This window comes from Streptomyces sp. NPDC086023 (genome assembly GCF_044540325.1).
Taxonomy (GTDB): domain Bacteria; phylum Actinomycetota; class Actinomycetes; order Streptomycetales; family Streptomycetaceae; genus Streptomyces.
This window is the reverse complement of record NZ_JBITRX010000038.1, coordinates 1-42593: the sequence shown is the minus strand read 5'-3', so window position 1 is coordinate 42593 and position 42593 is coordinate 1. Positions and strand designations below refer to the sequence as shown.

Sequence of the window (42593 nt, the reverse complement as noted above, 5' to 3'; positions counted from 1 at the left end):
GTCCGAGTAGTCCTTCATCGCCATCGGCGGTGTCTCGCTTCCTCCGGATCAAGCAGATCCAGTATCAACGTGTCCACCACTCAGGGGGAGGCCCCGCGGGTCCAGGCGAGGAGGTCGATCGCCGTGAGGCTGAGTTCGAGCCAGGCCGCGTTGATGGCGAAGTGACGGGAGGGGAAGCGGCCGAATCCGGTGGTCGTGCCGCACCGGATGTGGTCTTCGACGGTGGCGTGTCCGCGGTGGCGGGCCTCCAGGAACTGGGCGGAGCCCTGGCCTGGGTAGGGGGTGTCGGTGAGGAACGCCTGGTGCCGCAGGCCCTCGTCCTGGTCGAACAGGGAGAGTTGGGCGCCGGGGTGTGGTCGCTCGCGGCGCACGATGATGCGGGTGCCGGCCGGATAGCCGGTCAGCTCGACCATCCCGGTCAGCTCGGCGACCGCGGCGCCGGCACGGAGCGAGCCGTCCTGGTCCAGAGCGGGATGCCAGAGACGGTCGGGCATCGCTCGGATCGCCTGGCGGACCGGCTCGGTGATGGCATATCCGACTGAGAAGAAGGTACGGATTCCTCGTTTCCGCACGCCTCGGACGTGGGTGAGGAAGGCCTTCGCGGATCCTGCGCTGTCGGTGCGGACGAGGATGTCGGTGCCGTGCCGGTGGGCGTCGGGGTTCTGTGCGAGGGCGTCGTCCAGCACCGCGATGTGATCGGCGGCGGTGTTGGCTCCGGCGTTGCCGGGCCGCAGGCGCCCGGACATCGCCTCGCCGGTGTTGGCCAGGAAGCACATCAGCGGGTGGAAGCCGAAGCCGCCCTTGTAGGTCGCGGCGGCTTGGTCCTTCTCCGAGTGGCAGGTGCTCAGCGTGGCGTCGAGATCCAGGACGAGCCCGGGCAGTGCACGTCCCCCGGCCCGGGCTGCGGGTATGCCCTCGGCTCGCTCGGCGGCCTGCAGCCAGGCCACCTCCCGGGCTTGGGCGCGGGCTGATCGCAGCCGGTCCAGTACCCGTTCGTCGATGGCGGCCAGCAGCGGCCAGGCCGTCGGCGTGGAGGCGACCGGGCCGAACACCTCGCGCTGGTCCCGCAGAACGGCCAGTTCCGTGATCGTCTCGCCGCCGTCGGCGAGCATCACCGCGAGATCAACGGCGATCCGGCCCGGGTCGTGGCCGGTGCCGCGTAGCCGAAGTGGTCTGAGCGCGGTGGAGTACGCGGTGGTCAGCCCGGCGGCATCGGCAAGATCCGCCAACAACCGTGCCCCGGCGTGAGCAACCACCCCCGCACCGTCAGCGGAGACATGGAGCTTGGGACGCGAACCGATACCCTGCACGCAGAAAGTGCCTTCCGTCTGGACCGACAGAACCCCTCGACAAGGTTCATCGTCCCAGCTCAGAAGGCACTTTCGCGTTGCCGCACAGAAATCGGCCCCACACCAAGTGAAACGGCGAGGCTAGAGGCCGGGTTGGTCGGGTGCCCGATCCGGGGCCGGTTCCCGGTTCGTGAAGAGGGGGATGAATCGGCACCCTTCCGCATGGGAGGCTGGGGCGCCGATCCGCGGGAGCCGGGCCCGCGGACGGTTCAGAGCGTCCGCTCAACTCAGCGCAGCTCGGAATCCTCTCCGAGGGCTGCACCTTCGCCACGGCCTCAGGCAGGAAGGTTTGCCCGATCGATTGGCCTTGCCTGCTTTTCGGAGACCTCCCTACAAGTAGAGTTGGAGTCAACACGGCACGGCGGCTCATTACTTTTGGGCTCGCTGCAGGCCAATATGCAAAACGTGCACGCGAGGCGTCGTATCCGAAGTCGGCCGCGTCTCAATTGATCGATCTGGTAATAATCAATGAAATTCTTGCTTCGGTGGAAATGTGGACTCATGGCGGCTGTTTCCGCGGCTGGATTCCTGTTCCTGTCGACCAGTGGCGCCACCGCCGCAACACCTCCGCCGAACAATACAGGTGATCTTCCAGCGGTCACCGCGAGTTCCTCGGATGATGTAGTGACTCAGCTCGTCTATGCAAGCCCCAAGGTCGCCGGCTGGCGAATCTACCCGTATCAAGTGGCCTGCCCTCCGTCTCACCGTTTTCTAGTGAATGGCAGCAATGGGGACCGTATTAGTTTCAAAAAGTCAGAACATGTCACCGCAACCGAATTTACATCGGGCAGAGAGTATCACGTGGTAGCCGCACTCCCATACATGACCTACAGTGGAATGCAGGGAACTTACTACAACTGGGACATAAGCAGCAGGGGGTGGATTCAGATATCGCTCACCTGCACCAATGATTTTGACAAAGCGAAGCTTCGCACCGACTACATTCCCGTGGGATGACCTCGAATCGGCGAGGGCGTCCCGTCATGCGGTGCAACAGGTCTCCGTCCTGGTCCTTGCCGGTGTCAGGTCGGGCCGGGCAGGGCGCTGAGGCGGTGCTGGCAAGTGTGAAGCCGTCGCGTCAGGGGCAGGTCCGGGACAGGGTGAGCCGGCGGCGGGCGTGCCGGTGATCGGCTCGAACAATGAGCTTCTTCGATGTGGCCACCGATCGGGTGACGGTTCGTGAAGCGCAGCAAGCGAGGCCCCCGAGCTGTTGATCGAGATGTCTGACGTCTCAATCACGTTGCTCGGGGGCCTCGTTGGTCATCCATCCTGCCGCACTCGACCTGCCGCATGCACTCGTGGAGTGGGTCACGATGCTGAGCACCTTCACCTCGACCGGGCCGACATCGGTCAGCACGGTCTTGGTCCGGGTGCCGTTACGAGAGTTGCCACTGTTGCGGCCCGTCGCGTCGTGCTTGTCATAGCCGACGTGGTCGGTGATCTCGCCCTCCAGGGCGGACTCCAGCACCCGCTTGGTGAGCTGCTGCAGCAGCCCGCCCTGGCCGGTCAGCTGCAACCCGTCCGTACGGGCACGGTCGACCAGCATCGCGATCAACTGCTCGTCCGACACCGCCGCCACGGTCGACTCGATGACCGGCTCCTCTGCGGCCTCGCCCACGGTGATGGTCTCGCTCATCAGGCGTCTCCTTGATCATCGGATCCGCCGTTGATTAGACACTCCCCATCCACGGCGGTTGTCCTCGCGCACCGCCTGGAGACGCAGCTGCAAGCGGAGCGCGGGCCGATGGACGACGCGACTGTCATCGTGCTCACCACGCGTGCGTGGCTCACCCTGATCCAGCGGACCGACCCGCGCGGGACGGCCGAGCTGCTGATCACCACCGCGCTCCGCCGGCAGGCGGCTCGGGCCCGTCCCGAGGCGGAGACCATCCGCGCGGCCCGCAACGCGCACGCCGTCTGGCGGATCCTGCGCCGTCAAGACCCTGAGGGGGCCCGGGAGATCGCCGAGTCCCTCGCGGACATGCTCGCCATCCTCGGCGAGGACGTCCGCCGGCAGGACGTCCGCAACCGGACCGGCGCCACCTGCGCCGCGGTGTGACCAACGGGGCCGCCGCCGGGTTGAGGGATCATGCGAAAGACGATCTACGTAATGACCGCCGCGGCGGTGCTCCTCGCGGCGGCGCCCGCCCACGCCGATGCCAAGGCCAGGGACGGCAAGGTCGGGCTGTCCGTGCGGGGCAAGGGCCTGCGGGTGGACCAGGCCGGCGGCTACATGGACGGCCACGGCACCGGGGTCCGCGCCCGGCTGATCACCTACACCCCAGACGGCTACCGGTCGGCGCTCACCGGCTGGAAGGACGCCACCCCCGTCTCTCAGGCCTCCGTGGGAAGCCCTTCGGCGTCGCGCAAACGTTCCTTCGCGGCAGCGAGCGCCTGCGCCGGCTCCTGGGTTCCGGTGACGACGCAAAGGGTGTAGGCGGCGTCCTCAAGAGCCCTCTTGAGTTCCTGCTCCGCAGGTTTCCGCCGGACGTCGGCGGCCAGTCGCTCATAGCGGTCGACGATCTCCCGCAGGGCAGCCGGTGACGGAGCGATCATCGTGCTCTCCTTCTACCAAGACGGTCCCGGCTCGGGGCCCGTCGGGCGCAACCGGCCGGAAATCTTGGTCAAAGCTTCACACAGTGACCATGCCCTGGCATCTCCTGATCCAGGCCTGGTGGTGAGGACGCCCGTGCTCCCCGCGGTGCACTCAGTGCCCGAATGGGAGCAGTATAGGGAAAAGGAGCTGTCAGACGTCCCCCGTAGTCGTCCCGACAGGTGTTCGTTATGCCCCTGAGCGTCCCCGCCCGTACGAGCGAGAGCAGCCCCCCGGCGTCCGTTGCGGGGCGTGGTACTCGTATCTTCCTCACCGCGCTGTGGGCCTGCATGGCCATCGCGGCCGTCATCTACTTCCTCTTCCCCGAGCGGCACACCGTGACCTGGGCCGTCATCGGGCTCGGCGGGGTGGCGATGATCACCACCGGGGTCCGGTTGCGCCGCCCCTCCCGGTGCTGGCCCTGGGTCCTGCTGGCGGCCGCCAACTTCACCTTCACCACGGGCGACACCTCGTACAACCTCATCGAGGCGGTCTTCCACCGGGCCAACCCCTTTCCTTCCATAGCGGACGTCTTCTACCTGCTGACCTACCCCCTGTTCGCGGCCGCCATCTACGGATTCGTCCGCTACCGTTATGCGGAGCGGGACTTGGCAGGTCTGTTGGACGCGCTGATCCTCACCCTCGGGCTCGGTGGCCTGTCCTGGGCGTTCCTCATCAACCCGGTGCGCATGGCTGCCGGGTTGAACTGGGTTGAGCGGGCGATATCCCTGGCCTATCCCCTGGGCGACATCCTGGTGCTCGCCATGCTGTCGCTGCTCGCGCTCGGCGGTCTGCGGAACCGCTCGGTCCAGCTACTCCTCCTCGGAGGACTCGGACTGCTCTCCTCCGACGTCATGTACGGGTTCCTCCAGCTCAAGGACGCCTGGCAGGTGGGCACCCCCATGGACCTCGGCTGGGTGGTGTTCTTCTGCTCGTGGGGCCTCGCCGCCCTCCATCCCTCGATGGCGGCGCTCACCGAAACGACCCCGCACCCGCCGACGACCGGGGCGCAGCGAAGGCTCGTCCTCCTGGCCGGTGCGGCCCTGATCCCGCCGGGCCTCCTGCTGTACCAGGCGATTCAAGGCGACGCCCGGGACGCGGCCGTCGTCGCCGTGCTCTCCGGCGTCATGTTCGTGCTCGTGATGGTACGGATGTGGCTGATCCTGGCCGATCACCGTCGTGCGGTCACCCGGGAGCACGGGTTGCGGCTGGCGGCCGCGGCGTTGGTGTCCGCCAACGGGCCGGGGCGCGTGGCGATCGCCGTGCGGGCGGCGACGGGCACCCTCCTGGGAAGCGACACCCCGCATGCCGCGCACCTGCTCGTGCTCGACGAGGGACGCATGCTGCGGGAGGTGGCCCGTGCCGGTCACCACGGCGAGCTGACGCTCCCCGCCGACGTGGTCGTTCCCGGTCTGGAGCCGGAGTTCGAGGCGCAGATCCTGCAGGCCAACCGGCTGGGAGCGGGTGCGCAGAGCACATTGACGCCCTTCACCACGGTGCTACTGGCCCCGCTGCGTGCCGAGAGCCTGGCATCCGGCGGGCGACTGATCGGGTGCCTCGTCTTCGCGGCGGGCGCCGCCGACCTGGGACGGGCCTCGGTGGTGCTGAAGTCGCTGGCGGCACAGGCCGCCGTGGCCCTGGAGCGCGTCAACCTGAGTGCGGAGGTCAGCCGGCGCAACAGCGAGGCGTACTTCCGGACGTTGGTGCACAACGCCTCCGACGTCATCGTCATCCTCGACGGCGACGACACGATCCGGTACGCGAGCCCGTCGGTGCGCACGATGCTGGTACCCCGCACGGACTCCCCGACGCCCATAACCAGTCTCGTGGTACCCGCAGAGCGCTCCCGCGCCTTGGCGACGCTCAGGCGCGTGCGGGCCGGGACGGACAGTGACGTCAGGGACAGCTGGAAGATGTTCGGGCTGAACGGGAACGAGCTCGACGTCGAGGTCCGGTGCAGCAACCTGCAGCACGAGAAGACCGTTCGCGGCGTCGTGCTCACGCTCCGGGACGTGACCCAGCAGCGGCAGTTGGAGCGCAGGCTCACGCATCTGGCCTTCCACGACCCGCTCACCGGCCTGGCGAACCGGGTGCTGCTGACGGAGCACATCCACAGCGCGGTGGAGCGTGCGGCGCGTCGCGACGCGCTCGTGGCCGTCCTGCTCATCGACCTGGACGACTTCAAGATGGTCAACGATCTGATGGGCCACCTGGTGGGGGACGAGTTGCTCATCGCCGTGGCCCACCGGCTCAACCAGATCCTGCGGCGCAGCGACATGGCCGCCCGTCTGGGCGGGGACGAGTTCGCGGTGCTCGTCGAGGGGGCCGGCAGCACCCGGGACACGGAGAGGATCGCGGCGGAGATCGTGCAGGGTCTCAGCATGCCGTTCCGCCTGTCGACGGGTTCCACCCACGTCTCCGCCTGCGTGGGCGTCTGCACCAGCGAGGACACTCACGACACGGATGACCTGCTGAGGAACGCGGACCTGGCCCTGTACGCGGCCAAGACGGCCGGCAAGCGGCAGTGGCACCGGTACAGGCCCGAAATGCGCAGTGGCATGACGGCCCGTCATGAATTGCAGACCGATCTGGACAGAGCCGTCAGCCGGAGGGACTTCGCCGTGCGCTACCAGCCCATCGTCGACATCTGCACCGGAGAGACCGTCGGCTTTGAGGCGCTGGTGCGGCTGCCGCACAAGGACGGCACCTTCGTCTCCCCGAACGAGTTCATCGCCCTCGCCGAGGAAACGGGCCACATCCTGGGGCTCGGGACCTGGGTGCTCAACCGTGCCGCGAAGGACACCGGGAAGTGGCAGCGGACCCATCCCCGTCTCAAGGGGCTCCGGGTCAACGTCAACGTCTCCGCGCGGCAGTTCCGGGACGCGGGCTGGGTGGATGACGTCCGCCGAGTGCTGGAGCGCTCTCGCCTGGCCCACGGGACGCTGGTGCTGGAACTGACGGAGTCCGTACTGATGCGTCGCGACGACCGCATCCTCGCCTCGATGCACGCCCTGAAGGACCTCGGCGTGTCCATAGCCATCGACGACTTCGGCACGGGGTTCTCGTCCATGAGCTACTTGCGCGACTTCCCCGTCGACTACCTGAAGATCGACAAGTCTTTCGTGAAGGAGATCGTCACGGACGGTCAGCAGATGGCTGTGGCCGAGGGGATCGTGCGCATCGCCGACGCCCTGGGCCTCGAGGTCATAGCGGAGGGCATCGAGACGGAGGCCCAGCGCGAGGTCCTGGCAGGCATGCGCTGCCGGTTCGGCCAGGGCTACTTGTTCTCGCGTCCCATGAAGACGGACGAGGCCGAACAGTACCTGACGGTCAGGGCGGGCGGGAGGCCCGCGGTGGCGGCCCGGTCCCCGGGGGCCCCGGCCCCTTCCAGGACCGGGGACGGCCGGCGGGAGCGCCGGTGGCAGGACCTCGGGCGCTTGCAGCGCACGAACAGGATGTGCGACGCGGTCGTCGACGAGGTCGAGGGGCGGCGGATCCGCAGCGGTGACCACTGGCTCATCGATTTCGCGTCCTGCAACTACCTCGGCTTCGACCTCGACCCGGAGATCATCGAGGCCATCGAGCCGCAGGTGCGGCGGTGGGGGACCCACCCCAGCTGGTCGCGGCTGATCGCATCGCCGCACCTCTACGTGGAGATCGAGGAGCGGCTCACGGAGCTGCTCGGGGCACCCGACGCCCTCGTCCTGCCGACCATCACGTTGATCCACACCTCGGTCATCCCGGCTCTGGCGGAGGACGGCCGCGTCTTCGTGGAGGCCCGGGCCCACCGGACCATCTACGACGGCTGCATGGCCGCGCGGAGCCAGGGCGCCGGGGTCCAGCGGTTCCACGCCGACGACCCCGGGGAACTCCGGGCGCTGCTCTCCGCGGCCGGGACGTCCGGGCCGAGGGTAGTGTGCATGGACGGTGTCAACAGCATGACGGGCAACGCCCCCGATCTGCTCGCCATTGCGGCCCTCTGCCGGGAGTACGGCGCGCTGCTCTACGTCGACGACGCCCACGGGTTCGGCGTCATAGGGGAGCGCCGCGCGGATGAGTCCTCCCCTTACGGGTGCCGCGGGAACAGCCTCGTGCGTCACCTGGGCGAGAGCTACGACGGCCTCCTCCTGGTCGGTGGGTTCTCCAAGGCGTACTCCTCCCTCCTCGCGTTCATCACGGCGCCGGCTCCCGTGAAGGAGCACCTCAAGGTCGCCGCCGCCCCCTATCTGTATTCGGGCCCCTCGCCCGTCGCCTCCCTCGCCACCGTGCTGCGGGGGTTCGACGTCAACGAGGTGCGCGGGGACGCCATCCGTGCGGACCTGCACCGCAAGACGCAGCGGGTGCTGTCGAAGGTGCGCGAGTTGGACCTGGCCACGCCCAACACCGACGGCCTGCCGATCATCGAGATCCCGCTCGCCGATGCCCGGGACGTCGACGCGGTGGGGGAGTACCTGTGGGACCAGGGCATCTTCGTCACCCTCGCCGCCTACCCCCTGGTCCCGCAGCACGAGGTGGGCTTCCGCGTCCAGGTGACGGCCGCCAACACCGACGAGGAGATCGACCACCTCAACAACACGCTCACACGGCTCGCGGAACGGTTCCCCCTCAGGCACGCGGACGACCAGGAACGCGCCCGTCCGAAGGATGCCGTCGACGGGGCCGGACCGTGAGCCGCCATGGCGGGAGCGGTACGGAAGAGGTACGGCGCAACGCCCACGCGGACTGGGACCGCTGGCCCGTGGAGGACTACCTCGAGGAGAACTACCGGCGCCTGTACGCCTGCGACGCCGCCGTGATCCGTCACCACTCCGCATACTGCCGCCCCCTTCCCGCCGGCAGTGTCGCGGAGGCCCTCGAGCTGGGGTGCGGCCCCAACCTGTACCCGTTGATGATCCTCGCGGCGGCGTCCGGGCGCATCGACGCCGTGGAGCCGGGTGCGGCCGGCTACGCCTACCTACGGCGGCAACTGCACCACGGGCCCGAAGCGAGCTGGCAGCCGTTCTACGACCTGTGCCGACGGCTCAACCCGGCGCTGCCGGCTTCGCTGTCCACCGCACTCGAGCGCGTACGCCCCCTGCACGGCGATGTGTCCCAAGTCCGTCAGTATCGGTACGGGCTGGGGTCCATGACGTTCGTGGCCGAGAGCGTGACGGAGGACGGTGCGGAGTTCGCCGCGCTGTGCCGGGCCTTCCTCGGCTGCATCCGTCCGGGAGGCGGTGTCCTGGCCGCGTTCATGGAGAACATGCCCAGCTACCGCATCGGTGAGGGGCCGCTGTGGCCGGCCTTTCCGGTGGACGCGCCGGCGGTCCGCGAGGTCTTCGCACCGCACACCGACCGGCTCGTGGTCCGCCGGGTGCCGAAGGACCCCGCGCTGCCGGACTACGGGCACACGGGCATGCTGCTCCTGAGCGGCACGCGCCGCTCCGACGCGGATGTCCCGCAGCTCGTCATCGGAAGCCGCTGACCGCCGGGCGGGTGTCCTCGACCGTTCGCACACCGGGGACGAACAACGCGGCCGCCGTGACCGCGGCCCCCAGGAGCCCGACGGCGACGAAGGTCCGGCGCACCCCCAGGGCGGCGGCGACGGGGGCTGCAAGGGCGTACGAGAGCGGGGGCCAGGGAGACCGAGACGAACCAGTCGACGCTGGAGACCCTGCCGAGCAGGTCGCGCGGCACCAGGCGCTGCTTGGCCGTGGCCCAGGTGATGATCCCGGCCGTCTCGAGTCCGTTCGACGCGGCGCAGATGAGGGCGAGCTGCCAGGAGGCGGTGGCCAGGCCGTACCCCGCGATCACGAGCGTGGACAGGGCCCACACGGCGTAGGTGAAGGTGATGAAGCGCTTCGGTACCCCCCGGTGCCCGACCACGGCGGCGGTGACCAGCGCGCTGGCGCCCCCGGAGGCCAGTACCAGGCCCAGCTCGACCGCCGATCCGTGCAGGAGGTGCTGGACGACGTACGGCAGGAGCACCTCGACCGGGCCGAGGAAGATGAGGTAGGCGAAGGCGGCGGAGACGTAGGCGGCCCACAGCCAGGGGGTGCGGCGGACGTAGCGGAGGCCCGACAGGAAGTCCGCCCGGACGGAGGGCCTCACCCGCCGTCGGGACGGTGGGATCGGGCCGAGGGTTGCGAGGCAGCCGGCGGAGACCAGGAAGGTCAGCGCGTCGAAGAGGAAGGCCCAGCTGGTGCCGAAGGCGGCGACGAGCAGTCCGCCCAGGGGGGCTCCGGCGATCTGGAGGGTGGAGGGCCGGACGAACTGGTCGAGTGCGTTGGCCGCCACGAGTTGGCCGGAGGGCACCAGTCCCGGCACCGCCGCGTCGAAGGCGGGCGGGAAGAACGCCCCGGCCGAGCCGTAGAGCGCCATCAGCACGATCAGGTGGGTGAGCCGCAGGGTGCCGGCGAGCCCCAGTGCGGCCACGGTCGTCAGGATCGCCGCTCGTGCGCAGTCACTGCCGAGCATGATCATTCGCCGGTCGCAGCGGTCGGTCACCACACCGCCCAGCAGGACGAGGAGTACCTGTGGAGCGGCGATGGCGGCCGCGACGGCGGATATCGCTCCCGGACGCGGTGCCAGGGTGTAGACCTGCCACACCAGAGTCACGAGGAGTACGCCGTCCCCGAGCAGGGAGGCGCTCATGCCCAGCCACAGGATCCGCAAGTCCCGGTGCGCGAGCGGCGTGGTCAAGGGGAAACGGCCGACGGACCGGGGCACCTGGTCCGTCACCGCGGATTCGTCGTCGGATGCTCCGGGCCGGGACCGTCACACGGTGTCACGGCGCGAGGATAGCAGCGCCGCAGGACGGGCCTGGACCGTGGAGCCGGGAAGGCGCGGTGCGGCGGGCGCCGGCTACCAGCGCTCGTGCACCGGTGCGGCCCGGCCGTCGGCGGGACGGCGCCGGCCCCGGGCGTCGTTGAGCATGAAGGCGGTGTTGACCACGGCGACGTGGCTGAACGCCTGGGGGACGTTGCCCAGTTGGCGTCCGGCCGCCGGGTCCCACTCCTCGGCCAGGAGCCCCACGTCGTTGCGGACCGCCAGCACCCGCTCGAAGACGTCTCGGGCCTCGGCTGTGCGGCCGGCCAGGCACAGGGCGTCGGCCAGCCACAGGGTGCAGGCCAGGAAGGTCGCCTCACCGCCCGTCACGCCGTCCACGCCGTGGACTGCGGGGCCGTTGCCGTTCGCCGGCTCGTAGCGCTGGAGGAAGCCGTTCCGCTCGAGCCGGTGCATCGCCTCGATCGTGCCCAGGGCCATGCGCCCCGCCGGGGCGACGAACCCCAGTTTCGGCAGCAGGAGTGCGGACGCGTCCACCCCGTTCGATCCGTAGTACTGGACGAAGGTCCGCTGCTCGGGGTCCCAGCCGTGGCTCAGGACGTCCGCGCGGATCTCGGCCCGCATGGCGCGCCAGCGGCCCTCCAGATAGCGCAGGCCCGTGACGCGGGCCATGCGCAGGGCCCGGTCCGCGGCCACCCAGGCCATCACCTTGGAGTGGACGAAGTGCCGCTGGGGTCCGCGGACTTCCCACAGGCCCTCGTCGGGGTCGCGCCAGTGCTTCTCGAGGAAGCCGAGGAAGGAGGCGATCAACTCCCGTACCCGGCCGTCGATGGGCACTCCGGCGCGCATCGCGGAGTAGAACGTGTTGAGCACCTCTCCGTAGATGTCCAGTTGGAGCTGGTGGGCGGCGGCGTTCCCGGCGCGCACGGGGCGGGAGTCCGCGTACCCGGACAGCCAGGTCAGTTCCTCCTCGGGGAGCCGTCGATGGCCGCCGACCCCGTAGACGGGCTGGAGGTCGGAAGGATCTCCGCCGACCGTGCGGACGAGCCAGTCGTTCCAGGCCGCCGCCTCCTCGGCGTAGCCGCTGCGCATGAGGCACGAAAGGGTGAAGGTCGCGTCGCGCAGCCAGCAGAACCTGTAGTCCCAGTTGCGCTGCCCCCCGAGGGTTTCCGGAAGGGAGGTGGTCGCCGCGGCGACGATGCCGCCGGTGGGCGCGTACGTGAGGGCCTTGAGGGTGATGAGCGAGCGGACCACCGCCTCGCGCCAGGGGCCCGTGTAGAGGCACTTGGACGTCCACTCCTGCCAGAAGGCCAGCGTCCGGTCCAGCAGGGCCTGTGGTGCCTGTGCCGTTTGCTGCTCGATGTGGGACGGGCTCCAGCACAGGGCGAAGCAGAGCCGCTGGCCGGCGGTGACCGTGAAGGAAGTGGTGACCAGCCGGTCGTCGACCGAGACTCGCACGCCGGGCTCGCTGAGGAGGTACGCGGAGTCGGGGCCGACAGCGCAGCGGATGCGGTGCGCGTCGAGCTGCTGGGCCCAGGGCACGATCCGGCCGTTGTCGAAGCGCAGCCGCAGTTCGCCGGTCATCTCCACATGGCCGGACAGGCCTTCCACGATGCGCACGAGCTGGGGGAAGTCGCTGCGCGGCGGCATGAAGTCGGTGACCCGCACGGCTCCCGTGGCCGTGTCCCACACGGAGTCGAGGACGAGGGAATCGCCGCGGTAGGACCGGCGGTTGCAGCGTCCTCGACGGGCCGGGCCCATCCGCCACTGGCCGTTCGCCTCCGTGCCCAGGAGGGCGGCGAAGCAGGCCGGCGAGTCGAAGCGCGGCACGCACAGCCAGTCGATCGCCCCGTCCGTGCCGACGAGGGCGGCCGTCTCCAGATCGCCTATGAGGGCGTAGTCCTCGATCCGGCCGGCCATGGATGGAATTCTAGCTCCGGGGTGTGCACGGCCGCAGGGCGGGCACCGGCCGCCTTGACCGGCGGTGGGGGCGGACGCATGATGAAGTCGATCCAGCAGGGTCCCGCCGGAGGTGCACTTTGGCTGCTCATCCCCTGCGTCGGGCCACCGACGACCGTCCCGACGGACCGGACTTCCCTGCGTCGACCCTGGTCGTCCTGATGCGGCACCGGGGTGCCACTCTCTCCTGGCTGGCCCGTGACACGCCCGACTGCATCGACGAGGTGATCGTCGTGGGCGGGCCCCTGGACGTCCGCGTCCGCACGGAGCTGTTGCGCCGGCGGCCGGGGCTGCGGCTGCTGGAGGCAGCCGGCGGGGACGACGGCGCGGGCCGTCCTCTGCAGGGGATCGGGTCGGCGGCCGGGCGGCGCATCGTCCTGATGGACGCCCACGGCAGCATGTCCCCCCGTGAGATTCCCCGCTACCTGCACTACCTCGACTCCGGTTTCGACTTCGTCAAGGGTTCCCGGTTCATCGCGGGCGGGGACTGCTCCGGCTATCCGGTGTTGCGCCGCCTGGGCCACCGGGCGCTGCTGGCGGTCGCCTTCCTCCTTTACGGCCAGCGGCTGACGGACCTGTGGTACGGGTTCTGCGCGTTCCGTCGGGAGTTCCTCGACCTCCTCGCCGAACGGCTCACCGACATCGAGCTGGTGGGCGCCGAGACGGTGGTCCACGCACTCCACTTCGGGCTGCGGGTGGCCGAGGTGCCCAGCACGGAGCGGTCCCGGACGGCGCGCCGGACCGGTAGGCACACGGTTCGGGACGGCCGGCGTCTGCTGTGCCTGTTGTGGCGCGAGCGCCCCCGCAACATCCTCTTGAGGCGCCTGGCGCGCCTCCTGGCCCGGCGCCGGGCCCAGGCGTCGTGACGGACCCGGCGTCGTGACGGGCCCGGCGTCGTGACGGGGCGCGGGCGCGCCGGGGCGCCGCGCGCCGGGGGTGTACCGCATCCCACCGTTTGACCGTTAGGGCCGCGCGTGTTACGCCTCATAGGTAGGTTCCTGCCGAATCTCACCGATCTGCGATGGTTGACAGAAGGCGCCATGACCGTCCCTTGCCGCCAGCGTCATCCGCTGCGACGGTGGTCGGACTGGCCCGTGGTCCTGCGACGGGGCTCCGAGTCTCCCCCGCCGGCGCGGCGCAGGGCGCATCCCGCCCGGCGCGCCTCCGACCGCGCCCGGCGCGCGGCTGACGGGGCCCCCGCGGTCCGCTGCCGGCGGCCCCGGACCGGCCCTCGCGGTCGACGCGTCCGGGAGAGGTCGGCGCGGCACTCACGCACGCGCGGGAGCAAGAGGCCCGGACACCCAGGGGACTGCCCGCCGGGGAGCGGGGCCCGCCATGGCCCCTGAAACGGGGCGGGCCCGGATCCTCCTGGTCACCGACGGGCCCGCGACCGAGACGGCCGACGGCGGGGGCGAGCTGGCCCTCGGCATCGCGGGCTGCCTGCCCGAGCCGGAGTTCACCTGTTTCACGCGCTGGCCTGAGCACCGCGGCGGGCGCCGGCCTTCCGTGGACCGCACGCTCCCGGTCCTCGTACGGGGCGGAGCTCCGTCAGGGGCTCCTCAGCGCCTGCAGACGGCGGTCGCCAGTGCCCTTTTCAGCCGCCGCTTCGACGCCCTGCACGTCGTCATGTCCGTGGGGTCTTCGTTCCCGGCGTTCTCCCGGTGGTGGGCACGGGCGGTGGCGGGCACACCAGTCGTGCACACCGTGCCGGGCATCACCGATCCCGCCGCGTTGGCCGGCGCCCGTCCGCTGGGCAGGACCGTCGCGGTGTGCGGGGCGACTGCGGCCGAACTGGCGGCGGCCGGATTCGGCGAGGTGGTGGTGATTCCGCCGGTGGTCCCGTCGGCGGTCCCGCCGGGCCCGTGGCGACTCAAGCCGCGTGAGCTCGGGCCCGTGCCCGTCGCGCTCGTCGTCGAGTCCGGTGATGGTGACGGGGGTCTGCAGGACGCGGTTTCGGCGGTGGCCGCCGCTTCGGCGGCCGGAGCGGTGCGCCTGGTGGTCCTCCTGCGGGCCCGTCCGGGCCGGCGGGCGGCCGCGCGGGAGGCCGCGGTGCGCCGTCACGCCGTCCGGCAGGGCCTGCTGGACACGGTGGTCTGCAGCGGGATCACCGATGTGGACCGGCTGTTGGGCATCGCCGACGCCCTGTTGTTCCTCCCCCGCGACGGAGCCGGAGGAGTCGACTGCCCGTCCGTGGTGCTCCAGGCCCTGGCGGTCGGCCGACCCGTCGTCCTGACGGGCCTTCCCCGGTTCGCCGGGCTCAGGGGCGCGGTCCTCAGCGTCACCCCCGGGGATCCGGACAGGGCGGGGCAGGTGCTGCGCGAGCTGCTCGACCGGCCCTGGTGGTGGGAGAGCGTCGCCGGTCAGGGCAAGGAGCTGGCCGGGGAACTCTTCTCCGGCGAGGTCGCGCGGGCCCGCTACGAGCGGCTCTACCGTGCCGTCGGCGTGTGGGCGCAGGAGGTGCCCCGACGGCCTTGACGTCGGGGATCGGGAAGCGCAGAGTGTACGTATACGACGTAAATAGGCCATGTAGCCTTATAGCGGACATTTACGATGCCTGAGGGTCGGAGTCCGCTCGCCGCCGCGCAGGATCGGGGACGCGCGTGCACCCACTTCCCCAGAACCCGTAAGGGTGTTCCCCACGGAGTGACCTGCGATGAGCAGTCTGTCTGTCGTCATGCCCGCATTCAACGAGGCGTCCAACCTGCCTTCGGTGATCGCCACCGTTCCCGTGGCCGAACTGGCGGAAGCAGGGTGGGACACGGAACTGGTCGTGGTGGACAACGCGTCCACTGACGGCACGGGGGACGTCGCCCGTTCCCTCGGGGCACGGGTGGTCTTCCAGCCGGAGCGGGGCTACGGCAACGCCTACCACGCCGGTTTCGCCGCGGCGCGGGGGGACGTGATCGCCACCGGCGACGCCGACCGCACCTACCCGTTCGACGCGCTGCCGGGGCTCCTCAAGGTCCTGGACGCCCTGGACGTGGAGTTCTTGATGACGAACCGGCTGGTGCGCGCCAACCGCGACGCGATGGCGCCGACGCACTCCATGGGCAACCACGTGCTGAGCATGATGAGCCGCCTGCTGTTCCACAACGGCGTGCACGACTCGCAGTCGGGCATGTGGGTCTTCCGCCGCTACCTGTGGCAGTCCCTCGACGTCCGGTCGACCGGCATGGCGTTCTCGCAGGAGATCAAGAACGCTGCGACGCTCTCGGGGTGCCGCTGTCTCGAGGTCCCGATCACCTACCGCATGCGCGGGGGCGAGGTGAAGCTGCACGCCCTGCACGACGGCACGGCGAACCTCTGCCAGCTCTTCGCGCACCGGCTCCGCCGCCGGAGCGTCGCCGCCGCGCTCCCCGCCGAGGCCCCGGTCCGGGCCGCCGAGCGCCGGCCCGACCGCACCGCGGCCTGAGCGCAGACCGCGGGAAGACCGATGCTGCGACGCCCTCTTGAGGATCGTGTGATGACTCTCCATCCCCTCCGTCCCCGTCCAGCCGGCCACAAGGCCGGGCGGACAGCCCGTCCCGTGGCGGCCGGCACCGGCGCCGGGGCATCGGAGTTCGAGCGGGACTTCGCCGCCTACGTACAAGCCCCCCACGCCGTGTCCGTCGGCTCCGGCACCGACGCGATCGAGTTGTCGCTGCGCGCCCTGGCGCTGCCGCCGCAGGGCCGTGTCCTGCTGCCCGCCATGACACCGCACGCCGTGGCGCGGACGGTCCTGCGCTGCGGGCTCCGGCCGGCACTCGTCGATGTCGACCCGCTGACGGCGATGCCGTCGGCGGAGACCGTCGCGCGCGCGGTCCGCGCCTGCGGCCGGCCGGCCGCGATGGTGACGCTGGACTACGCGGGACGTCCCGCGCCGGTGGCCGAGCTGGCCGAGGCGGCGGGGCTGCCGCTGCACCGGGTGCTCGAGGACGCCTCGTACGCGCTGGGCGCGTACGTGGACGGCCATCCCGTCGGGTCGGGCGCGCAGACCACCTGCTTCGGCTTCCGCACCGACACGGACCTTCCCCTGGGGCGCGGCGGCATGGTGACGACACGGGACGAACGGCTCGCCGCGCGGATCCGCCGCGCGGAGGGAGCCGCTCAGGGCCTGTGCCTGCCCGATGCCCTCGCCGCGCTCGGGCGCGCACGACTGCCGGGTCTCCGTGACCGGCAGCGGCGGCGCGAAGTGGTCGCGGCCCGGTACACGGCCGCCCTCCACCGGCTGCGGGGACTGACGTGCCCGGCACCCCCGCAGTACGGGTGCCACGCCTGGCACCTGTACCTGCTGCGCGTCCTGGACGAGTTCGGTACCGGCAGGGACGAGGTGGCCGCCCTCCTGGCGGAGCGGGGCGTGGGCACCTCCGTCCGCTTCGCCCCCCTGCACCACACGGCGTACCTCCGGCGGCACACCCAGCTGCCGCCCGACGGCCTGCCGGGGGCCGATTCCCTGTCCCGGCAGCTCCTGTCCCTGCCGATCGGCGCGGCGCTCCCGGAGGCCTCCGTGGACCGCGTGTGCGCGGTGATCGCCCGGTCCTCCGGTGCGGGCGGTGCCCGGCACCGGCCCCGGCTCCGGACGTTCCCCCCGACCCGGACCGCACCCCCACGGCCGGTCCGCGACGCCCGGTAGCCGTCGCCCGGCAACGCGAGAATGGTGATCCCATGAGCGCGTCCCGCCAGCGAGGAGGGGGCCGGCTCCACGTCCTCCTCGTCAGCCACTACTACCCGCCCCACATCGGGGGCATCGAGATCGTGGTGCGGCGCGAGGCGGAGGGACTGCTCGCCGCGGGAGCCGAGGTCACCGTGCTCACCAGCGGAGACCGGTCGTCCGTGTGCGTCCAGGACGGCGTCCGAGTGGTCCGGGTGGCCGCCTGGAACGCCGCCGAGCGGCGTGCCGGGATGCCCTTCCCGCTCTTCTCACCCGCCTTGCTGCCCGTGGTCGTGCGGCTGGCGCGCCGGGCGGATGTCATCCACGTCCACGACTGCCTCTACCTGAGTTCCTGGGCCGCCGGACTGGCCGCACGGCTCACCCGCACGCCGTACGTCCTCACGCAGCACGTCGCCGTCGTCGACCACCCCTCCAGGCTGGTACGGGCCGTCGAGCAGCTGCTGTATGCACTGGCGGGCAAGTCCCTGCTGCGTCACGCGCGCACCGTCTTCACCCTCAACGCCTCGGTCGGCGCCTTCGTACGGGCGTGCGGCGCCCGCGACCAGCGCCACCTGGCGAACGGAACCGACACCATGCTGTTCTGTCCCGCCGCCGACGAGGAGGAACGAAGGCTGTTGCGTCGGCGGCTGGGGCTGCCGTCCGACCGCCTGCTGGTGCTGTTCGTGGGCCGGCTGGTCGCCAAGAAGGGGTACGACCTGCTGCTCGCGTCGCACTCTCCCGAGGCGGGCTACGACCTGGTGCTCTGCGGGGACGGGGACGCCCGCCCCCTCGCCGGCCGGCCGGGCGTCCACCACCTCGGCGGTCTGTCGCCGGCCGAGGTGGCCGGCGCGTACCGCGCCTGCGACGTGTTCGCGCTGCCCTCGACCCGTGAGGGCTTCCCCCTGTCCGTCCAGGAGGCCATGGCCTCGGGGCTTCCCGTGGTCACCACCGACGACCCGGGCTACGCGCCCTACGGGCTCGACCGTACGCAGGTGTCGCTCCTGCCCCGTGAACCGTCCGTGCTCGCCGGGCAGTTGCGTGAGCTGGCGGCGGATCCGCAGCGCCGGGCGCGGATGGCGGGCTATTCGCGCGCGTACGCCGAGCGCGCGTTCGCGTGGGACGAGCACGTGCGCACCCTGCTCGCGCACTACAGCGGCCTGCGAGGGCCCTGACCCCGCGCGTGGAACCCGCGCCCTCCCGCCGGCGGTCCCGCGGGAGAGCGCGGCCAGGGGGTGTCCGGTCATGATCCGCCGGACACCCCCTACGGCTGTCCGCTCCCGAACCGGTCGAGCAGGGCGTCCAGACCCGCGAGCAGGCCCACGCCGCCACCGCGCTCGGCGAGCACCGGGGTGATCTCGCGGAGCGTGGGGAGGTCGTGCGCCGGCATGCGGTGCAGGCCGAGCCGGAAGGAGGGGTCGGGTTCCGCAGGGTTGTCGACCACGGCTCCCAGCTCCACCGCCACGTATCCGAGGATCCAGGCCGTGACGGCACGGAAGAGGGCCGCGCTCTCGACGGGGCCGAAGCCGGCCTTCCTGAGCAGGGCGAGCACGCGCTCGTGGCTGGCGAGGACCGCGACCGGTCGTTGGGCCAGGGGCACCGCCAGCATGCGGGTGGCGAGCAGTGGTACCACGTGGGGGTGGCCCAGGCATGCCCGGTACGTGTGGAGGGCCACCGTGTGCAGTCCGGCCCTCCAGTCCGCTTCCGGGACGGCCGGGGCCTGGTCGATGCCCTGCTCCAGCTCCGTGTAGAGGGCCTCGACCAGCCCGTCCAGGAGCCCGTCCTTCCCGTCGGCGTAGCGGTACAGGGCCATGGCCTCGACGCCCAGTTCGGCGCCCAGTCGCCGCATGCTCAGTGCGGACAGGCCCTCTCGGTCGACCAGCTCGAGGGCGGCCGCCAGCACGATCGCCCTGCTGAGCCTGCCGCGGTGTCCGTGGTCGCCCGCGCGCCGGGCGGGACCGGCCGCCGGGTTCCGTGCCATGAGGCTCCTCCTGTCTGCCGCCCTCTTGACTGTGCCCCAGATGGGGACAATCATGTATGTATACGGCGTAAACAGATAAAAACCTGTCAGAGAGAGGATGCCTTCCACCGTCGGGTCACCCGATCGTGGAGGCCACGTGGCGCCTTGCGTGCTCGGGGCTTGTGTTCGCGCGCGTGCGCTGGAAGCGTCTCAGGGCCCGCACAGGGCGTTCCCCCGGAGTGACCTGCGATGAGCAGTCCGTCCGTAGCCAAACTCGCATGGACCGAGATGTCGGCGGTCTGCCGTCGCCCCGCGCGCCGGTTCCGCGCGAGGCGGATCCACGACTCCGCCCCGGCGGGCCCCCCGCGGACGCCATCCCACCGGCGCACGATCCTCCTCGTCCTGCTGGCACTGCTGGCGGTCGTGGTGAGCGTGGTGGTCGTCGTGGCCACGCCCCGGATCAGGGAAGAGCTGAAGCGGTCCTTCTCTCCAGTGCCGGCCCGGTACACCGAGCTGTACTTCACCCGCACCCCAGTCGTCGCGGGGGGCTCGGTCCGCGTCCCGGTCAGCGTGGACGCGCACGGGACCGGCGTCCGCACGCACCGGCTGCTGGTCTCGCTCGAAGCGGCCGACGGCCGCACCACGGCATCGGCCGCCACCGACCTCACGACACCCCCCGGAACTCCCGCGGAGGCCGTCTCCACACTGCCGCTGCGCGCGGGATCCGTCCTGGTGCGGGTCTCCCTGCAGGACGGCGGTCAGAGCCTGCACTACCGGCTGCCCTCCCAGGGCGCCCCGGCACCGGTGGGTGCACCGTGACCGCGGCGGCCCGCACGGGCCCTTCCGTCGTGGTGACGACGAGCTGGGACGACGGGCACCGGCTCGACGACCGCCTCGCCGGGCTCCTGGACCGGTACGGCATCGCCGGCACGTTCTACATCGCACCGCGCAACGTCGAGCTCCCCCTCCACGACCGGCTGTCCCCGGCCGGGATCCGGGAGCTGGCCGAGCGGTTCGAGATCGGCGGGCACACCCTGACCCACCGGCGGCTGCCCCGGCTGACGGACGCCGAGGCCACCCACGAGATGCGGGCCGGCAAGGAGGAGGTCGAGGCCGTGACGGGCACGCCCGTCACGAGCTTCTGCTACCCGCGCGGCGAGTACACCGGGGCCCATGTGGCGTCCGCCCGCGCCCTCGGCTTCCGGTGCGCGCGCACAGTGCGGCGCCATTCGCTGGCCGACGGTCCCCCGCTCGAACTGCCCACCACCGTCCACGCCTTCGCCCACCGCCTCGACGGTCCGACCGCCTTCCGCCTGGCCCGGGGGCGGCCGTGGACCGCCGCGGGACTGTTCCTGCGGTGGGACGAGCTCGCCCTGCGGTGGTTCGACCTCTGCCTCGAGCTCGGGGGCGTCTTCCACCTGTGGGGCCACAGCTGGGAAGTCGAGGCCCGCCACGACTGGCGGCGGCTGGAGCGGGTGCTCTCCCACGTCGGGGGCCGCCCCGGAGTCCGCTACCTCTCCAACCGCGACCTGCCCGGTACGGCACGGCCATGACCTCGAGCCCGCAGGCAACGGACCGCGCCCCGGAGGCAGACCTCGCGGCGGAGCCGGTGAACGGCCGGCTGCGCGCACGGATCGACGCCCGCAAGGCCGTCCTAGCGCTGTCCGTGGCGGCCTGTCTGCTCGAACTCCTCCCCGGGGTTCCCGCTCCCTTGCTGACGGCGTCCGGTGTGTGGCTCCTGCTGGCCGCGCCGGCCGCGGTGTGGTGCGGGCCCTGCTCCCGCATCGTGTCGACCCGGGACGGCCGCGTGCTGCTCGCCGCCGGCTTGGCGGTCCTCTCCTCCGTCGTCGTGGCGCTGGCCGTCAACTCGGTGCTTCCGCTCGTCGGTGTGGCAGGGCCCCTCACCCGCCCGGCGCTCGCCGTCGGCTCGCTCCTGTCCGTCATGGCCACCGCCGCCCTGACGGACCCCCCGGCCAGGGAGCCGGGTGCCCCGCCGCGGTGGCCGCGGGCCGGATCACCGGGGCCGCCAGCCGGCCTCGCCGCCGTGACGGGCCTGGGCTGCCTCGTGCTCGTCCTGTCCGTCGCGGGACCCATCCGGCTCAACAACCAGCTGGGGTGGGAGGTCAGTGGCGCCGCGCTGGTCGCCATCGCGTGCCTCCTGGGCCTGCTGATGATCCGGGGCGGGCGGTACTCCTCGTCCGTCGTGGGAACCGGTCTGTTCCTCGCCGCCGCCGGACTGCTGCTCCTGAGCTCGCTGCGCGGCTGGTACATCACCGGCCACGACATCCAGCGCGAGTACGAGGTCTTCGGGCTCACGGCGAACCGGAACCACTGGGACATGGCGGCCTTCCGAGACCCCTACAACGCCTGCGCGAGCATCACCGTGCTGCCGACAGCCTGGGTGCGCCTGACCGGAATCCCGGGCACGTACGTCTTCAAGATCGTCATGCCGCTGCTCTTCGCACTGGCGCCGGCGCTTGTTCACCGATCGGTGCGCAACGTGGCGCCTCCGTTCCTGGCGGTGCTGTCGGCCGTCCTGTTCATGGCGTTCCCGACGTTCTTCACGGACATGATGTTCCTGGCCCGTCAGGAAGTGGCCTTCCTCTTCCTCGGGTGCGCCATGCTCGTGCTGACCGACACCGGCCGGGCCCTGCGCAGACGCAGGATCGCCTTCGTGCTGCTGTCCGTCGGCATCGTCCTGGCGCACTACTCCACGGCGTACGTCGTCCTCGCGGCCCTCGCGCTGGGACTCGGCGCGGACCTCTGCTGGCGGCTGCTCTCCCGCACCGGGCGGTCACGCGAGCCGTCCAACGCCCGGCCCGCCTTCGTGACCTGGTGGATCGTCGTCTCCGTCGCGGCCGGTGCGCTCGTGTGGACCGGCCCGCTGACGCACACGGCCGGTCACCTCCGCTCCACCCTCGTCGCCACCGTGCAGGAGGTGACGGGCGGCGACCAGCAGCGGACCTGGTCCTCGGACGTGTCGTACAGCCTGTTCGGCGGGGCGGGCGGCAGCCCCGAGGAGCGGCTCCGCGACTTCCGCGCCGCCACCCTGCGCGACACCGCCGCAGAGCGGTCCGCCGGGGTGTTCGTCCCGGGAGCCACCGACTCCGCCGCGTCGGTCAAGGCCGCTCCCGTGCCCCGAGCCCCGCTCACCCCGCTCGGCCGGGCGGCCGAGGCCGGGGGCGTCGACGTGTCGGCGGTGGGCGGCTTCCTGCGCCAGGCAGCCGCCCGGCTGTGGCAGGTGTTCCTGCTGCTGGGCGTGATCACCACCTTTTGGGGCCGCCACCGGCAGTTCCGTCCCACCCGGGACCAGGTGACGCTGACCGCCGGCATGGTCGTGGTCATCGGGATGCTCACCGTCCTGCCGCAGCTCTCCGTCGAGTACGGCGTCCTGCGCGCCTTCCAGCAGGGGTTGTTCGTCTTCGCGCCCTTCATCGCCGCCGGCCTGATGTGGGCCTGCCGGTGGGCGGGACGGCGCCGGGCCCGGGCACTGGCCTGCTCCCTGGTGCTGCTGCTGTTCTTCGACCTGACCGGCCTGCTGCCCCGGCTCTTCGGCGGCAACCCGCCCCAGTTGCACCTCGACAACGCCGGCACGTACTACGCCATCTACTACCCCCACGCCGAGGAACGGGCGGCGATGTCCTGGCTGACCGCCCGCATTCCGCCCGGCGAGCTGGGGGACGTCCAGTCGGAGAACCTCAGCGACCGCTACAACCTGAGCACGTCGGGGACGTCCGTGCCCACCACCGCGCGGAACGACATCTACCCGCTCCTCATCCGCAAGGACGCCCCCGTCCTCCTGGGCACGGCAACGGCCCGCCGGGGCGAGGCGACCATCTTCTACCACGGCGACCTGGTGACCTACGTCTATCCGACGGGGCTCCTGGACGAGACGAAGAACAAGGTCTACAGCAGCGACGGAGCGGAGGTCTACCGATGAAGACGCCGACGCAGTCGCTCTCGGAGGCGTCCGCACGTCCTGCCGGCAGGGGCGCGCCGCGCACGGACCAGCTGACCCGCAGCTCGTTCTTCCTGATGGCCTCGTCGCTGGTGATGGCCACACTGGGATTCGTCTTCTGGATCATCGTGGCGCGCCTGTACTCCCCTGCACAGGTGGGCCTGGCCACGACCTTGATCTCGGCGACGGAGCTGATCGCCTTCTTCAGCCTCTTCGGGCTCAACAGCACGCTCATCCGCTTCCTCGCCCCCGACGGCGCCCGGAACGCGCAGATCACCACCTCGGTCCTGCTCGTGACCGGCGCCGCCTGCGTCCTGGCCTCGGGCTATCTCTTCGGCCTGCGCTGGTACGGCCGGAGCCTGTCGTTCGTACGGGCCGACCTGCTGCTCTCGGCCGCCTTCGTGGCTTTCTGCGTCTTCGCCGCCCTCAACCAGCTGACCGACGCGGTCTTCATCGGGGCCCGCCTGCCGCAGTACAACCTCCTCGTCGACGGAGGCGTCCAGGGGCTGACGAAGATCACTCTGCCCCTGCTGCTCGTGGGCGCGGGCTCGTACGGAATCGTCGCCGCCTCCGGTGGCGCCTGCGCCGCCGCGGTGCTCGCCTCGTTCTTCCTGCTCTGGCGCAAGGCGGGCTTCCGCTTCGACGTCCGGCTGCGCCGCGCCCCCAAGCCCGCGCAGGCCGGCTTCTCGGCCGCGAGCTACGCGTTCAGCGCGCTGACCCTGGTACCGATCCTGGTGACGCCGCTGATCGCACTGCACTGGCTCGGCCCCGCCGCCGCCGGCTACTACTTCGTCGCCTTCCAGATCGCGAACCTGCTCAACACCTTGTCCGACAACGTCGGAGAGGCCCTGCTGGCCGAGGTCTCCCACGACGGGGCGCGGTTCTCGGAGATGCTGCGGCGCTCGGCCGTCATCCTCGCCGCGGTGCAGATCCCGGCGTCCGTGGTCCTCGTCGCCGCGGCCGGGCTGGTCCTGCGCCTGTTCGGGACCGCCTACGCGGACCACGCCCAGGGCCCCTTGATCGTCCTCACCCTCGGCGCCCTGGCCGTGTCCCTGCGGACGTGGGCCAGCTTCGGGCTCAAGCTGGCCGGGAGCCTGCGCCACCTCGTCCTGAGCGGCGTCGTCCTCACCGCGGTGACCGTCGGCCTCGCCGTCGCGTGGGCGCCGAGAGGGCTGCTGTGGATCGGCTGGGCATGGCTGGCCGGCAACCTCGCCTCCGGCGTCTACGGATCGCTGGCCCTTCTCGCCGCCCGCCGGCGGATGTCCCAACACAAACCCCTTGTACCCGTACCTCCTCCCAACGAAGGGGACCGCTGATGAACACCATCGCGACCGTCCCGCCGGCGCTCGTGCACCGGCCGGGGAAGGAGGGGTCATGACACCGCGCACCGTCCTGCTCGCCTCCCCCTACTTCCCCCCCGTCCTGGGAGGGCTGGAGCAGTACGTCCACCACCTCGCACGCTCGCTCGGCACGAGGCACGGACTGCGGGTGGTGGTCGCCACGACCGCACCCCGCGGAACCCCGTTCGGCCGGTACGACCACCCCGACGGGTTCCCGGTCTACCGGCTGCCGGCTCCGCTGCACATCTCCCACACGCCGCTGGGCCCGTACTGGACCGGCTGGCTGCGCGAGGTGCTCCGGCGGGAGAGGGTGGAACTCGTCAACGCGCACGCCCCGGTGCCGCTGTTCGCCGACGCCGCGGCACGGGCGTGCGGCGACCTGCCGTTCGTGCTGACCTACCACACCGGCCGGATGCGCAAGGGGCGCCTCCTGCCCGACCTGGTCTGTGCCGCGTACGAACGGACGCTGCTGGCCCGCACGGCCGGGCGCGCCCAGGAGATCGTGTGCTCCTCCGACTACGTCCCGGCCGACCTCCCGGAGATCTTCGCAGGCCGTTGCACGACCATCTCGCCGGGAGTGGTCCTGGAGGACTTCCCGGAGAGCCCGGTGCCCGATGCGCCGCGCATCCTGTTCGTCGGTTCGCTCGAGAAGTCCGCCGCCTACAAAGGGCTCCCCGACCTGCTGCACGCGGTCAGGGACTTGGCGGAGGAGTTCCCCGACGTCCACCTCGACGTGGTCGGAGACGGCTCGGGGGCCGCCGACCACTCGGCCCTCACCCACAGGCTGGACATCGCTCGGCACGTGACCTTCCACGGCCGGGCCGAGGGCCCGGACCTGGCCGCGGCCTACCGCGATGCCCGTGTCCTCGCCCTGCCGACGCACTTCGACAGCTTCCCGTGCGTGCTCGTCGAGGCCATGGCCTGTGGGCGTCCGGTCGTCACCACACCCCTGGGCGGCATCCCCTCGCTCGTCTCGGACGACGGCAACGGCCTCCTGGTGCCTCCCGGGGACGGGCCGGCGCTGGCCCGGGCCCTGGGATCGGTCCTGCGGGACCGTGCCCTGGCACAACGCCTCGGCAGCGCCGGTCACGAGCATGTGGCCCGCGAACTGACCTGGGACCGGCAGAGCGACCGGACCGTCGAGGTCTTCGAGCGGGCTGCCGACCCCGGGCGCCGGGCCCGCACCGTAGCCGTCGTCGCGCCCAACTTCCCCCCGCGGCGCGGCGGTGTCGAGCACTACGCGCACCGCGTCGCCCAGGCGGTCGCGGCGGATCCGGGGATGCGGGCGGCGGTCATCACCGCGAGCACCACCAGCCGGCGCACTTCCGTGGCCCTCGAGGACGGGGTGCCGGTCGTCCGGCTCGGCACCTGGGTACGCCACCTCAACACGCCGGTCAATCCGCTGTGGCCGTTCCAGCTGCGCCGCTGGCTGCGCCGGCTGCACGTCGACGTCGTCCACGCCCACGCCCCCGCCCCCGGCCTCGGCGACCTGGGCATCGTCTGTTCCGGGCCGCGGCCCGCCGTCCTGACCTACCACGCCGGATCGATGCTCCAAGGGCACAAGGACGTCGACCTGCTGGTCCACGCCTACGAGCGGTACGCCCTGCCCCGGGTGTTCGACCGCGCCGACGTGCTCGTCGCCAGCTCTCCGGTCTCCCTCGCCTCCGGTCGTCCCGGGGCCGTGGAGATCTCACCGGGCGTCGACGTCGAGCAGTTCACCCCCGGCCCCAAACCCTCCACCCGGCCACCCACCATCGTCTACGTCGGCCGGCTCGACCGCGCCTCACCCTGGAAAGGCATCGACGTACTCCTGCACGCCTTCGCCCTCCTGGCACCCCAGGCCCCTGAAGCCACCCTCCGCCTCATCGGCGGAGGCGACGCCGCCGCCGACCACGCCGCCCTCGCCGAACACCTCGGCATCACCGACCGCGTCGAATTCACCGGGTGCGTGCCCGGCGACGTCCTGCGCGACGCGATGCGCAACGCGGCGGTGCTGGTGCTGCCCTCCCTGACCGCCGCCGAGTCCTTCGGCATGGTCCTGGTTGAAGCCATGGCCTGCGCCACCCCCGTCATCGGCTCCGACGCCGGCGGCATCCCGTACGTCATCCAGCACGACGTCACCGGCCTCATCGTCCCCCGCGCCGACCCCAAGGCCCTCGCCGCCGCCTGCACCCGCGTCCTCCACGACGGAGACCTCGCCGACCGCCTCGGCACCACCGGCAGGCAACACGCCGAACAGCGCTTCGCCTGGCCCGCACTCACCGACCGCTACCTCGACCTCTTCCGCTCGCTCCCCCTCACCACACCGACCGGCCGTGCGCAGCGGGGCCGGTCCCCGGCGGGTCCCCCGTCAGGAGTCCTCTCATGAAGCCGCATTCGGTCCTGATCGTGATGCCGCAGTTCCCGCCCGGAGCGGATCCGGTGGCCCGGTACGCGTGGCAGCTCGCACGCCTGCTGCGCAACCGGCACGACTACCGGGTGGCGGTCGCCGCACCCGCGGGGCGGGGGGGCCGGCCGGGGCGCTACGAAGGCCCGGCCGGCATACCCGTGCACCTCCTGGGTGCACCGGGGTCCCGCCCTGCCCGGCACTGGGGCCGCCACCTGCGCGGCATCGCCGAGGCGGAGGACGTGGACCTGGTCGACGTCCACGCGACCGCACGTCTGCTCGCCGCCGCGGCCCGTGCCTGCCGCGGCGGCCCGGCCCTCGTATGGACCTGCCACGACGGCGCGCCGACGGAAGCGCCCCGGGCGCCGGGCCGTGCGGGCGACGACCGCCGGCGGGCGGGCTTCGGCAGGGCCGCCGCCCGGGCACACGAGATCGTCTGCCTCGCGGACTCCACGGCCCACCTGCCCGGCGGCCTCGCGGCCACGGCCACCGCGATCGGCCGCCCGGAGGACCGCAGCGCCATGCCCGGCGCCCGCTCGGCCGAGCTGTGCGACCGTACCGTCGAGGTCTTCGAGCGTGCCGCCGACCCGGCGCGCCGGGCCCGCACCGTCGCCGTCGTCGCGCCGTACTACGCACCGCACATCGGCGGTGTCGAGCACTACGCGCACCGCGTCGCGCACGCGGTCGCGGCGGATCCGGGGATGCGGGCGGCGGTCATCACCGCGAGCACCACCAGCCGGCGCACCTCCGTGGCCCTCGAGGACGGGGTGCCGGTCGTCCGGCTCGGCACCTGGACGAGCCGGTACGTGAACACGCCGGTCAATCCGCTGTGGCCGTTCCAGCTGCGCCGCTGGCTGCGCCGGCTGCACGTCGACGTCGTCCACGCCCACGCGCCCGTCCCCGGCCTCGGTGAACTTGCGGTGCTGGCGTCCGGGAAGCGGCCGACGGTCCTGACCTACCACGCCGGCACCATGGTCAAGGGAGACCGGCTCCGCGACCGGCTCCTGGGCTGCTACGAGCGGTACGCCCTGCCCCGGGTGTTCGACCGCGCCCGCGCTCTGGTCGCGGTGTCACCCGCCTCGCTCGCCTCCGGTCGTCCCGGGGCCGTGGAGATCTCACCGGGCGTCGACGTCGAGCAGTTCACCCCCGGCCCCAAACCCTCCACCCGGCCACCCACCATCGTCTACGTCGGCCGGCTCGACCGCGCCTCACCCTGGAAAGGCATCGACGTACTCCTGCACGCCTTCGCCCTCCTGGCACCCCAGGCCCCTGAAGCCACCCTCCGCCTCATCGGCGGAGGCGACGCCGCCGCCGACCACGCCGCCCTCGCCGAACACCTCGGCATCACCAACCGCGTCGAATTCACCGGACCGCTCACCGGGCCCGCCCTCGTCACGGAAATGCGCAACGCGGCGGTGCTGGTGCTGCCCTCCCTGACCGCCGCCGAGTCCTTCGGCATGGTCCTGGTTGAAGCCATGGCCTGCGCCACCCCCGTCATCGGCTCCGACGCCGGCGGCATCCCGTACGTCATCCAGCACGACGTCACCGGCCTCATCGTCCCCCGCGCCGACCCCAAGGCCCTCGCCGCCGCCTGCACCCGCGTCCTCCACGACGGAGACCTCGCCGACCGCCTCGGCACCACCGGCAGGCAACACGCCGAACAGCGCTTCGCCTGGCCCGCACTCACCGACCGCTACCTCGACCTCTTCCGCTCGCTCCCCCTCACCACACCGACCGGCGCCTGAGGGCGGCCACCGCCTCGCGCAGGGCCCCCAGAGCGGGTTTCGCGCTCCCGTCGGCCCGGCGCAGACCGAAGAAGTTCTCGTTGTCCCCCCGGTCCGTACCGAGATCGCGTTCGGCGTACCAGATCAGAGCGGCGACGTACGGGGTGGCGGCGGCCGTGCGCACGGCGTCCTCGGCGATCAGCGCCTGCCGCTGCTCGGTCACGTGCGTGACCCCCGCGCCGACGGTGCCCGGCCGGCCGTCCGACGCCGCTCCCGGACCGTTCGTCGGTGCGCCGAACTCCGTGATCCACACGGGCAGCTTCGGGGTGCCGTTCGCGATCAGGACGCTCCTGATGCTGTCCCGCACACCCTCCATCCGCTCCCACGCGGTACGCCACCGGGTCACGGCGCTCGCCAGGAACGGGTAGGTGTACGGGTGGTAGCCGACGGCGTCGACCAGGCGGTTCCCGCCCCGCACCGACACCTCCTGGAGGAACTCGGTCTGGGAGACGTCACCGTCCTCCGTACGGGTCGCGGCCAGACCGCCCAGGATGACGTACGCAACGGGGTCGCGCTCGCGCAGGGCCCGGCCGGTCATCCTCAGGAGCACCGTGTACGCACCCGCGTCCGGGGCCGGCTTCCACGAGCGGGTGAGGTTGGGCTCGTTCCAGACCTCCCAGGTGTGCACCCCCCGCGGGGCGTAGCGGGCCGCGGCGGCGCGGGCGAAGGCGGCGAACTGCTCGGGTCTGGCCGGCCGGCACTCCTTGTCGGCGCAGCCCGCGGGGCGGGCCCACGGGGGCGTGAAGCCGAGGATCGGCAGCAGGGACAGGCCTCGGGCCTCCACCGCGGCGACGACCCTGTCGAACCCTTCCCACTGGAAGGTGTCCGGCCCGTCCGCCTGCACGCTCGCCCACGACAGGTCCGCCCGGACCCACCTGGCGCCCACCGCCACGGCGTCGTCGAGGGCGGCGCCGAGCTCCTGGTCGGACATCCTGACCAGCCGGTCGCCGTAGGCGATGCCCACGCGCAGGCCGGCCACGGGCTGCGGCGCGCATCCCAGGAGCATCCCCGCCAGCCACAGGAGCACCAGCATCAGCCCCATCGAGCGGCGTCCGTTGCTCCCCGCCACCCGGGGCTTCCGGTCTCTCGAAGCCTTCATGCAGATGGGTGGCCGGGGGCCCGGGTCCACGGGGCCCGGCCGTGCCGTTCACACCTCGCCCAGGAGGAAACGACGGCCGCGGCCGCAGGCCGACCGCGGCCGCAGGCGGGTGGACCGGCCATCGGAACGCTGCGCCCCTCATCCATGCCACCAGCCTGCACCCCCGCCATGGATGGCGCAGCGCGACGACCACCCACGCGGCGTCCGCCGCCTTCGCCGTCACGTGCCCGTCCCGGGCGAGTCCGGCTCTGGCACGGGATGCCACCTCGGGACTGTAAATCGTTTCGATTGACAGACCCGGCAGACGGCGGGAGCGGCCGGTTGAGTGACGTCGTTCCCGCTGTCGGCTCTTGGGTCTACCGGCGCTGGACTTGTTCGGCCTGGATTCCCTTGGGGCCTTTGGCGACGTTGTAGTCGACGCGGTCGGCTTCGTGGAGTTCCTTGAAGCCGGCGGACTGGACGGCGGAGTAGTGGACGAACAGGTCCGGGCCGCCGTCGTCCTGGGTGATGAACCCGTATCCCTTCTCGGCGTGGAACCACTTCACGGTGCCTGTCGCCATCTTCGCCTCCTCGATCGTTCCGTTCGTGCCAAATTCGGATGGCGTCCACGGCGCTTCCCGCCGCGGAGGGCCCGCCGGACGAGAGTCTGCCGCCCCTCCGCCGACGGGCAAGCCGACTCACGTGACCGGACAAGCACATCTCCCGCCCGCCCGGGGGACGGTTCACGGGCGGCGGGTGTAGGGGTGGAGCTGGTCGATCTCCTGGAAGCCTGCCTGCCGGTGGAGTTCTGCGACCAGGTCCTGGCTGCCGGCAAGGTCGGTGGGGGCCTCGAGGAGGACGACGAGTTCGCGGATGCGCCGGTCGGCGAGGTGCGCCAGGCACTGTCTCAGGAGAAGATGACCGGTCCGGTCCTCCTGGGGGGGGTGCCTCTATGTCTTTCGTCAAGGCGCTCAGGTTGGGTTTGGGGTGGTTTGGCTGGCTGGGGTCATGCGGCGAGTTCGATGTCTTCGGGGACGCGTGACTCGTAGAAGGTGCCGTCTCGGAGCATGGCGAACAGGACGCTGATGCGTTGGCGGGCGAGGCGGAGGAGGGCCTGGGTGTGGGTCTTGCCGCGGGCGCGTTGCTTGTCGTAGTAGGTGCGGGAGGCCGGGTCGGCGTTCATGCAGGCGAAGGCGGAGAGGAACATGGCGCGTTTGAGCTGCCGGTTTCCGCCGCGGGGTGAGTGTTCACCGTGGATCGAGGTTCCGGACTGCCTGGTGGTGGGGGCGAGGCCGGCGTAGGAGGCGAGGTGGGCGGCAGAAGGGAAGCTGGTGCCGTCGCCGACGGTGACCAGCAGGACGGCGGCGGTCCTGACGCCAACGCCGGGCATCGACGTCAGGACCGGGGAAAGAGGGTGGGCTTCCAGCAGGGCGTTGATCTGGGCTTCCAGGGCCCGGCGCTGGGCGTGGACGGTGGCCAGGGAGGTCGAGTGCGTCGAAGACCTCGTCGATGAGCCGGGTGGCCATGCGCGGGGCTTTCGGGCGGATCAGGTCGACGAGCTTGCGGCGGCCGGCTTTGCGCAGGGCGGCCGGGGATCCGTAGCGCCCCAGCAGCCAGGTGACGGCCTGGTGGTCCAGGCGGGGGCCGAGGACGCGTTCGAGGCTGGGGTGGAACTGGGTGAGCAGGCCGCGTATCCGGTTGCTGGTGCGGGTGGCCTCGGCGGCGAGGTCCTGGTCGAACCCGACGAGGACGGTGAGTTCGGCGGTGATCTCGTCGGTCAGTTCCAGCGAGCGCAGGGTGTGGGGCATGGTGCGGGCCGCGTCCGCGATCACGGCCGCGTCCCTGGCGTCGGTCTTCGCCTCGCCGGGGTAGAGGTCGGCGATCCGGCGCATCGCCAGGCCGGGCAGGTAGGCGACCTGGCAGCCCGCATCGCGGGCGACGGTCAGCGGGAGGGCTCCGATCGAGGCGGGCTGGTCCACGATCACCAGGACGGTGCCGAACTTCGCGGTCAGCTTGTCGAAGACGGCCCGCAGTTTCGGTTCGCTGTTGGGCAGCGGCTTGTCGAAGACCCTCTTCCCAGCCGGGGTCAGCCCGTGGCCGTGATGAGCGGTCTTGCCGACATCCAGACCCAGGAACACGCCCACGTCACTGGTGTCGAACACTGTGCTCTCCACTCCTTCGGTGTGGCTGGCCATGGCATCGGTGTCGTACTCGCGCATCCACGTTATGCAGACCTGCCGCCCGCGAGCTGTCCGGCGTTGCGCCGGACCGGGCGGTGGCCGGACCTCTCATCAGCGTCTCCGACGGCACCTCCCGGGCCCGGTGACACCACCCCCCCAGGTCATGCCTTCGACAGGGGGACACAGTCATGCCGGGCCCGGAGGCCAGCGGCCCTCTTGCAGGACCGCCCAAAACATAACGGGGGATGAGGCGGGCGGGCGTGAGGGACAACGGATGTGGTCGGCTCGGGTTACGCCCTGCCCTGGGGGAAGGCTTAGTGGTCGCGGTGTCGGCCGCTGGGTTCGGCGGTTGCCACCAGGACGAGTGCGAGGCCGGCGGGGAGCAGGAGCAGCAGCGTCAGGGTCATGACCGCGCTCCTGCCCCGGCCATGTCCCCTCATGCAGTGGTGCGCCCGCCGCCGGCCGCGCCTGGTCCGGCACGGCGGAGTGTTGGTGGGGGCCGGCGGTGAGGGAGTCAGTCGGTGGTTCGGGTGATGTGGGTGAGGGCGGTGTGGAGGTGGCGGATGGCGTCTTCGGCGTCTTGGTACTGCTGGGGTGTGGGGGCGATGGTGCCGAAGGTGGGGCCGTTGTCGTCGGGGAGGGCGCGCCAGTGGAGGACGGGGGTCAGGGCGGTGGCGGCGGCGCCGAGGAACCAGGCGAGGCGGCCGTGGACGTGTGCGAGGGCCAGCGCGACGGCGGCGAGGGCCTCGCGCAGGTGCGCGAGCCGGTCGATCACCGCCAGCGTCTCCTGCACGGCCGGCGGCCCGACGGCGGCGTCCAGCTCGGCGGCGGCTTTCGCCGCGACGGCGCGATCGGTGTCGCTCACCTGCCATGCCTGGTCGCGGATCTGCTGCTCGGCCTGGCCGGCGAGGTCCTCGATGATCGTCCGCATTTCCACGCCCGTGACCATAGTCCCGGCGGCTGCCTGGCGTGCAGCGTGTGGGCGGCCAGAAAGCGGTGCCCGGGTTGCCCGAGGCTCGGCAGGTGCGCGCGGGTCGTCAACGGCGCGGGCTGAGGCTCCGCCCGGGGCGGTGGTTTGCGCAGGGCAGGTCGAACCGGTCCGGCGAGGGTGGACATCGTGAGCGTCATGGACAGGAGCGAGATCGACCGCATGCACCTCGCCGAGCCCGGGCTGGTGGTGCTCACCCTCGCCGGGGCCGACGAGGAGACCGTGCTGGCCGCGGCGGCGGAGCTGGAGCGGTGGTGGGCGACGTCGGGGACCCCGAAGGTCCGGCGTGTGCCGGGCGCGCGGCTCCCGGGCTGCATAGCACCGCCGCCGCCGACATCGCAGCCTTGGCCAGCGAGCTCGTCCGCGTGTCGGTCATCGCGGACCGAGAAGCAGGCGCGACCTGGGAAGAGATCGGCCGGCCTCACGAGTTGACCGCCGATGCTGCACGCGCCCGGTGGGGTCACCTCAGGCCTCATCTGGCCACCCGAGCAGCCGTCCTCGTGACCACCGAGCTCAAACAGACAGTTAGCAGTGTTTGTAGAGCTCGGTGGTGGTGAGGAGGGATTGGGTGCCGAAGCCGCCGGTGGTCAGGACGTTTCCGTTGGCGAGGAGGGTTGCGGTGGCGTTGTCGCGGGCGTTGAGGAGGGGTCCTGTGGGTGACCAGGTGTGCTGTTGGGGGTCGTAGAGCTCGCTGGAGGCGAGGGCGCCGTTGCCGCTCTGGCCGCCGGCTACCAGGACTTTGTTGCCGGGGAGCGGGGTGGCGGTGTGCTGACTGCGGGCGGTGGTCAGTGCGCCGGTTGCCGTCCAGGTGCCGGTGACGGGGTCGTAGAGCTCGCTGGAGGCGAGTTCGGCGCTGGATGCGCTTTGGCCTCCTGCTACCAGGACGTGATGGTCGGGCAGGAGCGTGGCGGTGTGCTGGCTGCGGGCGGTGGTCAGTGTGCCGGTTGCCGTCCAGGTGCCGGTGGCGGGGTCGTAGAGCTCGCTGGAAGCTGTGGGGCCCAGGGTGGTGAGTCCTGCCGCTGCCAGGACCTGCCCGTTGGGCAGGAGGCTGGTCGTGCCGCTCTCACGGGGGATGGTCATCGATCCCGTCGCCGTCCAGGTTCCGGTGGCGGGGTCGTAGATCTCGGCGGAGGCGGTGGGCTGGATCTCGAGCTGGATGACGGCCTCGCCGCCGGCTACGAGTACCCGATTGTCGGGCAGGAGGGTGGCTGTGGCGTTCTCCCTGGCCTCGGTCATCGATCCGGTGGCGGACCAAGTGCCGGTGAGGGGGTCGAAGAGTTCCGCTGTCGCGAGTACGCCGCTGGTCCCGTTGCCTCCGCCCGCAATGAGGACTTTTCCATTGGGCAGGAGGGTGGCGGTCGCCTCCGCACGCGGCGTGGCGAGTGACCCGGCCGGCGACCAGATACCGGTGCGGGGGTCGTAGACCTCCGCGGAAGCCAGCAGCCTGCCCTGGCCGAACCCGCCGACGACCAGGACTCTACCGTCGAGCAGACGCGTCGCCGTGGCGTTCTCCCGGGCGTCCGTCAACGAGCCCGTCGCCGACCATGTACCGCAGACCGGGGCGATCACACCGCCCACACCCACCTGGTTCCCTTGGCCGGTGGTGGCGTTGTCGCCGTAGCTGATGCTGCCGCAGGCATCGGTGTTGTGGTCGCCCCCGACCTCGATGACGCACACGAAGCCGGGCTTGTCACCGTCACCCTTCCCGTGCTCGGCGTAGGCGGCGGGGCAGAGCCACGACCCTGTAAGCGCGAGGAGGGCAGTTGCTGTGGCGATGGCGAGGTGTGTGCGACGCATGCGTGTCTTCGGCTCCCCATGTTGCGGATGTGGTTGCAGCTTCCACGGTGTGCATGTGCGGGAAGGGGAGGCGCGACCGCGAGTGACTCCGTTAGGGGTCATGCCACCTGGGCAGCTCCAACATCTCCATACAGGGTTAGGCACGGCACTTACGAGGGATCGGGTTCTCAATCAGGCACTGAGCTTGTTCTTTATCTTCCGCCCGCGTCGTAGGGCGGGGACGGAAGGTTCCAGACGGCGTCAGACCGACTGACGATCTTTCGAAGTGGCGACATAGCCTGCATCACGGTGTCGAGGAGGGCTCGGGCTTCGAGAGGGTTGCCGCAGCAGTACCAGTGCACGTTGTCCCACTCGTAGTCATGCCACAGATCACGCTCGGGCTGGTGGACGTAGTCCTTCCACAGGCCCACAGCCGCGCTGACGTCGCCTGGCTGCAGATAGTTGCGTGTGTGCTCGAGACGGATGATCTCGGACAGTGCACGCGAAGACAGGCCGTCGATGACTGGCCTTGCACCTGTTGTCCGGTGGCTGCCGGGGGCGCCGGCACGGATCTGTCCTGGCCGTCTACGCGGCATGGACCTTTCGGTTCGTCGTCATGCGGTACATGGTGCCACGGTCTCGAATGGCATCTCGAACGGATTCGCTCGCAAGGGGATTCGCCGGACGCGGAGGCGGCCTTCGTCTGATCATGTGCTCCGACCAAGGTGCACGTGACCACGACGAAGGCCGTGAGGGTGAGTCTGCTGCCTGATGCTGTCCGGCGGGAAGCGTTCGCAGAAGCGTCACGCTTCCGGGGCGAGTTCTACGAGTGTCTGACTGCCCGGCGGGATGAGTTGTTCGAGCTCACCGACGCGCTGCTGTGTGTCGACGGGCCGGTCACCTCGCCGGTGGAGTTGACGCTGGTGCCCGAGCACCGGCGTGGTCACGGCGCTTTGTACGGAGCCCTCAACCGCGGCCGGATCGACGTCGACAGGTTGCGGGCCCTGTTGGCCGACATGCCACTGCCGCGCTTCGACGGTGACCGCCTGGTGCTCGCGGTCGACGTGTCACCGTGGCTGCGCTCGGACGCGCCGTGCTCGGCGGACAGGTTGTTCTGCCATGTCTACGGCCGGGCGAAGTCCGCCTCCCAGTTCATCCCGGGCTGGCCGTACTCCTTCGTCGCCGTCCTGGAGCCCGGCGCCACCTCGTGGACCGGGATTTTGGACGTGGTCCGGCTCGGACCCGAGGACGATGCGACCGCGGTCACCGCCGCCCAGCTCCGTGCTGTGGTGGAACGGCTTATCGCGGCCGGCCAGTGGACGCCTGGGGACCCGGACATCACGATCGTCATGGACGCCGGTTATGACGTCACCCGTCTGGCCTGGGTATTGCGCGATCTCCCGGTCGAGCTGGTCGGCCGGATCCGCGGCGACCGGGTGATGCGGCTGCCGAAGCCGCCCCGCGTCTACAACCCCAAGGGCGGACATCCCCCCAAGCACGGGCCGGAGTTCCGCTTCAACAAACCCGAGACCTGGCCCGAACCGGCGATCACCACGGCCACCGACACCGCCAACTACGGCATGGCCGAAGCTCAGGCGTGGGACCGGGTCCACCCGCGGCTGACCCACCGCTCGGCCTGGCTGGAGCACGACGGTGAACTCCCCATCGTCGAGGGCACCTTGGTCCGCCTCAAAGTCGAGCACCTCTCCAAGGAGCGGGAGGCGCCGCAAGTCTGGCTGTGGTCATCGAAGACCGGAGCCGCCCCGGCGGACGTGGACCGCTGGTGGCAGGGGTTTCTGAGGAGATTCGACCTGGAGCACACTTTCAGGTTCGGAAAACAGACGCTCGGCTGGACCACCCCGAAACTGCGTACACCCGAGGCAGCAGACCGCTGGACCTGGCTCCTGGTCGTCGCGCACACCCAGCTCAGGCTCGCCCGGCCGCTGGCCGCCGACCTCCGCCGGCCCTGGGAGAAGCCGACCAGGCCCGAACGCCTCACCCCGGCCCGGGTCCGCCGGGGGTTCAGGAACATCCGAGCCCACCTGCTCTGCCCGGCCCGTGTTCCCCAACCTCGTGGCGCTGGTCCCGGACGGCCGCCCGGGACCAAGAACCGCCGTCCCGCACCCCGCTACGACGTGGGCAAGACCGTCAAACGTCCCGAGACTCTCAAGGCCATCGGCAGACCTGGTAGATCCTGGTAGAAAAAGAACAAGCTGAGAGGGCGTTTCGCTCACTTCTACTACCTTTACAGGTAGTTCGTGGCGAGCGGCTGCTGAGTCAGAAGGAGCAGATGGTCTCCATGGGATGGAAGAGGCCGTGAAGGCGTTGTTGCGCCCCGTCTGCTCCTGTTTCATCCCATGAGATACGGGTTCGCTCCGGATGCTTCCGTTTCGGCTTCGCGCGCCCTGTCGGCCCCTTCGCGTGTGCGGCCTCCTGGGAGTATGAGCGAACGTCGGCGGAATCCGAGTGACTTGTCCGATGCGCGGTGGGCCCTGGTGGAGCCGCTGCTGACAGGCTGGCGGGACGACAAGGCCCGCCACGGACTGAACATCGGCACCCCGCCCCAGCATGATCTGCGCGACCTGCTCGACGCGATCGTCTACGTGGTCCGCACCGGGATACCCTGGCGCTACCTCCCGCACGACTACCCGCACTGGAACACAGTCTACGGCTACTTCGGACGGTGGGAGAGGGACGGCATCTTCGAGCACCTGAATGCACTGCTGCGGCGCCGGGTCCGCGAGGAAGAGGGCCGCACCGCGGAGCCGACCGGCTTCATCATCGACGCGCAGAGCGTGAAGACCTCGACCAACGTCCCCGTGCGGGAACAGGGCGCCGACGTGGGCAAAAAGATCGTCGGCCGCAAACGGAGCATCATCATCGACACCACCGGCCTGATGCTCACCGTGCTCGTCACCGCGGCCAGCATCCAGGACTCGGTCGCCGGCGAACGCCTCCTCGACCGGCTCGCCGCCGACCACCCCGGGCTGCGCAAAGGCTGGGCTGACCGCGGCTACCGCGAGTACCTCGTGGACCACGCCGCCCGACTCGGCATCGACCTCGAAGTCGTCCGCCGCACACCCGGCAGCAAGGGCTTCATCGTCCTGCCCCGCAGGTGGGTGGTCGAACGCACCCTGGGCTGGCTCATGCACCACCGCCGCCTGGCCCGCGACTACGAAGCCCTGCCCACCCGCTCCACCGCCATGATCTACATCGCGATGATCGCCCTCATGACCCGCCGCCTCACCCACGAATCCACCCCAACCTGGCGAGGCGCATGAACCGCACCAAGCGCGCAGAGCGGGATGAAACAACGGGTCAAAACGCCCTCTGAGCTGACACAAGACCACCTCCGCAGCGTCAGAAACAGGCTCTGACCAGGGACGGGGCACCCCTTTTATCCCGTCGCGGGTGTCGGTGTCATGTGTCAGGCAGCGCTGAACAGCCACGCCTCCGTCTGGGTGCGGGCATTAGCCTTGTACGTAGGCGTAGTTTGCGCCGATGGGAGTGGCTGCATTGTATCGGCAGGTGACCACTGTGGAGGTGCACTCGATGGTTGTGCCTCCGAACACGGGGTCCACGTTCATGTGGATGATGACTTGGCCGATGGTCTGGTTTCCTTCGTTGATTACGTCGTACCAGGCTGTGCCGGGATTGTGGCTGAAGAAGTAGAAGGTGAGCCAGTAGACGTGGGCTTCGTTGCGCTCGCCGCTGTGTGGCAGGAGGGGCTGTGAGCCTACGGCGGGGCTGCGTTCGAAGTTGTCGGTCTTCTGCCGGAGGCGGAGGGAGTATCGGCTGTTGTTGAATACGGCGAATCCCTTTGCCTCCGGTGGGCTGACGACTGTGTGCCCTTGTCCGGTGGTGGCGTTGTTGCCGTATTTGATGCTGCCGCAGGCGTTGTGGTTGTGGTTGCCTTCGACCTGGATGTAGCAGAGATTGCCGTTGTCTTTGCCGTGGTCGTCTGCGTGTGCGGTAGCGGCGAGTGTGGTGAGGGTGAGGAGTGCTGTGGCGGCGGCAAGTGCGGTGCGCACGTAGCGCATACCGGTCTCTCCTTGTGACTGAGGGTGGGGCTCTTTCGTATCTTTGTGGTGCGTGGGCGGGGGTGGGGGAGCGCAGCGGACCCGCCTGCGGTCCGAATTCCGTCCCTGTGAAACGGGGGCACCTCCCGTGCTGCGTGGGAGGCCCTGGCCTGCGGCCTGGTCCGGAGCGAACTTGGCCCTAGGTCAGAGCACGTCTGCGGCGTCTCGGAGAGACATTCGGAGACGCTTGAAGCCAGCTGGGCAAGCCGTGCCGAGTCTGCCGATGGGCCCGCCCTCTACACGTTGCGTGAAGCCTGCGATGCCGGGCCCTTTTTGGGTGTTAGCTGAGGGGGCGGGAGATGGAGCAGGTGCTTGTGACGACGGGGCCGCATACTTCAACGAAGACTGCGGCTGGGGAAGTGGCGACGATGCGGAGTCCGTAGGGCAGGGGGTTGGGTCCTACCTGGTTCCATCCGATGTTCGGCGGCAGCTGGTCGCCGACGGGCTGAACGGTGCCTGTGATCTGCCTGCCGCCGACGGTGAGTGTGAAGTTGATATCTTCCAGGTTGGTGGCGCACCAGTCCACTGAGGGGTCGCCTGCATTCAAAGTGGCGGGGGGTTGGAAGCCGGGCCTGAAGCCGCCGAATCCGGTTGTAGCGGTGCCGCTCACGGGCACGCCGGGGTCGGTGCTGTTTTGCCAGCGGAAGCTTGTTCCCTCTGTGTCCGGGCAGGCTGCGGTGTTTCTGATGGTCCCGAGTCCTACGATGGAGTGAGCCTGTCCGGTGGTGGCGTTGTCGCCGTATTCGATGTCGCGGCAGGCGTTGTGGTTGTGGTTGCCTTCGACGTGGATGAAGCAGGAGTTGCCCCCGCGCTTGTTGCCCTCGTCGTCGCTGTTGTCAGCGTGTGCGGTGGTGATTCCGGTGAGCGCGAGAAGTGTCGTGGCGATTGCGAACGCGGGGCGTGTGTAGCGCATCCGGTTTCCCTTTCTCTGGGCAGGTGTGGTTTCCCCATGTTGGTTGCGGAGGGGCGCGGGGTAAGGGAGGCATGGCCGTAGTGTGGTTCGGTCGAACGCCGTTGGGGGAACGGCTGTTGGCGGGGAGCCCCGAATCGGCCACGCCCCGCGGAGTCTGAAGCGAAGCGGAAGACCCCGGCCGAAGCTCGCGCAGCGAGCGCCGGCCCGGTCCTTCCGCTTCGCTCCGAACTTGGGGTCTGCTCCGCTCCCCCACCCGGGTCCTTCCGGCTGCGCCTGCAAGAGCAACACGGCCCACCTCCCCCAACACGCACCCGCACACCCACAAGATATAAACGCCACACCAATTGTCAAACAAGGAGAAAAGGGATGCGCTACACGCGCCCGGCACTCACCATCGCCACAGCCCTCCTCGCCCTCACTGGACTCGGCACCACCGCGCAAGCAGACAACAATAGTGATGGCAAGGACGGGAAGAGCAACATCTGCTTCATCCACGTCGAAGGCAACCACAACCACAACGCCTGCGGCAGCATCAAATACGGCAACAACGCCACCACCGGACAGGGGCACGTGGTCAGGCTGGGAAGTACCGATTCGTGTGACCACGCGACAATTCGTTTGCAGAACACCACTGCCCCGGGCGTGACGGTGACGGCAGACGGTACATCAGGTGCAGGCTTCTACCCCGGTTTCGCACCCCCTGCTGTTCTTACCCCTGGAGAATCAGCAACGTGGTGCAGTCAAGGCAGGCCGAACCAGACCTTCACCATCGCGTTCAACATTTCTGTATTCGGCAACCTGGAAATCCAGGGCAGCGCCGCGGAGGACGGCACCCGAACCTGGGGGCCTACACCGTCCAGCGGGGGTGATTGGGGGATGATGGACATCAGCACTACTGGAGCCCCCGCCCTCGCCATCTGCACCATTGGCACTCCTGGTTGCCAGGAAGGCAGCTGACGGTACTGAGCCTTCCCCAGCCTGCCTAGGCCCGGAGGGGCTCGGATCCCGGGCGGTCCGGCCACCTACGCAGAAGCGTCTGCGCAGGTGGCCCTGGGGCTTACTCAAGAAGCGTCCGGGCCACGCGCCAGCACAGCCCTGAACTCGACGAATCCAAGATCACTAGAGCTTGGGATCAACCCTGCGGTCGACAGCCCGCCACAGGCACTTCCGCACGCCGCGATGGACAACCGTAGCGACCACACTTCGCATGCCCGAGCTGCCTCCAGGCGTCCACGAGGGAGTAGGCCGCGCCACCCGAGGCAGTCAGCTACCTTCCTGGCAGGGAGGGTCCCCGGGAATCTGCTGTCCAAGAGTGCAGACTGCAACGACGATCCGATCACGGGTACCGTCGAGGACAGAAAGTCCGTAGGTGCCGTCATCGGATGTGAAAGTGATGGTCTGAGGGCCAATCAGGTTGACTGATCCTGTAACTCCGGAGCCGAATGCCGAAAATCTGAACATGATGTTGGCGTCGCCGTCATCGGAATCGTCAGAGGTACACCAAGTCGCCGGAGTAATGCCTGGCACAAGGCTGGTGGAGGGAGCCGAGAAGTTACCATCGAATCCATACGGAGACTGGGTTGAGGCATCACCCTGAATTGTGACGCCAGGAGCCGTGTGGTTGTACCAAGTCAAGCTGACTGTTTCACAGCCGGATTGGCGAATGCTACCGAGCCCCAAGACACTCTGACCCTGTCCAGTGGTGGCGTTATCGCCGTACTTGATGTCGCCGCAGGCGTTGTGGTTGTGGTTTCCTTCGACCCGGATAAAACAGACGTCTCCGTTGTGGTGTTTTGCAGACTCGTCGTTGTCGTCGGCGTGTGCGGCGCCGAGCGAGCTGAGCGCGAGGAATGCAGTGGCAATGACGAGTGCGGGTCGCGTGTAGCGCATCAGGTCTCCTTGTCAGCCAGGGCAGGCACCTAGTTTGGGTGGGAACTGCACTGGGCTGGGGGAGGCGTAACTAGTCGGTTGGGTGAATCGCTGTAGCGCCATCGCGATGACGCCCCCCTGCCCCGCAGCTGATCGACTGCCACCGCCGAGGAGACCCGCCGCCGTGTGCGGCGGGTGTGCGTTTCAGGTGCGGCGCCGGACGGTCAGGCGGGGCTGTAGCTGCGGATGACCGCCCGCACGCCCGGCCGGGCGCTGGCCAGATAGCGCAGGAGTTCGGCATGGGAGGCGCAGGCGTGCACAAGGATGCAGCGGCCCCACTGGTCCGTGAAGTGAACCGTCAGGACCGCTTGCCGGCCGCAGGCACGATGTCCGGGCGCCTGCACGGGGTCGGACACCTCACAGCCGCCGGGCAGGGCGTCCGTACGGATCCGCAGGGCGCCGCCGAGGGCGTCCAGGAACGCGGCCGCTGCGGTCCGGCGCCGGGCGGCGGCCGGGGCCGTCACGGAGGCCGGTGCGGACGCGGGGCGCGGGGTGAAGCGGCGCCCGGAAGGCGGGGCCGGCTGCGGCGCCGCGCGGACGGGCCGCGGTGCAGGGGCGGGCACGGGGGCCTGGGCGGGGCCGCGGAGCGCCCGGAGTTCCTCGAGGAGCCGCCGGGTGGAGGCGCGCGCTCGGCGCGCTCCTGGCCCGTCTCGCGGTCGTCCTCCGCCCATTCGTCGGGAGCTGGGGCCCGCGGGGCGGGGCGGGACGCGGGGGCGCGGCGGGGAGTTGGGCGGGTAGTCCTGCGCACCGGGGCCGGCCGTGGCGTCACGGCGGCCGGTACGGCGGCGGTGCGGGCTGCCGTGGGGACTCTGCGGGGGCTCGTCGCTCCATGATGACGGGAAGGTAGGTCCGCACGCGCGCGTACTTGAGCTCCTCGAACGCCGTGTGAAGCGACCCGCGCACCACTGCGGCGTCCACGTGGGGGTGTG

The 42593-nt window shown here is 70.6% G+C and carries 33 protein-coding genes and 3 pseudogenes; 20 read left to right on the top strand and 16 right to left on the bottom strand.

Features of this window, described 5'->3' with window-relative positions; genetic code table 11:
* Positions 1 to 95: 95 nt before the first annotated feature.
* Positions 96 to 1340, bottom strand: a pseudogene (locus tag ACIF6F_RS37065) (IS1380 family transposase); the annotation flags it as partial.
* Positions 1341 to 1850: 510 nt separating this feature from the next.
* Between ACIF6F_RS37065 and ACIF6F_RS37060 the strand changes: the two are divergent.
* On the top strand, positions 1851 to 2306 hold the full coding sequence (locus tag ACIF6F_RS37060) for a hypothetical protein (RefSeq protein WP_399958098.1): 456 nt from the start codon (positions 1851 to 1853) through the stop codon (positions 2304 to 2306).
* 364 nt (positions 2307 to 2670) lie between these two features.
* Here the strand turns inward: ACIF6F_RS37060 and ACIF6F_RS37055 are convergent.
* Positions 2671 to 2895, bottom strand: a pseudogene (locus ACIF6F_RS37055) (transposase); the annotation flags it as partial.
* Positions 2896 to 3093: 198 nt separating this feature from the next.
* Between ACIF6F_RS37055 and ACIF6F_RS37050 the strand changes: the two are divergent.
* Positions 3094 to 3408 carry a hypothetical protein gene (locus ACIF6F_RS37050; RefSeq protein WP_399958095.1) on the top strand — a complete coding sequence of 105 codons (315 nt, stop codon included), beginning with the start codon at positions 3094 to 3096 and terminating at the stop codon, positions 3406 to 3408.
* A 30-nt stretch (positions 3409 to 3438) separates the two neighbouring features.
* Positions 3439 to 3786 carry a hypothetical protein gene (locus ACIF6F_RS37045; protein ID WP_399958110.1) on the top strand — a complete coding sequence of 116 codons (348 nt, stop codon included), beginning with the start codon at positions 3439 to 3441 and terminating at the stop codon, positions 3784 to 3786.
* Here the strand turns inward: ACIF6F_RS37045 and ACIF6F_RS37040 are convergent.
* Entirely contained in the window at positions 3684 to 3905 is a 222-nt protein-coding gene (locus ACIF6F_RS37040; protein ID WP_399958092.1) for a DUF5133 domain-containing protein, read from the bottom strand. The two genes, ACIF6F_RS37045 and ACIF6F_RS37040, sit on opposite strands and share 103 nt — an antisense overlap.
* Before the next feature lie 228 nt (positions 3906 to 4133).
* On the opposite strand from ACIF6F_RS37040, the gene ACIF6F_RS37035 reads away from it, so the two are divergent.
* Positions 4134 to 8612, top strand: coding sequence for an aminotransferase class I/II-fold pyridoxal phosphate-dependent enzyme (locus tag ACIF6F_RS37035; RefSeq protein ID WP_399958089.1), 4479 nt, complete (start codon positions 4134 to 4136; stop codon positions 8610 to 8612).
* Positions 8609 to 9406, top strand: coding sequence for a class I SAM-dependent methyltransferase (locus ACIF6F_RS37030; protein ID WP_399958086.1), 798 nt, complete (start codon positions 8609 to 8611; stop codon positions 9404 to 9406). Before ACIF6F_RS37035 ends, ACIF6F_RS37030 begins: the two co-directional genes overlap by 4 nt.
* Here the strand turns inward: ACIF6F_RS37030 and ACIF6F_RS37025 are convergent.
* Together ACIF6F_RS37025 and ACIF6F_RS37020 are read right to left on the bottom strand one after the other, a co-directional pair.
* On the bottom strand, positions 9322 to 10623 hold the full coding sequence (locus ACIF6F_RS37025) for an MFS transporter (protein ID WP_399958083.1): 1302 nt from the start codon (positions 10621 to 10623) through the stop codon (positions 9322 to 9324). The genes ACIF6F_RS37030 and ACIF6F_RS37025 overlap by 85 nt on opposite strands.
* 162 nt (positions 10624 to 10785) lie before the next feature.
* Positions 10786 to 12627 carry a glycoside hydrolase family 15 protein gene (locus ACIF6F_RS37020; protein WP_399958080.1) on the bottom strand — a complete coding sequence of 614 codons (1842 nt, stop codon included), beginning with the start codon at positions 12625 to 12627 and terminating at the stop codon, positions 10786 to 10788.
* Between the two features lie 119 nt (positions 12628 to 12746).
* On the opposite strand from ACIF6F_RS37020, the gene ACIF6F_RS37015 reads away from it, so the two are divergent.
* The 5 genes from ACIF6F_RS37015 to ACIF6F_RS36995 all read left to right on the top strand — a co-directional run bounded on the left by ACIF6F_RS37015 (position 12747) and on the right by ACIF6F_RS36995 (position 18468).
* A complete protein-coding gene (locus ACIF6F_RS37015; RefSeq protein WP_399958078.1) occupies positions 12747 to 13532 on the top strand; it encodes a glycosyltransferase in 786 nt (261 codons plus the stop codon).
* Positions 13533 to 14001: 469 nt separating this feature from the next.
* Positions 14002 to 15141, top strand: coding sequence for a glycosyltransferase (locus tag ACIF6F_RS37010; protein ID WP_399958075.1), 1140 nt, complete (start codon positions 14002 to 14004; stop codon positions 15139 to 15141).
* 178 nt (positions 15142 to 15319) lie between these two features.
* The gene (locus ACIF6F_RS37005; RefSeq protein WP_399958072.1) at positions 15320 to 16078 is read left to right on the top strand and encodes a glycosyltransferase family 2 protein; all 759 of its coding nucleotides are present in this window, start codon (positions 15320 to 15322) and stop codon (positions 16076 to 16078) included.
* A gap of 51 nt (positions 16079 to 16129) precedes the next feature.
* Positions 16130 to 17278, top strand: coding sequence for a DegT/DnrJ/EryC1/StrS family aminotransferase (locus ACIF6F_RS37000; RefSeq protein WP_399958068.1), 1149 nt, complete (start codon positions 16130 to 16132; stop codon positions 17276 to 17278).
* 32 nt (positions 17279 to 17310) lie between these two features.
* On the top strand, positions 17311 to 18468 hold the full coding sequence (locus ACIF6F_RS36995; RefSeq protein ID WP_399958065.1) for a glycosyltransferase family 4 protein: 1158 nt from the start codon (positions 17311 to 17313) through the stop codon (positions 18466 to 18468).
* Between the two features lie 89 nt (positions 18469 to 18557).
* On the opposite strand, the gene ACIF6F_RS36990 is transcribed toward ACIF6F_RS36995, so the two are convergent.
* Positions 18558 to 19274, bottom strand: a complete 717-nt coding sequence (locus ACIF6F_RS36990; protein ID WP_399958062.1) for a TetR/AcrR family transcriptional regulator — start codon at positions 19272 to 19274, stop codon at positions 18558 to 18560.
* A 228-nt stretch (positions 19275 to 19502) separates the two neighbouring features.
* Here ACIF6F_RS36990 and ACIF6F_RS36985 point away from each other — a divergent pair, with 228 nt between their 5' ends.
* The 6 genes from ACIF6F_RS36985 to ACIF6F_RS36960 are packed head-to-tail and all read left to right on the top strand — an operon-like array spanning position 19503 to position 28682.
* A complete protein-coding gene (locus tag ACIF6F_RS36985) occupies positions 19503 to 20072 on the top strand; it encodes a hypothetical protein (RefSeq protein ID WP_399958059.1) in 570 nt (189 codons plus the stop codon).
* Positions 20073 to 20101: 29 nt separating this feature from the next.
* Positions 20102 to 20806, top strand: coding sequence for a polysaccharide deacetylase family protein (locus tag ACIF6F_RS36980; protein WP_399958056.1), 705 nt, complete (start codon positions 20102 to 20104; stop codon positions 20804 to 20806).
* On the top strand, positions 20803 to 23193 hold the full coding sequence (locus tag ACIF6F_RS36975) for a hypothetical protein (protein ID WP_399958053.1): 2391 nt from the start codon (positions 20803 to 20805) through the stop codon (positions 23191 to 23193). The genes ACIF6F_RS36980 and ACIF6F_RS36975 overlap by 4 nt, the downstream gene beginning before the upstream one ends.
* Positions 23190 to 24527, top strand: coding sequence for a lipopolysaccharide biosynthesis protein (locus ACIF6F_RS36970; protein WP_399958050.1), 1338 nt, complete (start codon positions 23190 to 23192; stop codon positions 24525 to 24527). Before ACIF6F_RS36975 ends, ACIF6F_RS36970 begins: the two co-directional genes overlap by 4 nt.
* A gap of 58 nt (positions 24528 to 24585) precedes the next feature.
* Positions 24586 to 26919 (top strand): glycosyltransferase family 4 protein, encoded by a 2334-nt coding sequence (locus tag ACIF6F_RS36965; RefSeq protein WP_399958047.1) that lies wholly within the window; start codon positions 24586 to 24588, stop codon positions 26917 to 26919.
* On the top strand, positions 26916 to 28682 hold the full coding sequence (locus tag ACIF6F_RS36960; protein WP_399958044.1) for a glycosyltransferase: 1767 nt from the start codon (positions 26916 to 26918) through the stop codon (positions 28680 to 28682). The genes ACIF6F_RS36965 and ACIF6F_RS36960 overlap by 4 nt, the downstream gene beginning before the upstream one ends.
* On the opposite strand, the gene ACIF6F_RS36955 is transcribed toward ACIF6F_RS36960, so the two are convergent.
* From ACIF6F_RS36955 to ACIF6F_RS36940, 4 genes and pseudogenes are all read right to left on the bottom strand, one after another.
* Positions 28660 to 29790 (bottom strand): cellulase family glycosylhydrolase, encoded by a 1131-nt coding sequence (locus ACIF6F_RS36955; protein ID WP_399958041.1) that lies wholly within the window; start codon positions 29788 to 29790, stop codon positions 28660 to 28662. The two genes, ACIF6F_RS36960 and ACIF6F_RS36955, sit on opposite strands and share 23 nt — an antisense overlap.
* Before the next feature lie 386 nt (positions 29791 to 30176).
* Positions 30177 to 30380, bottom strand: coding sequence for a cold-shock protein (locus ACIF6F_RS36950; protein WP_399958037.1), 204 nt, complete (start codon positions 30378 to 30380; stop codon positions 30177 to 30179).
* Between the two features lie 425 nt (positions 30381 to 30805).
* A pseudogene (locus ACIF6F_RS36945) lies at positions 30806 to 31994 on the bottom strand (IS110 family transposase).
* A 499-nt stretch (positions 31995 to 32493) separates the two neighbouring features.
* The gene (locus ACIF6F_RS36940; protein WP_399958107.1) at positions 32494 to 32910 is read right to left on the bottom strand and encodes a hypothetical protein; all 417 of its coding nucleotides are present in this window, start codon (positions 32908 to 32910) and stop codon (positions 32494 to 32496) included.
* A 195-nt stretch (positions 32911 to 33105) separates the two neighbouring features.
* Between ACIF6F_RS36940 and ACIF6F_RS36935 the strand changes: the two genes are divergently transcribed.
* Entirely contained in the window at positions 33106 to 33399 is a 294-nt protein-coding gene (locus tag ACIF6F_RS36935; RefSeq protein WP_399958034.1) for a DUF6207 family protein, read from the top strand.
* Positions 33400 to 33492: 93 nt separating this feature from the next.
* Here the strand turns inward: ACIF6F_RS36935 and ACIF6F_RS36930 are convergent, their stop codons facing one another.
* Positions 33493 to 34764 (bottom strand): Kelch repeat-containing protein, encoded by a 1272-nt coding sequence (locus ACIF6F_RS36930; protein WP_399958031.1) that lies wholly within the window; start codon positions 34762 to 34764, stop codon positions 33493 to 33495.
* Positions 34765 to 35498: 734 nt separating this feature from the next.
* Here ACIF6F_RS36930 and ACIF6F_RS36925 point away from each other — a divergent pair.
* Together ACIF6F_RS36925 and ACIF6F_RS36920 are read left to right on the top strand one after the other, a co-directional pair.
* Positions 35499 to 36944 carry an NF041680 family putative transposase gene (locus ACIF6F_RS36925; RefSeq protein ID WP_399958104.1) on the top strand — a complete coding sequence of 482 codons (1446 nt, stop codon included), beginning with the start codon at positions 35499 to 35501 and terminating at the stop codon, positions 36942 to 36944.
* A 240-nt stretch (positions 36945 to 37184) separates the two neighbouring features.
* Positions 37185 to 38024, top strand: coding sequence for an IS5 family transposase (locus tag ACIF6F_RS36920; RefSeq protein ID WP_399958028.1), 840 nt, complete (start codon positions 37185 to 37187; stop codon positions 38022 to 38024).
* Between the two features lie 189 nt (positions 38025 to 38213).
* Here the strand turns inward: ACIF6F_RS36920 and ACIF6F_RS36915 are convergent, their stop codons facing one another.
* Positions 38214 to 38783 carry a hypothetical protein gene (locus ACIF6F_RS36915; protein ID WP_399958025.1) on the bottom strand — a complete coding sequence of 190 codons (570 nt, stop codon included), beginning with the start codon at positions 38781 to 38783 and terminating at the stop codon, positions 38214 to 38216.
* Positions 38784 to 39102: 319 nt separating this feature from the next.
* Positions 39103 to 39735 (bottom strand): hypothetical protein, encoded by a 633-nt coding sequence (locus ACIF6F_RS36910; protein WP_399958022.1) that lies wholly within the window; start codon positions 39733 to 39735, stop codon positions 39103 to 39105.
* 366 nt (positions 39736 to 40101) lie between these two features.
* Here ACIF6F_RS36910 and ACIF6F_RS36905 point away from each other — a divergent pair, with 366 nt between their 5' ends.
* The gene (locus ACIF6F_RS36905) at positions 40102 to 40692 is read left to right on the top strand and encodes a hypothetical protein (RefSeq protein WP_399958019.1); all 591 of its coding nucleotides are present in this window, start codon (positions 40102 to 40104) and stop codon (positions 40690 to 40692) included.
* A gap of 306 nt (positions 40693 to 40998) precedes the next feature.
* Here the strand turns inward: ACIF6F_RS36905 and ACIF6F_RS36900 are convergent, their stop codons facing one another.
* The 3 genes from ACIF6F_RS36900 to ACIF6F_RS36890 form a co-directional block, all read right to left on the bottom strand.
* Positions 40999 to 41625: a hypothetical protein gene (locus tag ACIF6F_RS36900; RefSeq protein WP_399958017.1), complete on the bottom strand. Its 627-nt coding sequence runs from the start codon at positions 41623 to 41625 to the stop codon at positions 40999 to 41001.
* Between the two features lie 203 nt (positions 41626 to 41828).
* On the bottom strand, positions 41829 to 42128 hold the full coding sequence (locus tag ACIF6F_RS36895; protein WP_399958014.1) for a hypothetical protein: 300 nt from the start codon (positions 42126 to 42128) through the stop codon (positions 41829 to 41831).
* A gap of 301 nt (positions 42129 to 42429) precedes the next feature.
* Positions 42430 to 42582, bottom strand: coding sequence for a three-helix bundle dimerization domain-containing protein (locus ACIF6F_RS36890; protein ID WP_399958101.1), 153 nt, complete (start codon positions 42580 to 42582; stop codon positions 42430 to 42432).
* Positions 42583 to 42593: the final 11 nt, after the last annotated feature.

Excerpts from the sequence above, each read along its gene's own strand:
- ACIF6F_RS37050 (WP_399958095.1), top strand. The coding sequence starts at position 3,094 with ATGGACGACGCGACTGTCATCGTGCTCACCACGCGTGCGTGGCTCACC.
- ACIF6F_RS36990 (WP_399958062.1), bottom strand. The coding sequence starts at position 19,274 with ATGGCACGGAACCCGGCGGCCGGTCCCGCCCGGCGCGCGGGCGACCAC.
- ACIF6F_RS36995 (WP_399958065.1), top strand. The coding sequence starts at position 17,311 with ATGAGCGCGTCCCGCCAGCGAGGAGGGGGCCGGCTCCACGTCCTCCTC.
- ACIF6F_RS36910 (WP_399958022.1), bottom strand. The coding sequence starts at position 39,735 with ATGCGCTACACACGCCCCGCGTTCGCAATCGCCACGACACTTCTCGCG.
- ACIF6F_RS36900 (WP_399958017.1), bottom strand. The coding sequence starts at position 41,625 with ATGCGCTACACGCGACCCGCACTCGTCATTGCCACTGCATTCCTCGCG.
- ACIF6F_RS37060 (WP_399958098.1), top strand. The coding sequence starts at position 1,851 with ATGGCGGCTGTTTCCGCGGCTGGATTCCTGTTCCTGTCGACCAGTGGC.
- ACIF6F_RS36920 (WP_399958028.1), top strand. The coding sequence starts at position 37,185 with ATGAGCGAACGTCGGCGGAATCCGAGTGACTTGTCCGATGCGCGGTGG.
- ACIF6F_RS36970 (WP_399958050.1), top strand. The coding sequence starts at position 23,190 with ATGAAGACGCCGACGCAGTCGCTCTCGGAGGCGTCCGCACGTCCTGCC.
- ACIF6F_RS37000 (WP_399958068.1), top strand. The coding sequence starts at position 16,130 with ATGACTCTCCATCCCCTCCGTCCCCGTCCAGCCGGCCACAAGGCCGGG.
- ACIF6F_RS37020 (WP_399958080.1), bottom strand. The coding sequence starts at position 12,627 with ATGGCCGGCCGGATCGAGGACTACGCCCTCATAGGCGATCTGGAGACG.
- ACIF6F_RS37045 (WP_399958110.1), top strand. The coding sequence starts at position 3,439 with ATGCGAAAGACGATCTACGTAATGACCGCCGCGGCGGTGCTCCTCGCG.
- ACIF6F_RS36960 (WP_399958044.1), top strand. The coding sequence starts at position 26,916 with ATGAAGCCGCATTCGGTCCTGATCGTGATGCCGCAGTTCCCGCCCGGA.
- ACIF6F_RS37010 (WP_399958075.1), top strand. The coding sequence starts at position 14,002 with ATGGCCCCTGAAACGGGGCGGGCCCGGATCCTCCTGGTCACCGACGGG.
- ACIF6F_RS36935 (WP_399958034.1), top strand. The coding sequence starts at position 33,106 with ATGGACAGGAGCGAGATCGACCGCATGCACCTCGCCGAGCCCGGGCTG.
- ACIF6F_RS36975 (WP_399958053.1), top strand. The coding sequence starts at position 20,803 with ATGACCTCGAGCCCGCAGGCAACGGACCGCGCCCCGGAGGCAGACCTC.
- ACIF6F_RS36915 (WP_399958025.1), bottom strand. The coding sequence starts at position 38,783 with ATGCGCTACGTGCGCACCGCACTTGCCGCCGCCACAGCACTCCTCACC.
- ACIF6F_RS37040 (WP_399958092.1), bottom strand. The coding sequence starts at position 3,905 with ATGATCGCTCCGTCACCGGCTGCCCTGCGGGAGATCGTCGACCGCTAT.
- ACIF6F_RS36930 (WP_399958031.1), bottom strand. The coding sequence starts at position 34,764 with ATGCGTCGCACACACCTCGCCATCGCCACAGCAACTGCCCTCCTCGCG.
- ACIF6F_RS37005 (WP_399958072.1), top strand. The coding sequence starts at position 15,320 with ATGAGCAGTCTGTCTGTCGTCATGCCCGCATTCAACGAGGCGTCCAAC.
- ACIF6F_RS36950 (WP_399958037.1), bottom strand. The coding sequence starts at position 30,380 with ATGGCGACAGGCACCGTGAAGTGGTTCCACGCCGAGAAGGGATACGGG.
- ACIF6F_RS36905 (WP_399958019.1), top strand. The coding sequence starts at position 40,102 with ATGCGCTACACGCGCCCGGCACTCACCATCGCCACAGCCCTCCTCGCC.
- ACIF6F_RS36985 (WP_399958059.1), top strand. The coding sequence starts at position 19,503 with ATGAGCAGTCCGTCCGTAGCCAAACTCGCATGGACCGAGATGTCGGCG.
- ACIF6F_RS36965 (WP_399958047.1), top strand. The coding sequence starts at position 24,586 with ATGACACCGCGCACCGTCCTGCTCGCCTCCCCCTACTTCCCCCCCGTC.
- ACIF6F_RS37035 (WP_399958089.1), top strand. The coding sequence starts at position 4,134 with ATGCCCCTGAGCGTCCCCGCCCGTACGAGCGAGAGCAGCCCCCCGGCG.
- ACIF6F_RS36940 (WP_399958107.1), bottom strand. The coding sequence starts at position 32,910 with ATGCGGACGATCATCGAGGACCTCGCCGGCCAGGCCGAGCAGCAGATC.